Origin of the sequence: Brachybacterium halotolerans (assembly GCF_016623465.1) — a bacterium.
In the GTDB taxonomy this organism is placed as follows: domain Bacteria; phylum Actinomycetota; class Actinomycetes; order Actinomycetales; family Dermabacteraceae; genus Brachybacterium; species Brachybacterium halotolerans.
Genome location: NZ_JAEDAJ010000002.1, coordinates 452,155 through 509,278 on the forward strand (window position 1 = coordinate 452,155; position 57,124 = coordinate 509,278).

Below are 57,124 nucleotides of genomic sequence, written 5' to 3' on the forward strand. Positions count from 1 at the left end.
CCCAGGCCCGGCGCCCCCCCCCCCCCCCCCGGGGGGGGCCCCCCCGGGGGGCGCCCCCCCCGCCCCCCCCCCCACGCCCCGTCCGGTCGTGCGCGCAGTCCCTGGAGGAGAATGCGCACGTGCACATCGTCCTGTTCATCGTCCTGCTGGTGGTGACCGTCCTGGCGGGCTCCGCGATCGCGGACCGCCTGCGGCTGCCCGCGCCGATGGTCCTCATCGTCATCGGCGTGATCGCCTCCTACCTCCCCTTCGTGCCGGCCGTGCGACTGACCCCCGAGCTCGTGCTGCTGGGTCTGCTGCCGCCGCTGCTCTACTCCTCGGCGCTGAAGACCTCCCTCGTGGACATCCGGGCGAACCTGCGCACCGTCGCCATGCTGTCGATCGCCCTGGTGGTGGTCACGACCGTGACCGTGGGCGCGACCGTGCACCTGCTCATGCCCGACGTCCCCTGGCCGGTCGCCCTCGCTGTCGGCGCCGTCGTCGCCCCGCCCGACGCGGTCTCGGCGAGCGCGGTGGCGCGGCGCATCGGCCTGCCGCGGCAGATCGTCACCGTGCTCGAGGGCGAGTCCCTGCTCAACGACGCCACCGCCCTGGTGGCGCTGCGGGCCGCAGTCGCGGCGATCGCCGGCACGGTCGCGGTCGGCTCGATCGGCCTGGACTTCCTGATCGCCGCGGGAGGCGGCGTGATCGTCGGCCTCGCCGTGGCGTTCGCGGTGCTCACCGTGCGGCGCTGGGTGCACGACCCGGCCGTGGACACCGGCATCTCCTTCGTCGTCCCCTTCGCCGCGTACCTGCTGGGCGAGGAGCTGCACGCCTCCGGCGTGATCGCCGTGGTCGTCGCCGGTCTGCTCATCGGCCACAAGGCGCCGCTGGTGCAGACCTCGACCTCGCGCCTCACGGAGAACGCCACCTGGACCTCGATCGCGTTCCTCCTCGAGCACGCGGTGTTCCTGCTCATCGGTCTGCAGTTCTCACAGATCATCGCGGGCGTCAGCCACTCCCTGAGCTGGGGCTTCGTGCTGGGCGTGTGCGCGGCGGCCCTCGCAGTCGTGATCCTCACCCGGCTCGCCTGGATGTGCGCGAGCCGCCTGGTGATGACGCTGTGGGTGCCCGCGGACCGCAGGCCGCCCTGGCCGAACGTGGTGGTGACGGGCTGGGCCGGCATGCGCGGCGTCGTCACCATCGCCGCCGTGTTCGTGATCCCGGCGTCCGTGCCGCACCACGACGTGCTCGTGCTGATCGCGCTCGTGGCCGTGCTGGGCACGCTCTACCTGCAGGGCCTGACCCTGCCGTGGCTCACCCGCGTGCTGCGCGTGGTCCCGAACGATCCGGCGGCCGACGCCCTCGCCCGCGCGACCCTGCTGCAGAAGGCGGCCGACGCCGGCAATACCGTGCTCGCCTCCTGCGGGGAGCAGGACGATCCCGCGGTCGTGCAGATGATCCGCGACCGGCAGGACCAGCGCACCTTCGCCGCCTGGGAGCGACTGTCCACGCAGGTGGGCCAGGAGAGCCCGAGCGACGCGTTCACCCGCATCCGCACCCGGATGCTCGCGGCCGAGAGAGCGCGGGTGCTCGAGATCCGCTCGAAGGGCAAGGTGCCCTCGCACGTGGTCCGCGAGGTGCTGGGCATGCTCGACTTCGAGGAGTCGCTGCTGGACTCCGGCACCGAGGCCCGCGAGGATATCGTCGCGACCGGCAGCGGCGAGGGCGGATGGTGCGAGGACCTGCGGCGCTATCCCGCCGTCGGCACGCCCGCCCCGGAGCGCGCCTTCTGTCGGCGCTGCCGCGAGGAGGGCACCACCACCGTGGCCCTGCGCCAGTGCCTGGAGTGCGGGGAGGTCGGCTGCTGCGACAGCTCCCCCGGCCAGCACGCGACCGCGCACTTCCACGACACGAGCCACCCGGTCATGCAGTCCGCCGAGCCCGGTGAGACCTGGCGCTGGTGCTACGTGCACCAGGCGACGGCCTGAACGGCGCCGCACAGCCCGGCTCCTGCCCGGCCGCCGTCCCGACGAGGCGCCCTCAGCGGCGAACCTCGCCGTCGCGCACGTCGCGCTCGCGGTCCCCGTCGGCGTCGGGATAGTCATCCTCGTCGCGCCCCTCGGCCCTGCCATCGCCGGCGTCCTCCGACTCCGGCCGCGTCGGATCCTCCCCGCGCCGTGCCTTCTCCAGCCGCTCCCTGCGGTCGCGGATCGTGCCGATCGTGACCACGAAGACGACCACGACGACGAGGACGGGCACCAGGTAGTCGACGATCCAGTCCGGCACGTCGATGCCCAGATGGATGTCCGGGATCCATCCGAACAGCAGGTTCCAGAGCCAGCCGAGGAACCGACGTATCGGCTCGAGGAGCGCGTCGACGAGCTCGCGCACGGGACGCGTTACCTCGCCGATCCAGGTGCGGATGCCGCGGGTCGCCTCGTCGACCCAGGTGACGACGGGCTCGACGAGTCGGCCGATCCAGCGCTTGACCGGATCGAGCAGTCCCGAGAAGAGCGCCCCGAGTCCCAGCAGGGGCACCAGGAAGCGCGCCGCCTGGGCGCCGGCGGCGATCAGGCCGAAGCGCACGGGATGATCCGCCTTGCGGGCCTCGCGGGCGGCGGAGGGCGACCCCTCGGCGGGCACCAGCGGCGCGCCGACGAGCTCGTCCGCGCGGACCACGTCCACCTCACCGGCGCCGCCGAGCGTCGTGGTGCGCACGACGAGCTTCTCGCGGTCCTTCATGGTCCCGCTCGCCGTGGGCCTGCGCACGGTGATCGTGCTGCGGAAGAAGCCGTCGTCGAGCTTCAGGGCGAGGCCGTCCGCCGTGGTGACGTCCTCCGCGCTGTCGGCCCTCGCGAGCGCCTTCTCGGCTTTCGGGTCGTGGCGCACGCCGTCGATGAGGATGACGGCCTCGGTGTCCAGGGGGCGATGGCGCACCTCGGCGACGTACTCGTGGCCGTCGCGCCGGCCCTCGTAGCGCACGTCGGCGCCGAAGCCCGTGGTGCGGTGCGTCCCGAACTCCTCGTCGCCCTCGGTCGCGCCGTCCGTCCCTTCGAGGTTCGTCCCCTCGATGTCCGGCTCCCGGTCCTCGGTCCCCTCGTCGTGCATCCCCTCGTCCTGCATGCCCTCCATCGTGCCGGGCCGCGCGGGGCCGCGGATCATGCGGAAGCATGGGGTCGGGGACGACGACGGTCTCCCCCTCAGACCATCGGTCGACGCAGCACGTGCCGCAGCGCCTGCTCGAGCTCCGTGTGGGCGGGGTCGAACCCGCTTCCCAGCAGGCGCGACGCGTCGACATCCTGGTCGGCCCGCACGAGCTCCTTCGCCCCCTCGCTCCCGAGCAGCAGGGCGGGCCCGAAGCCGGGGACCGGGACGAGCGCGGGCCGGTGCAGCACGCGTCCGAGCGTCCGGGCGAACTCCCGCGAGGTGACGGGCGCGGGGGCGACCGCGTTCACGGGCCCCTCGAGGTCCTCCGTGCACAGTGCGTGGGCATAGGCGCGGGTCATGTCGTCCAGGGTGATCCAGGAGAGCACGGCGTCCGGCGCCGCGAGCCGTCCGCCGATCCCGGCGAGGAACATGGGGATCTGCGGGAGCAGGGCCCCTCCCCCGTCGGAGAGCACGATGCCCGTGCGCAGGTGCACCACGCGCACGCCCGCCCGCGCCGCGGGGGCGCTGCTGGCCTCCCACTCCTCGCAGACGCGGGCGAGGACGTCGTCGCCGAAGGCGTCGTCCTCGGTGAGCACCTCGCCCGGCCGCTGGGCACCGTAGGCGCCGATCGCGCTGGCCTGCACGAGGACCCTGGGACCGGCCGACGCGCCGTCCGCTCCGTCCTTCATGCGCGCGAGCGTGCGCGCGATGAGGTCGCCGCCGCGCACACGGGACGTGAGGATCTCGCGCTCCGCGCGCGCGGTGAAGCGCGTGGAGATCGGCCGGCCGGCGAGGTTCACGACCGCGTCGACGCCCTCGAGGTCGGCCGGGTCGAGCTCCCCGCGCTCGGGGTCCCAGGGGATCTCGTCGGGCCCCTCGGCGCGGCCGCGGACCATGCGGATCACCCGGTGGCCGCCGGTGCGCAGCAGCGCGACGAGCTGCGTGCCGATCAGACCGGACGCCCCGGCGATCGCGACCACCAGCCGCGGGGAGCCGGCATAGCGGGCGTGGAAGGCGAGGTCCTCGCGCAGCTGCGCGCCGCGGAAGGCGAGCATGCGCTCGATCGTCCGACGGACCTCGCGCGCCGGGAGGCCGCCGATGCCGCCCGTCAGGTCGGCGCCGCCGCCTCCGGCCGCCTCGCCGGTGCTGCCGATACCGCCCGGCAGCTCGAGGTCGATGCGGTCGCGGATCTCCGAGCTGCCGGACCCGGTCCCGGCGATCTCGTGCTGGTGCCGCCACGTGCGGAAGGGCCCGGTGACCTGGGCATCGACGAAGGAGTGGACGGACGTCGCGCCGCTCCCGCGATCCTCGCGGGAGGCGTGCCGCAGCTCCCAGCGGGGGCTGAGCCCCGTCGGCAGCAGCGGAGGGCCGAGCCGCACGGCGACCCGCCTGCCGACCTCGAGCCCGCCAGCGTCCGGGTCCTCGATCCTGGCCATGCCGGGCGGCGTGAGCCGGACCAGGGCGCCGTGCCGTTCGTGCCAGGCGAGGACCTCGTCGACGGGGTGGTCCAGCGGGGTGCGTGCCTCGATGCGCATCGGTGCCTCCCGGCGTCGGTCGCGAGTGTTCGCGGTGATGCGCCACGGTACGCGCCCCCGCTGGTCGGACGTCGGCGTCCGACCGGCTGCGGCGGAGCGGCAGGGTCAGTCCAGCGCGTCGACCTTGGGCCGACCGCCGTCGCCGCCCGCGGCACGGGCGTCGGCCCTCTCCTCCCAGAACTCGGCGTTGCGGATGCCCAGTGGTCGCGGATCGAACTGCGGATCCAGGCCCTCGCGCTTCTGGCGCCGGTAGTCCTTGAGCGCCTTCATCGCGGGCACCTGCAGCACCAGGATTGCGATGATGTTCAGCCAGGCCATCGCGCCCACGCCGATGTCGCCGAGCGCCCACGCGTTGCCGGTGGTCGTGGCCAGGCCGCCGATCGCCACGGCGATGATCATGAGGACGCGGAGCACCCACACCAGCGCGCGGCGCACCTGGTGGCTCGGCACCCAGCGCATGAGGTAGGTCAGGTTGGTCTCGGCCATGTAGTAGTACGCCACGATCGTGGTGAAGGCGAAGAAGAACAGCGACAGCGCGATGAACGAGGCGCCGACGCCCGGCAGGAAGGTGTCGAAGCCCGCCTGCGCGAAGCCGGGACCCACGGGGACGTCGTCGGCCAGGCCGCCCGGACCCTGGGTGAGGATCTGCGAGGGATCCTCGACCGCATCGGAGTACACGCGGTACATGCCGGTGGACAGGATCATGAAGGCGGTCGCGGAGCACACGAACAGGGTGTCGACGTAGACGGCGAAGGCCTGCACGAAGCCCTGCTTGGCGGGGTGGGAGACCTCCGCGGCGGCCGCGGCGTGCGGGCCCGTGCCCTGGCCGGCCTCGTTCGAGTACAGGCCGCGCTTGACGCCCCACTGGACGGCGAGGCCCACGATCGCGCCGTAGACCGAGTCCATGCCGAAGGCGGAGGAGAAGATCTCGGAGAAGACGGGCACGATCTGGTCGGCGTTCACGAACATCACGACGATCGCCGCGAGGATGTAGATGACCGCCATCACGGGCACCACGAGGCCCGCGAAGGTGGCTATGCGCTTGACGCCGCCGACCACGATGAGCATCAGCAGCACCAGGATCACGACGGTCGAGATCCACTGCGGGAGACCCCAGGCGCCGAAGGCGGAGACGGAGATGCCGTTGGCCTGCACGCCCGGGAGGAAGAAGCTCATGGCCAGCACGGTGACGAGCGAGAAGACGATCGCGTAGACCAGGGAGATGCCCTTGGCGCCGGTGTGCTTGTAGGCCTTCTCGATGTAGAACGCGGGACCGCCGCGGTACTCGCCGGTGTCGCGGTCGCGCTCCTTGAAGATCTGGCCGAGCGTGCACTCGATGAAGGAGGTCGCCGACCCCAGGAAGGCCATCGCCCACATCCAGAAGACCGCGCCCGGCCCGCCGAAGGCGATGGCCGTCGCGACGCCCGCGATGTTGCCGGTGCCCACGCGGCCGGCGAGCGAGATCATCAGCGACTGGAAGGAGGAGACGCCGCTCTCCGACTTCTCGCCCCTGATGATCTGCCGGAGCATGTCGGGGATGTTGACGACCTGGAGGAGCAGGGTCCTCGCGGTGAAGTAGAGGCCTGCACCCAGGCACAGGATGATGAACGGCGCGCCCTGGATGTTTCCGGACAGCCAGGCGATGAAATCACTCATGCGAGGAGGCTCCTGAGGAGGGGGCAGGGGATGTGCAGCACGCACGAGTGTGACGCACGACTCCCGCTTTCCGGGCCATTTCGGGTCATGTTGCGAAATCGAGACCTCGGCCGACGGGCGCTGCGCGCGACGCCCTCGGGCCCCTCAGGCGACGAGGCGTCGGGCGATGACCCTGGTCAGCGGGCGCACGCCCAGAAGTCGACGTGCCGCACGGTGCACGAGACGCTCGGCCGGGCTGCGGGAGATGAAGGTCCCCGCACTGCGCCGGCCGCTGCGCTGTGCGCGCTCGGCCACCGGGCGCATCCTGCGCTCGTACTCCGCGAGACCGGCGTCCCGGTGCGGGCCCGCGTGGCGCAGGGAGACGGCGAGCGCCTCGGCCCCGGCGATCGCGAGCGAGGTGCCCTGCCCGGCGAGGAGAGAGACGGCGTGCGCGGCGTCGCCGGCGAGGGTCACCCCGCCTCGGCTCCACCCGGGGGCGGAGGACTGGGCGACGAGGTCGTCGTAGTACTGCGCGGGGGCGTGCTCGAGGGCGCGGTCGGCGAGGGGGTGCAGTCCCGAGAACCGCGCGCGCAGCTCCTCGGGGTCGGGGGTCGGCCGGGCGGTGACGGCGGGGTCTTCCCTCTCCATCAGCAGCAGCGCCGCGCTGCGGTCGTCGCACGCGTAGAGCCCTGCCGTGCGCTCGAGGGAATCGGTGAGCATCGCCCAGTCGCCGAGCTCGGCGGCGATCTGCGGATCCTCGAACAGGAAGCTCGAGGCGCGGTACCCCATCGGCATCACCTCGGCGTGCGCCGGCGAGATCGCCGCGCGCACCCGCGAGCGCACTCCGTCGCAGCCGACGACGAGGTCGGCGGTCAGCTCCTCGCCGCCCTCGAGCACGACCCGCGGGCGCTCCCCCGACCGCTCGCCCGCGTGCACCTCGTCGACACGGGCGGAATAGCGCAGGCAGACCGCGTCGGGGAGGGGCGGCGAGCAGGGCGAGCTCGACCTGCGGCCGCAGGATCGAGAAGTAGTCGGTGCCCAGCACCTCGATCAGCGGCGCGACCTCGATGCGCCCGTGCTCGCGATCCGCGGCGTCGACGTAGCGCACGCCCTCGAAGACCCTCGAGCGCGCACGCATCTCACCGAGCACGCCCAGGCGTCTCGCGGCGCCGACGCCGGGTCCGAAGAAGTCGATCATGTATCCGCCGCCGCGCGGGCCGGGAGAGGTCTCCAGGACCGTCACGTCGTGCGCGGGGGCGAGTCCGCGGGCGAGTGCGAGTCCGCAGACTCCGCCGCCCACGATCAGGACCTCCATGGGGCGAGCGTACGCGGCACCCGGGCATGAGAGGACCCCTCGCGCACCTGCCAGAGCCCACCTGCCCTTGCTGCCGTCAAGCCCTGGGGGAGTTCAGTGAGGTGACACCGCACGAGGGGTCGCGCACGATTCTAGCGATCCTGCGCCGCGCGTGCACACCCGCCGCCGCGCGGCGTGACGCGGCTCCCTTCGGCCGCCGCGGACGTGCGGTCCCTGTGCTCTCGCCTCGCGAGAATCCGCCTCCCCGCCAGGCCCTCCGGAGCCGTAGAGTGGTGATGCCGGTCACGTCCCGAGGATGCGATGTGCTCCCCGGGCGAGACCACCGATGGAACCGATCTCGACGAGGAGAGTCATGACCGTCTACGCACGACCCGGGACCGACGGGGCGAAGGTCGCCTTCGCCTCCCGCTACGACAACTACATCGGCGGCACGTGGGTGCCCCCGGTCAAGGGCGAGTACTTCGAGAACCCGACCCCGGTGACGGGCGAGGTGTTCTGCGAGGTGGCCCGCTCGACCGCCGAGGACGTCGAGCTCGCGCTCGACGCGGCGCACAAGGCCGCCCCCGCCTGGGGGAAGACGTCGGTCGCCGAGCGCGCCGTCATCCTCAACAGGATCGCCGATCGCATCGAGGAGAACCTCGAAACCCTCGCGGTCGCCGAGACCTGGGACAACGGCAAGCCCATCCGGGAGTGCCTGAACGCGGACCTGCCGCTCGCGGTCGATCACTTCCGCTACTTCGCGGGCGCGATCCGCGCGCAGGAGGGCACGCTCTCCCAGATCGACGACGACACCGTCGCGTACCACTTCCACGAGCCGCTGGGCGTGGTCGGCCAGATCATCCCCTGGAACTTCCCGCTGCTCATGGCGACGTGGAAGCTCGCCCCGGCCCTCGCGGCCGGCAACTGCATCGTCCTCAAGCCCGCCGAGCAGACCCCGGCCTCGATCATGGTGCTGATCGGCCTCATCGGGGACCTGCTGCCCGAGGGCGTCCTGAACATCATCAACGGGTTCGGCGCCGAGGCGGGCAAACCGCTCGCCTCCAACAGCCGGATCGCGAAGATCGCGTTCACGGGCGAGACCACGACCGGGCGTCTGATCATGCAGTACGCCTCGCAGAACCTCATCCCGGTGACCCTCGAGCTGGGCGGCAAGAGCCCGAACCTGTTCTTCGACGACGTCGCGAGCGAGAAGGACGCCTACTACTCGAAGGCCCTTGAGGGCTTCGCGATGTTCTCGCTGAACCAGGGCGAGGTCTGCACCTGCCCGTCGCGCGCGCTCGTGCAGAAGGGCATCTACGACTCGTTCGTGGCCGACGGCCTCGAGCGCGTGAAGGCCACGAAGCAGGGGAACCCCCTGGACACGGACACCCAGATCGGCGCGCAGGCCAGCAACGACCAGCTCGAGAAGATCCTGTCCTACATCGACATCGGGAAGCAGGAGGGCGCGAAGATCCTCACCGGCGGCGAGCGCGCCGACCTCGGCGGGGACCTGTCCGGCGGCTACTACGTGACGCCGACGGTCTTCGAGGGCGACAACTCGATGCGCATCTTCCAGGAGGAGATCTTCGGCCCCGTGCTGGCCCTGACCTCGTTCACGGACTACGACGACGCGATCTCGATCGCCAACGACACCCTCTACGGGCTCGGGGCGGGTCTCTGGTCGCGCAGCCAGAACATCGTCTACCGGGCGGGCCGCGCCATCCAGGCCGGTCGCGTGTGGGTGAACAACTACCACAGCTATCCCGCTCACAGCGCCTTCGGCGGGTACAAGTCCTCGGGCATCGGTCGCGAGAACCACCTGATGATGCTCGACCACTACCAGCAGACCAAGAACCTCCTGGTCTCCTACTCCGAGACCGAGCTCGGCTTCTTCTGATCCCGCCGGGTCTCCATCGCTCGCGAGAGGTGAGTCGTCGTCGTCAACAGCCCCTTTTGAGGACGTCAACTCACCTCTCGCGGGATCGTGGCGCTGCAGCTGCACCGGCTGCCGCGCACCACGCGCCGCGCACCACGACCACGCGCGCGGTCTCCCCAGGAGGCCGCATATCGGAAGGAGCGCATCATGACGGATTCCTCCGCCGAGAACCCGACCCCAGCACCCGGCACCTCGTCGGCCGCGGCCCCCGCGCCCGCGTCCGCGCCCGCGTCCGCACCCGCACCCCAGCCGGGCCAGCCGCCCGCTCCCCCACTGCCCGAGCCCACACCGTCCGACGACGTGCTCGAGGCGGACCCCACGATCGAGGGCGAGGACTTCTCCCGGGTGGCCTTCACGCAGGCGGCGGTGGCGCAGATCCAGCGGCTCATCGACCGCAACGGGCCGCTCATGTTCCACCAGTCCGGAGGATGCTGCGACGGCTCCTCCCCCATGTGCTACCCGGCCGGCGACTTCCTCACCGGCGACGCGGACGTGCGCATGGGACATGTGGAGGTGCCGCTGCCCGACGGCACCGCGAGCCCGCTCGACTTCTGGATGAGCCGCGAGCAGTTCGCGTACTGGCGCCACACCCACCTCACGATCGACCTCGTCGATGGGCGCGGCGGCGGCTTCAGCCTCGAGACGCCCGACGGCAAACGGTTCCTCACCCGTTCCCGCATGCTCCCGGAGGACGCGCAGGTCAGGGAGCGCCTGGAGCTCTGAGCCGCACGGGCCCCGCCAGGAGACCCGTTCCCGCCGACCTCGCCCCGGGGCCGGGGCCGGGGCCTCTGGGACTACTCCGCCCCGCGTCCCTTCGCGTGCGCGATCGCGGACTCGCGCTGCTCGATCATGCGCAGCACGTCCAGCAGGCCGCGGCTCATGACGGTGCCCACCACGACCATGCGCATGGCCTCGGCGGTGCTGCGGGGCATGTGGGCGATGTCGGCGCGGGCCACGAGGGACATGGCCTCCGCGTAGGCGTCGATGTGGTCGTCGCCCGTCGGCACGCGCGCCTTGTCGCAGGCGGTCCAGGCCTGCTCGAGGCGGGTCATGAGCGGATCGGAGTGCTCCAGGACGGTCCAGCCTCGGCGCTCGGCCAGCGACCGCACGCGGGGCGAGATCTTCCCGGGCGCGAAGCGCGCGGCGTCCTCGTCGACGGCCGCCGTCTCGGCGTCCTCCGCGGTCTCGCCCGCGAGGGTGCGCTGGGCGATGCCGAGCATGTCGATCTGCTCCTGGTGCGGGGAGTCCAGGGCGTCGACGATGCGGCGCACGGCCGCGATGTTCAGTCCGCCCGCATCGGTGAGCGCGCGGATCAGGCGCACCCGGTCCACGTGGCCCTCGTCGTAGACCGCGCTCGTGCGGGAGGTGAGCCGGCCGGGCGGCAGCAGCTTCTCGCGCAGGTAGAACTTGATGGTCGCCACGGGCACGCCGGCGGTGTCGGCAAGCTCGGAGATCCTCATGTCACGTCCTCGTCCGGCGGTCTGGGTTCCTGGATATTACCCACCGGAAACCATAGGTATGCGCACGAGGTGCCCGTGTGACCGCTCACCCGGACACCAGCGGCGCGAGCAGGGGCAGGACGAGCGTCATGGCCAGCGCGTTGAGAACCATGGCGGCGCTCGACCAGCCGCCGGTGACGGGCGACTCGTCGAGCGCGCGGGAGGTGCCGATCCCGTGGGACGTGAGCCCGATGGCGAATCCGCGCGCCCGCGGGTCCTGGACGCGGGCGAGGCTCAGCAGCACGGGCGCGAACACGGCGCCGAGGATCCCCGAGAGGATCGTGAGCACCACGGCCAGCGGTGCCGAGGCCTGCAGCGACTCGGCGAGGGTGAGGGCGACGGGGCTGGTCACCGAGCGCGGCAGCACGGAGCGCAGGATCTCCGGGTCGGTGCCGAAGGCGCGCAGCACGCCCACGGTGACGCCCAGGCTCACCACCGCGCCCACCATCAGCGCGAGCACCACGGAGGCGGCCGAGCGGGCCAGCGCCCGCCCGTTCGCCAGCAGCGGCAGGGCGAGCGCCACCGTCGCGGGGCCCAGCAGCAGCGTGAGCACCGTGACCTGCTCCAGGTACTCCGCATAGGGCAGGGCGACGAGCTCGAGCACCGCGGCGACCACCACCACGGTGACGAAGACCGGCGTGAGCAGGGCAGGCCGGCCCGTGCGGCGGTGCAGCCAGAGGGAGCCGAGGTAGACGGCGAGGGTGAGCACGAGACCGAAGATCGGCAGGTGGACGACGGTCTGGACGGCGCCGCTCATGCGCCGCTCCCCTCGAGCCGCTGATGGCCGTCGTCGCCGCGGCGTCGGTCCTGCCGGTGCAGCAGGGCCTGCAGCACGCGGCCGACGACGAGCAGGGCCAGCAGGAAGGAACCGCCGACGGCGAGGGCGATCGGCAGGGCGTTGCGGGCGAGCGCCCCCATCTCGACGACCACGCCGACGCCCGGCGGGACGAACAGCAGCTGCAGGTGCGCGAGCAGCGGGGTGCCCGCGGGCTCGGCGACGCGCAGGATGCCGCGGGTGCGCGGCACGAGCCCCAGGATCACGAGCAGCACCAGTCCGAGCACCACCCCGGGGATCGGCAGATGGAGGAGGGCGGCGAGCGCGAGGCCGATCATCTGCAGCACCAGCAGCACCGCGAGGCCCAGCAGCACGGGCGGCAGGAGGGCGGGCAGCGGCCTCCGCCCGTCGTCGGTCGCCCCGTCCCCCGTCGGCCCGTCGTCGCTCGGCTCCCGCGTGCTCATCGGCTCACTGTCCCAGATGGATCCCGTTGCCCGGGCCCAGCGGCAGGTCGAAGGCGAAGAACACGGCGAGGATCAGCGTCCAGGCGATCCAGAAGGGGACCACGAAGGGGAGCATGCGTGCGAAGAGGCTGCCCAGTCCGGCGGCCGGCTCGTACTTCCGCAGCATGCCCAGCAGCACCACCATGTACGGGTTCATGGGCGTGATCACCTGGGTCGCGGAGTCGCCCACCCGGAAGGCGGCCTGCGTGAAGGCGGGCTCGTAGCCGAGCAGGGCGAACATCGGCACGAACACGGCGGCCATGATCGTCCACATGCCCGAGCCGGAGATGATGAACAGGTTCAGCACGCTCGCCAGCAGGATGAAGCCGATGACGGCGCCGAAGCCGGTGAGGCCGATGTGCTCGAGGCCCTCGGCGCCGGTCACAGCGATCCAGGAGCCGATGCCGGACCAATTGAACAGGGCGATGAAGTTGCCCAGGATGAACGCGAGGACGATGAACGGGAGCATCTCCTTGAGCGCTTCGGTCATCATCCGCACGGCGTCGCGCGTGGAGCGCAGGGTGCCGGTCGCGATCCCGTACACGCTGCCCAGGACCACGAAGTAGAGGAACACCAGGAACACGATCGAGTCCAGCAGCGGGGACGTCGGCAGGAAGCCGCCGTCCTCGTTGCGCCACGGGGAGCCGGGCACGAGCGCGGCGAGCAGCACGATCGCGGTGAGCACGAGGCCGGCGAGAACCGTGAGCAGCAGGCCGCGCTTCTCCGGCCGGGAGAGGGAGGCGCGCATCTGCTCGGAGGACTCGCCCGAGGTCTCCGGGGCCTGTCCGTCGGCGTCCTCCTCGATGGTCTCGTCGCGCGGGATGTCCTGGCGCACCAGGCGCGGCTCGATGACGCGGTCGATGATGAAGCCGGCGATGAGGGCCAGCACGATCGAGGAGGCGATGTTGAACCACCAGTTCGACACCGGGTTCACCGTGGTCGCGCCGAGCCCGGAGACGGTCTCGATCACGGAGTTCGTGATGCCCGCGAACAGGGCGTCCAGGCTCGTGGGCACGAGGTTCGTGGAGTAGCCGGCGCCGGCCGCCGCGAAGCCGCCCAGGAGTCCCGCGACGGGGTGCCGGCCGGCGGCCTTGAACACGAGCGCGGCCAGCGGCGGGACCACCACGAAGGCCGAGTCGGACATGATCGAGGCGATCACGCCCACGATGCCCACCACGTAGGGCAGGAGCCACGCCGGCGAGGAGCCGAACATCGCGCGGATCCCGGCGGCGAGCAGCCCGGAGTGCTGGGCGATGCCGATGCCCAGCAGGATCGGCATCACGGTGACCAGCGGCGGGAAGCCCAGATAGTTCTCGCCCAGGCTCGTGGTCAGCCAGGCCATCCCCTCCCCGGTGAACAGGCCCTTGATGACGGTGACCTCGTCGGATCCGGGCACGCTCACCTTCACCCCGGCCAGCGCCATCGCGGTGGAGACGATCCCGGTGACCGCGAAGAGGATCAGGAACAGCATGAACGGCTCGGGCAGCTTGTTGCCCAGCCGCTCGACCACGTTCAGCAGGCGATCGGTGCGGGTCAGCCGCGCGGCGGAGCCGTCAGGGGCGGGTCCGTCGGGGGCGGGGCCGACGGGGCGCGGGGAAGGGCTGCTCATCGTCTCTCCTCGGGGCGGGACGGTCGGTCGACGGGGTCGGCCGACGGGTCTGTCTGCGGGGTCGGTCGACGGGGTTTATCGGCGGGATCGGTCGACGGGGTGCGGGGTCAGTCGAAGTAGTGGGGCACGTCGATGGCGCCGCCGGCGGCCTCGAACTCCTCGCGCACGGCGGCGGCGAGCTCGGCGTCGTGGAGCATGTCGAGCACTGTCGCGGCGAGGCCGTAGGCGCCGTCGGCCGCGGAGGCCCGGGCAAGGTCACCGGTGGCGGCCGCGGCGAACTCGCGCGTGTGCAGCGCGGTGTCGGCGTCGGCGACGTGGATGACCGGGTGCATGCCGGGGACGCGGAAGCTCACGTTGCCGAAGTCGGTGGAGGCGGCGAGGGTCTCGGAGACCACGCCGCGGGGCAGCGGGTCCCGCCCGCGCCGGCGCTGCGCCTCGACCCAGCGCCCGGTGAGGGCCTCGTTCGTGCGCACGGGCAGCGAGGGCGGGTGCTCGTCCCAGCTGATCTCGACGCCGCAGCCGGTCATCAGCGCGGCGCCCCGGGCCACGTCCTCCACGCGGCGCGAGAGGTCCCGCAGGGTGGAGGGCGCCAGCGAGCGCACGTAGAGGTCCAGGCGGGCGGTGTCGGGGATGACGCTGGCCCGCTCCCCGCCCTCGCGGATCACCGCGTGGATCCGGTCCGACGGCGGGGTCTGCTGACGCATCAGCCCGATCCCCTGGTACATGAGGCTCGCGGCGTCCAGGGCATTGCGCCCCATGAACGGCTGCGCGGAGGCGTGGGCCGTGTGCCCGCGGAAGACGACGGTGAGGGTGCGCCGGCCCAGCCATGCCTGGTCGGCGAGGTCGTAGCCGGGGTACGGGTGGGCCATGACGGCGGCGTCGAGGCCGTCGAAGGCGCCCTCGCGGGCCATGTACTCCTTGCCGGTGTGTCCCTCCTCGGCGGGTGTGCCCAGCAGCACGACCCGGCCGGGCACGGCCGACGGGTCCGTGGCCGCGAGCCGTGCGAGGGCGAGGAAGGCGCCCACGCCCATCGCGGCGATGACGTTGTGGCCGCAGCCGTGGCCCACTCCGGGCAGGGCGTCGTACTCGGCGCAGATCGCGATCGTGGGCGACTCCGCGGTCGCGGCGCCGCTGATCTCCGCGCGGATCGCGGTCTCCAGCCCGTGCACGCCGACCTCGGGGTCCAGCGCATGGTCCTCGAGCACGGCGGCGATCGCGGCGGCCGAGCGGCGCTCCTCGAAGGCGGTCTCCGGGTGCGCGGCGAGATCCAGGAGCAGGTCGACCATGGCGTCGGCGTCGGCCGCGACCGCGTCCTCGAGGCGGGCGTGCAGCTCCTCCCCCGCGCCCGCGAAGGCGGAGCCGGGGTGGGACGTGGTGCGCATCGCCTGCTCGCGCGCCGCGTCCAGCTCCTCGAGGTACGCACCCGACGCGGGGACCGGGCTCTCGGTGGGGACCCTGCTCTCGGCGGGGACGCCGGGGGCGGGCGCGTCGGCCGCGCCGGGCTCCCCGATGCGGCCGTGGGACTGCGGGTCGACATCGCTCATGGTCAGACCCTAATGGACCTCCCCGTCCCGCGGCGCCGGGCTCCGTCCCCGCCCGTCGGCCCTGACCGGCCAGTGACCCCCGCGTGCCCGGAACGCCCCATATCCCTTACAGTGCACGCTCAACGTGCACCGCGGATCCGCTCCGCCGCGCGCGGGCGCAGAGCCCGTCGCGCGTCCGGGCCGCAGCCGCCCGGAGCACCCGTCGTCCTCCACTCCTCCATGCGGAAGGCATCGCATGACCTCCTCCCCAGCCACTGCCCCGAGCGGCGAGGCGCCGCAGCGCGAACGCGCGAACCGCGGCGCCTTCAGCGGACGCTCGGCCTTCATCTTCGCGGCGATCGGCAGCGCCGTCGGCCTCGGCAACATCTGGCGCTTCCCGGCCGCCGCCTACGAGGGCGGCGGCGGGGCGTTCATGATCCCCTACCTGGTCGCGCTGCTCACCGCCGGGATCCCGCTGCTGTTCGTCGACTACGCGATCGGCCACCGCTGGCGCGGCTCGGCCCCTCTGGCCTGGCGGCGCCTGAAGCGCTGGACCGAGTTCATCGGCTGGTGGCAGGTGCTGATCTGCGTGATCATCGGCGCCTACTACGCCCTGATCATCGCCTGGTCCCTGAACTACATGGTGTTCTCCGTGGGCCAGAAATGGGGCGACGATGCGGAGGGCTACTTCTTCGGCCAGTTCACCCATTCGCTGATGGGGGCCGACGCGGGCATCTCCTTCGACTACGTGGGCCCCGTGCTCGTCACGATCCTGCTGGTGTGGGTCGCCGTGATCATCACGCTCGCCCTCGGCGTGGAGAGCGGCATCGCGAAGACCTCGATGATCTTCATCCCGCTGCTCGTGGTCATGTTCGTGATCCTCGTGGTGCGCGCCCTCTTCCTGCCGGGCGCGATGACGGGCCTGAACGCGCTGTTCCAGCCGAACTGGGCGGCGCTCGCCGACCCGGCCGTGTGGATCGCCGCCTACGGGCAGATCTTCTTCTCGCTGTCGGTCGCGTTCGGCATCATGCTCACCTACTCCTCGTACCTCAAGAAGAAGACGGACCTCACGGGCTCGGGCCTCGTGGTGGGCTTCGCGAACTCGAGCTTCGAGATCCTCGCGGGCATCGGCGTGTTCTCGGCGCTGGGCTTCATGGCGCAGGCGCAGGGAGTGCAGGTCCAGGACGTCGTCACCGACGGCATCGGGCTCGCGTTCATCGCCTTCCCGACGATCATCTCCCAGGCCCCCGGCGGCGCCCTGATCGGCGTGCTGTTCTTCGGGTCGCTGGTGCTCGCGGGCTTCACCTCGCTGGTCTCGATCATCGAGGTGATCGTCTCCGCCGTGCAGGACAAGTTCGGGCTCTCGCGCGTGCCCGGCACGCTCGTGGTGCTGCTGCCGATGGCCATCGGCTCCACGCTGCTGTTCCCGACCACGATGGGCCTCGCGCTGCTGGACACGCTCGACAACTTCGTGAACTCCTACGGGATCGTCGGCGCCGCGCTCGTCTCGACGATCGCGCTCGGCTACATCGTGCGCGGCCTGCCCACACTGCGCGACCACCTGAACTTCAAGGGCACCTTCCGCCTCGGCATCGGCTGGGAGACGTGCGTGAAGGTGATCGCGCCGCTGGTCCTGGGCGTGACGATGGTGCTCTCGGCGGTGCAGCTGCTGACGGCCGACAAGCCCTACTCGGAGTACCCGGCCTTCTTCGTGAACGTCTTCGGGTGGGGCATGGCGATCGCCCTCGTGGTGATCGCGATCGTGCTCTCGCTGGCCCCCTGGCCCGCGGGCTCCAACAAGGACCGCCCTGATTCCGACGGCGACCCGATCGCTCCGCCCGTGGTCGCCGACAGCGTGCTCGCCGCGCCCGGCACCCGCGTCGTGATCGACGAGGCCGCCGAGCCCCGCACCCCGCAGGAGCTGCGCCCGCCCCAGGTCTCCGGTGCCGGTGACGTGCGCGGGACGGGCGGCGCCGACGGCGCCCAGGAGATCGCCTCGAGCGCGATCGCGACCGTCCGCAGCGGCGCCGCGGCGCCCACGGACGCAGAGGGCTCCCGGGGATCCCGCGGCTCCGCGCCCACCCACCGCGCCGAGCAGGGAGGAGGGAACTGATGTCGGCATCGGCCATTGTCATGCTGTGCGTCGCGATCGTCACCGTCTGGGGCGGCCTCGCCGCCGCGATCGTGAACATCGTGCGTCATCCGGAGGAGCCGGAGGATCCGGAGGACTGAGCCCTGCGGGGCCGATCCGGCCTCGTCACCGCCTGGTCGGCCCGACCGGGTGTGACATGCACCCGGCCCGGCCGGGGCCGGCTCGCACCACCGGGGGTCCTCCGGTAGTGTGTCTTCTGCTCTACGAGCAATGGAGGATTCGCATAGCGGCCTAGTGCGCACGCCTGGAACGCGTGTTGGGTGAAAGCCCTCGGGGGTTCAAATCCCCCATCCTCCGCCCAGGGAACGCCCCTGATCCGCGCTTCGCGGGTCAGGGGCGTTCTGCATCCGCCGGGCCGGTGGCACGATGAGCGCCATGGTGCAGGAGTCCACACCCCGTCGGCGCATCGGCTCCGCGGTCTCGCGCGAGGGCGAGGAGGCGTTCGTCGGCCGATGCCTGTCGATCCTCCGGGACGGCGAGGTCGACGCGGAGCTCATCGAGGTGCTCGGCGGGAACTCCGCCGGCCCCGTCCTCACCGGCAGGTCCGACGGCCCCCACGGGTACTGGGTGCGCACCTGGGCGCTGCGGGCCTTCCTCTACGCCTGGACCGCTGCCGCCGAGCCGACCGTGGTCGCGGCGACCGACGACCCGCACTGGCGGGTGCGGGAGATGGCCGCGAAGGTGCTCTCCGCCCGGGCGTCCTCGCGCTGCGGCGCCGAGGCGGCGCTCGAGCGGCTCCGACAGGACGGGCATCCCCGCGTGCGCGCCGCGGCGGGGCGAGCGCTGGGTCGCCCCGGCTGATCGGTTCGAAGCGACGCTCCGTCCTCCCGGGAGACGGGGCATTCCGCGCCATGGATGACAGGCATCGCAGTCGACGCAGGAACGTGGAGGTGCTGGAGGATGACAGACGGAGCGGGGGCCTTCTCGATCGTCACCCCGGAGAGCGAGCTCGAGCTGATGGGAACTGGCGCCACTGCCTCCTTCCTGCTGGACCACGGATTCGCGAACGCCGACCGTGAACCGCATTGGCATCTGCGGTGGTGCCTGGATCGGATGGAGGTCGGAGAGTCCATGGACGTCGGCTCCGCACGTGTCGTCCGCGAGGCGCCCTACGACTGAGCGGCATCGTCGTCGGTGTCGGCCGTGCCGTGCAGGCCGCCTCTCAGCGCTCCGGCAGGTCGTAGGTGCGCCGGATGCTCGAGCCGAGCTCGCGGATGTCTGCGCCGTAGACATGGATCGAGATCGCGGTGCCCTCCCCCGCGTTCCAGACCCGATGCAGATCCCCGGGCGGGGCGAAGCCGTCGGCGCTGCCGTTCGGATTGGTCACCTCTGCGGTGCGCACGAGCGCCAGGCCGTCCTCCGGGTCCGGCATCTGCCCGTCGTCGAGGTGCACCTCGCTGCCGGCGGCGTCCTCCACGCGGTACCGGATCTCGGCCTCCTCGCCCTCGTAGACGCCCACCACACACCAGGAGATGTGGTCGTGCACGGGAGTCTGCTGCCCGGGGAGCCACACCAGCGCGACGATCGAGAAGCTGCCGTCGGGCTCGACGTGGACGATGTTCTGCCGGTAGCGCTCGGGGTCCGCCACCCGCGCCTCCGCAGGCAGCAGCTCCGGCACGGCGAGGTGCTGCTCCAGGGCCCGCGTCACGCGGCGCGAGGTCTGGGCGGCGTCGCCGCCGGCTGCGACCGCCTCGCGGATCTCGTCGATCAGGCGCTGGAGGGAGGGCGGCGCATCCTGCGGCGAGCGATCGTGCTGGGCTCTCTCCGGCCGGACCGCCGAGGTCTCCTGCGCACTCATCGGCCCGTCCCTTCTCCGAGTGCGCCCCTGCGAGCAGGCGACGCACATCCATCAGCGGTCTCCGGCCAGGCTATCGAGCACCCGGCGTCGACCGCACGCTCGACGAACCCCCGATGTCGAGGGGGTGACGAGCGCGTGGACGGCGCAGGCCGCGTCTACCCTGGGGCCATGGCGGAACCATCCGGACAGTCCCCGATCGAGACGGCCACCGCGGGGCCGTCCGCGGCCACGGCCCCCGACGCCCTCCCTGAGAAGTACACGCGCACCCTCTACACCGCGCGCGTGGAGAACGTCGGCGGGACGGCGGGCGAGGTCCGCGTGGAGAACGGTCCCACGCTGCCCACGGGCGGTCCGTCGGCCGACGCCACGGGCTCGAATCCCGAGCAGTTCCTCGCGATGGCGTGGAGCACGTGCCTGGGCGAGACGCTCAAGGCGGTGCTGCGAGAGCGGGGCATCGACGCCGCGACCCATGTGCACGTCGAGGTCAGCCTGCACTTCGACCCCACGGGCGGCTACCGCTTCGCGCCCCGCGCCCTGGTGAGCGTCGAGGACGTGGGCGAGGACGAGGCCCGTCGCCTCGCGGAGGCCGCGCACGCGCGCTGCCCCGTCTCACGGCTCCTCGGCCGTGCCGATTCGGGGGCTCTCGAGGTCGTGCCGCCGCCCCGGGGTTGACGCCCGTCGGGCAGCCGCGCATGCACGGGCCGCCGCCTGAACAGCCGGATCTCAGGGGCGGGCGTCCAGGATCTCCTGGGCGCGCGCGAGGGCGACGTCGACCCCCGCGCGGACCTCGGAGAGTCCCTGTGCGACGGGCAGCGCGCGCAGCTCGTCGGCGATGATCTCGACTCCCCAGAAGCCGTCCCATCCCGCGTCGATCATCGCCACCACGAACCCCGCCATGTCGAGATCCCCGCGGCCCGGGAGGCAGCGCGGAGCGACGCCGTCGGCGCCCACTGGCGCGTCCCCGAGCTCGACCACCGCGACCGGGACGCCCTCCAGGAGCGCGGGCAGGAGCGTGACGTCGTCGTCGCCGGATCTCGCGAGCTGATAGATGTCCACGGCGAGCCCGGCGCGCGGGTGGTCCACGGCGCGGACGAGGTCGACCGCGTCGCCGAAGGTCGGCAGGTTGGTGTCCGCCATCGCCTCGAGGGCCAGGGTGAGGTCGAAGGCGTCGGCGCGCTCGGCGGTCCGGTGCAGATCCGCGGCGAAGGCCGCGGGCTCCGGCGCTTCGGAGCGGCCGGCGCCGAGGCGGCATGCGCCGATCTTGAGGGCAGGGGCTCCGAGCTGCGCCGCGGCGTCGAGGAAGTCGTCGAGCTGACGGTCGGAGGCCGCGCGTGCCGTGCCGCGTTCCCACCAGTCGCTGAGGAACTCGAGCTCGATGCGCTCGATGCCGGCGTCCTCGAGCTGCTCGCGCAGTCGGGGAAGACCGATCGTGTCGCGCAGCTCCACGAGGTCGGCGTGCTGGATCCCCACTCCCCGCCAGCCCGAGGCGGCGAGCGCCTCGATCCTCTCCGGGAGAGGCACGGGGCTGCGCTGGTCTGCGTCGCGGGGCCGACGTCCCCTGCCCAGGTCCAGCAGGAGGCCAGCAGGTCGTGGTGGGTGCTCATGGTCATTGCCTCTCCGCGGCGGCAGCGCTGCGATGCGCACTGCCATGGATACGTACGAGTGTACGAAGGGCGGGTCCGCCACGGCCCTGCCGCGCGCATAGGGAACCGACAGCTCGCGTTCAGCGCCTGCCAGGCTGGAGCCGGTTAAGTGTATCCCAGGTGCTGACGGAGCGGCGAGCCACTGAGGAGAGGCTCCCCGCCTGACCCGCAGCACCGGGGAAAGGGATGGCCCCGGCCCGTGGGGACGGGCCGGGGCGCTTTCTGTTCCGGGGCCCCGATGCCGGGCACGCCCCGTCGGCCGTAGCCGTTCAGCCGTTCCGCCGAGGGATCGACCGACCGTTCAGCCCAGCGTCGCGGGGCGGTCCCAGGCGGTGCCGCGCACGTGCTCATCGAGGAACCCGAGGAACGTCTCGTACCAGACCTGCGCATTGCCGCGACCGGTGATCCAGTGGCCCTCGTCGGGGAAGTAGAGGAAGCGGTGGCGGGTGCGGCCCTGCTCGTCGCGCGGCGTGGCGGAGAACTCGTGCAGGTCGTACCAGAGCGCGTGGCCCTGTGCGATCGGCACCCGGTAGTCCTTGTCGCCGTGGATCACGAGCATCGGCACCTGGATCTCGGCGACCTCGTCCTTGGGGTTGAAGCGGCTGTTCTGCTCGCGCATCGACCGCTCCCAGCCGGCGTTGTCGGTGGTGCGGCCCATCGAGGCCGTGTCCCACAGCGAGGCATGGGTGACCACGCAGCGGAAGCGGTCGCCGGTGTGCCCGGCCACCCAGTTCGCCATGTACCCGCCGTACGAGCCGCCCGCGAAGGCGGTGTGCTCGGCGTCGATGTCCGCGCGGGCGACCGTCGCGTCCGCGAGCGCCATGATGTCGGTGAAGGGGGCGCCGCCGAGCTCGTGCTGGCCGCGGTCGATCATCTCCTGCCCGTAGCCGGTGGAGATGGCCGGGTCCGGCAGCAGCACGGCGTAGCCCGCGTCGACGAAGGGACCGGGATTCCAGCGATAGGTCCAGGCGTTCCACGACCCCCAGGGGCCGCCGTGCGCGAAGACGACCAGCGGGTGCGGGCCCTCTCCCGCGGGCAGACGCAGCCAGGCGCGCAGCGCCGTGCCGTCCTGGGCGGTGGCGGACACCTCGGTGAGGGGGCCTGGCTGCTCGACGGCGTCGGCGGGGTTCGGAAGATCCGCGACCTCGCCGCTCGCCAGATCGATGCGCACGGGGTGCGGGGCGACGGCGATCCCGGAGGCGGAGGCGACCGCCGTGCCGCCCGCGACGGTCAGCTGCGCGAAGGAGAGCTCCTGGTCCGGTCCGCCGGCGAGCCGGCGCCCGGCGGCGTCGCCGAGGCCGCCGATCCACACGGATCCGCGTCCCTCGTCATCGCCCGCGCCCACGAGGGTGTCTGCGTCGACCCAGGTGAGGTGGGGGTCCCGGTCCAGCTCGGGCCAGATCTCCTGGCTCTCCCCGGTGGCGAGGTCGAGCACCTCTGTGCGCGAGCGGGCGGAGGCCGTCTGCGTCCAGGTGCGCTCGCGCGAGATCAGCGCGTGCGTCCCGTCGGGGCTGAACTCGCCGGGCCAGAACTCGACCTCGTTCGTGGCGTCGCGCAGCAGCTGCGGGGCCTGCGTCCCCGTGAGGTCGAGCAGGTAGAGGCGGCCGACGCCCAGGCGGTCGTCGAGCGAGTCGGTCATCGCGACGAGCGCGCGGCGGCCCTGCCGGTCCACGCTCCATGCGCTCAGCCGCCCCGGCGGCATCTCCAGGTGCCGGAAGTGGAGGACCTGGCGACGAGGGGCGTCGTCGTCATCGGCCGACGCGGGCTGATCGGCCGACAGGGACTGGTCGGTCGAGGCGGACTGGTCGGGCGACACGGACTGATCGGGCGCGGCGGTCGCCTCGGCGGTGAAGAGGTCCTCGGGGAGGGCCGCCACGGCGAGCACGCTGCGGGCGGGGCCCAGGTCGTGGTCCCAGTGGCGGGTCGGGAAGCCGTCGTGGAGAGCGGCGCTGACCTCTGCCTTCGAGCGCTCCCGGGAGAGGCGGGCATGCTCTGCCTCGTCGGACGCCTGCGAGTGGACGTCGATCTCGGCGACGAGCACCCCGTCGGTGAGGTGCAGCCCGCCGAAGCCGCCGGGACGGGAGGCGATCTCCCGAGCCTCTCCGCGCGGGGGCAGGGCCCAGAGCTGAGCGTCGTCGGCCTCCTCGCCGTCCTCCCCCACGCGCCGGGCGGTGAACAGGGTGGTGCCGTCCTCGGCGAGCACCACGGAGCCCACGGACGCGCTGCCGCGGGTCAGGGGGAGCAGGGAGTCCCCGAGGATCTCCACGAGCGAGCTGCGATAGGACGCGCCCTTCGCGTCCGGGGCCGAGACCTTGGCGACGATCCTCCCGCCCGGCGTCGTCTCCAGTCCCGCGAGGCGGCGGGCGTCCAGCAGTGCAGTGATGCTCCGATGCGTCATGACCAGCAATCCTGCCAGAACGAGTCCGGGCGCGTGGTCGCCTCGCCCCGGTGAGTACGCTCTGTGCTGACGCGGCGCCTGGGTACGCTCTGGACCGGAGTGCCGCACGCGCCACGAGGGGGAACCATGACGCAGGGACCGGGATCGCCGTACGGACAGCAGTCGCCGCCCGGACCACCGCAGAAGTCCGGGCAGCCCGGACAGCAGGGCCAGCAGGGCCAGCAGGGCCAGCAGGGCCAGCAGGGCCAGCCCGGCCAGCCCGGCCAGCCCGCTCCGCCCCGCCGCCCCGTCGGCCCCTGGATCGTGGGGGTCTGCGGATGCCTCGTGCTGCTGCTCATCGCGATCGGCGGCGGCGCGCTCGCCGTGATCCTCAGTCAGCGCGGCGATGACGAGGCGTCCGCGGACCCCTCGGCGACGTCCTCCTCCGACTCCTCCTCGAAGCCGCCGGAGACGCCTCCGCCGTTCACCCCGGCCGACCCCTACGAGAAGCTCACGCTGAGCGAGCAGGAGACGCGCGAGGTCCTGCAGACGAACCCGCTCACGCGCGGCACCCTGCCGACCGCGGACGAGTGCGACCTCCCGAAGCTCGCGGCGAAGCACAGCGACGAGGAGCTCGAGGCCTTCCTCAACGCCGGCGAGTCGTGCCTGACGCAGGTGTGGTCGACCGCGAGCTCCGACCGCTCGATGCCGTGGGCGACGCCGAGCATCGTGGTCTACAGCTGGCCCGACGTGCCGAAGTCCAGCTGCGAGAAGGACACCTTCGAGCGCGACTACCCGCGCGTGTGCAACCTCGACAACACCATCTACTGGCCCGCCGACTACGACGCCTCCGACGCAGAGGACCCCGCCGCGGACTACCCGGCCCACCTGCTGTGGGGGCTCGCCCTCGTGCAGCAGACGACGGTCATGTGGCAGTCCAGCATCGGCCTCTACTACCAGCACCTGGACGACGAGGTCAGTGACGACGAGAAGGCACAGGACGAGGCGCACCGTCGCTACGTCCTGCAGAACCAGTGCATGGCGGCGGCGACCGTGATGCAGCTTCCCGACGGGGCCCGCCCGTCGGCCGCCCTCCAGAAGTCCGTGCTCGACGCCCCGGCGCGCAAGGACAACACCGACCCCACGATCTCCGAGGACTCGCAGGACGCCTGGATCCGCGCGGGCCTGGAGAGCGAGGGCGATCTCGGCGCGTGCAACGCCTGGACGGCGGAGACCTCCGACGTGAGCTGAGCCCGTCGGCCGCGCCGCCGACCCGATGGCCGATCTGAACCCGCAGGTCAGCGGCCCCAGTGTGTCCCACGACCCGCCGCGCTTGCCGCCGCCCTCAAAGTAGTTTAATGTTGAACCATCTTCAGACGCTGAGCCCAGGAGGCCGTCATGCAGTTCGGAATCTTCACCATCGCGGACATCACCCCCGACCCCACGACGGGACGCGTGCCGACCGAGCACGAGCGCCTCGAGCTCATGGTCGAGGAGGCGAAGCTCGCCGAGCAGGTGGGCCTGGACGTCTTCGCGATCGGCGAGCACCACAACCCGCCGTTCGTCACCTCCTCCCCCACCACGACCCTCGCGTACATCGGCGCGCAGACGAAGGACCTCATCCTCTCGACCGCGACCACGCTGATCACCACGAACGACCCGGTGAAGATCGCCGAGGACTACGCGATGCTCCAGCACCTCACGAACGGCCGCGTGGACCTGGTGATGGGACGCGGCAACACGGGCCCCGTCTACCCCTGGTTCGGCAAGGACATCCGCAAGGGCCTCGAGCTCGCGATCGAGAACTACGACCTGCTGCACCGCCTGTGGCGGGAGGACGTCGTGGACTGGCAGGGCGAGTTCCGCACCCCGCTGCAGCAGTTCACCTCGACCCCTCGCCCGCTCGACGGCGTGGCGCCCTTCGTGTGGCACGGATCGATCCGCTCCCCGCAGATCGCCGAGCAGGCCGCCTACTACGGCGACGGATTCCTGCACAACAACATCTTCTGGCCCATGAGCCACACCAAGCAGATGGTGCAGCTGTACCGCGAGCGCTATGAGCACTACGGCCACGGCAAGGCCTCGCAGGCGATCGTCGGGCTGGGCGGCCAGGCCTTCATGCGCAAGAACTCCCAGGACGCGATCGCCGAGTTCCGCCCGTACTTCGACAACGCCCCGGTCTACGGCGGCGGCCCCACGATGGAGGACTTCACGAAGCAGACGCCGCTGACCGTCGGCTCGCCCGAGCAGGTCGTCGAGCGCTACCTGGGCATGGCCGACGCCGTCGGCGACTACCAGCGCCAGCTGTTCCTCATGGACCACGCGGGCCTTCCCCGCCAGACCGTCCTCGAGCAGATCGAGCTGCTGGGCACCGAGGTCGTCCCCGTGCTGCGCCGCGAGCTCGAGGCGCGCCGCCCGGCCGACGTCCCCGAGGGGCCGACGCATGCCGCGATGGTCGCGGCGCGAGACGCCGAGAAGGGCGCGTTCGATGCGTCGTACCGTTTCGAGACGGGCGACAACTGGACCGGTCTGCGCGCCGAGGACCGCGGCTGACGCGGACGGGCCCCTGTCCCCCGCGCCGGCCGCCGCGCCTGCGCCTGCCCGCCCGTCCATCCCGCCGCTCCGCCACCTCGTCGAAGGAGTCCCCGTGCCCCGCACCTACCGCGTCCTGACCCTCACCGCGGGCCTGTCGACCCCGAGCTCGACCCGCATGCTCGCCGACCAGCTCACGGCCGCCGCGCGCACCGCCCTCGAGGCCACGGGGGCCGGGGTCGAGGCCTCCACGATCGAACTGCGCGAGCATGCCCATGACCTCACCGATGCCCTGCTCTCGCACTTCCCCGGCGAGCGCCTGCGCCCCGTGGTCGACGCGATCCGGGAGGCCGACGCGGTGATCGCGGTGACCCCGATCTTCAACGTCGGCCCGTCGGGCCTGTTCAAGCTGCTCATCGATGCGCTCGACAAGGACCTGTGGCGCGGCAAGCCCGTGCTGCTCGGCGCGACCGCCGGGACGGCCCGCCACTCCCTGGCGCTCGACTTCGCGATCCGGCCGATGTTCTCGTACCTCCGTGCGGAGCTGGTGCCGACGGCCGTGTTCGCGGCGTCGGCCGACTTCGGCGGCGCCTCGGCCGCCGAGGCCTCGCAGGATCCGCTGGTCGAGAGGGCGCACCGAGCGGGCGGGGAGCTCGCGGCGATGCTGAGCGCGGGTGTCGGGCGGGCGGACGGGTCCGGGGAGACCGACGACGGTTCTGAGGGCGCCGACAGGGACGACGACGCCGACGACGCCTCCGTCGGCACCTCCCCTGCGCTCGACGCGGAGTTCTCGGACTTCGTCCCGATGGGACGCCTCCTCGGGCACTGACCGCGCCGGGTTCCGGGCATTCCGCCCGCGCCGCGGAGCTCGGCGCCGCGCATCCTCCGCGGCGCCTCCTCACGCCCGGTAGCGTGGGCGGCGACCGCCGCAGCCAGGAGGACCCATGCACGCAGCCCGCCTCACCGATTCCCTCTGCTACCACGGCGAGGGCCCGATCTGGTCGGCGAGCTGGGGCGAGGGCGGGGCGCTGCGCTTCGTCGACATGCTCGCCGGGTCCTTCCTCGAGCTCGACCCCGCGAGCGGTGGCATCACCCGCACCGAGGTGCCGAGCCCCGTGGTCGCCTGCGTGCGCCCGCGTCGCGGCGGCGGCGCCGTGCTCGCCCTCGAGAAGGGATTCGGCCTCCAGGAACCCGACGGCACGATCACCGCCCTGCCCGCGCTGTGGGACGAGCCCGTGCGGATGAACGAGGGGGCCGTCGCGCCCGACGGCACCTTCTGGTGCGGCTCCATGGCCTACGACCGCACCGAGGGAGCGGCCTCGATGTGGCGGCTCGGCACCGACGGCACGGCGATCCGGGCATGGGGCGACGTCACGATCTCCAACGGGCTGGCGATGTCCCCCGACCACGCGCACGGGTACTACGTGGACACCCCCACCGGCCGCGTCGACGTCCTGGACTGGGACGAGACCGCGGGGTTCGTGGGCCGACGCACCTTCCGCGACCTGGGCGACGAGGACGGCCACCCCGACGGCCTCACGGTCGACGCCGAGGGCCGCGTGTGGGTCGCGATGAACGGCGCCGGCAGGGCCCTGTGCCTCGAGTCCGACGGCACCGTGGCCGAGCGCGTCGAGGTGGACGCCCGCCAGGTCACCGCCTGCACCTTCGGCGGCGAGGGCCTCACGACCCTGTACCTCACCACCAGCAGGGAGAACCTGCCCGAGGGCGAGGACCCCGCCGCGGGCTCCCTGTTCGCGGTCGCGCCGGGCGTCAGCGGCATCGCCGAGGAGCTGGTGTTCGGTGGGTGAGGGCGTGATGCCACCGTCGGCCGATCACGAGCGCGGGACTACGGCCCCGTCAGTGCCATCCATGTCCGACGCCGAGGTCGCCACCGCGCTCACCCGCGGCCCGCGAGGACTGCGGACGCTGCTCGAGTTCGCGCTGCGCAGCGAGCGTGCGGTGCAGCCCCATCCCCGCAAGATCGGTCGGCTCGACAAACGTGTGTACGACGCGGCCATGCGGCGCGAGGACAGCGTCCCCCACGCGTACGTCCGCAGACTCCCGTTCCTCCGCTCCACGCTGGCACCCCTGCCGCCCGAGCCATCCCTCGAGGAGATCGCCGCCCTCATCGAGGCCCTCCCCCTGCTCGATCCCCTCGAGGACGTGCTCCGCTCGTGCGTCGCCGATGCGGTGACGACCGCGCGCTACTGGCAGGGAATGGCCGGTGAGGACGTGCTCGCCTCGACGCCCCCGGTGAGCCGGTCCCTCGAGAGGGTCGGGGAGCACCTCTCGCGCTCCCCACTCGTACACTCCTGGTTCTCGGGCATCGCCACGGATCATCAGCAGCGAATCACGTGGGACGAGGAGGAGCCCACCACGATGCATGACGGTCTCGGCTACGAGGCCAACGCACTGCGTGACCTGCTGGAGCAGCGCCAGGAGTGGCGTGCCGACGCCCGTACCGGCGGCACCAGCACCTGGTGGACCACCCCGCACTTCCGCATCGAGGGCACCGCGGGGGTGTTCGCCGATGGGGTCCCGATCCACCTGTGGCTCGTCGAGGACGACTTCGGATACGACCGCGCCCATGCGCAGCCCCTCGAAGGCACGCGCGGGCGACGGTTCGTGGAGATCCGTTCGGAGCAGGACTGGACCGACCTCTGCCGCGAGCATCCCGTCGTCCCCATGCAGGATCCGGGCGGGAACTGGCACGCGTGCACGGGCGCCGACGGCCCGTGGGTGATGCCGGACTGGGCATCGGTCGCGCGCACGGCGGACGGGGTCCATCTGAGCCTCGGTGCCTATCTCGATCTCGCAGGACGACCGCTCGAGGTGAGGGGCATCGAGGCGCCTCCCACGCTTCGGAGCGGGCGCGATGCTCCCCGCACTGCGCTGTCCATCGTCGCCGGCTGGCACCCGGACACGACATACTGGCTGCACGAGGCGCCGCGCCCCGCGGGTCAGCCCGAGGCCTGGCATCGAATCGATGTCGACGGCGCGCCCGGTGAGCTCTCGTGGACGCGAGATCGAGGTGCACGAGGGTGACCGGCCGCCTCGATCCGACACGCACAGGAGCTCCCGACCCGGGTTCTGCAGGGCGTGCAGGCCCCGCCGCGGACGTCGGGCGCTGGTTCTCGACGGGCGCGCAGACCGCGAGCGTCGGTGCGCCCGACAGCCCGAACGCTCCCTCGCCGAACGCACCTCGCACCCACGCCCGCGACCATCCCTGGGGCCCCGCGGATCCCTCGCTCTACGGCCGGCTGAGCACTCCCGAGGAGGTGCTCGGAGCGCTCGACGTGCTGCGGGGCGGCCCGGTCACCGTGCTGACTGGGGCGGGACTGTCCACGGAGTCGGGGCTTCCCGACTATCGCGGTCCGCGCGCGGTGCCGCGCACGCCGATGACCTACCAGGAGTTCGTCCGCTCCGATCTGTCGCGGCGCCGGTACTGGGCGCGCTCGACGGTCGGCTGGACCCAGTTCGGCGCCGCCCGGCCGAACCGCGGGCACCGCCTGCTCGCCGCGCTCGCCGCGCCCCTCGAGATCAGAGGCGTGATCACCCAGAACGTGGACCGGCTGCACGAGGAGGCAGGCTCGAACCCCGTCGTCGACCTGCACGGGCGCCTCGACGTGGTGCGCTGCCTGGACTGCGACGCGACCGTCTCCCGCGACTCCCTGCACTCGCGCCTGCTGGGGATGAACCCCGACATCGCCGCGCGCCTCGAGGACCTCGCCCGGGACGCCGCCCAGGCGCCCGACGGCGACGCCGAGGTCGACCGCACGAGCCGGTTCCGCTACCCGCCGTGCGCTCTGTGCGGCGGGATGCTGAAGCCCGACGTGGTGTTCTTCGGGGAGAGCGCGCGGCGCGAGATGGTGGCCGACGCCTTCGCGCTGCTCGAGCGCTCGCGCGCCCTGCTCGTGCTCGGCTCGAGCCTCACCGTCATGTCGGGTCTGCGATTCGCCCGCCAGGCCCTCGCCGACGGCAAGCCCGTGGTGATCGTCAACGACGGCCCGACCCGGGCCGACGACCGCGCGACCGTGCGCGTCCACGGCCGCGTCGGCGATGTGCTGGGCGCCTGGGCGCTGGAGCTCGGCGTACGGGATCACCCCGGGCGTCATCGGAGCCGATGAGACCATGACGCCCATGCACGATCTCTCGTCCGCGCCGCTTCGCATCGCCCGTCCGACCGGCGATCTGGGCGCCGCAGAGCGCTTCTGGGTCGACGGCGTCGGGCTCGAGGTCCAGTGGCGCACGGACGCTTCGGCCGAGGGTGGGCATCGTCTGACCATGGTCGGTCCCGCCGGGGGAAGCTGGCATCTCGAGCTCGTGGACGATCCGCAGTGCGCGGCCGAGGCGCATCCCACCGACGAGGATCTGCTCGTCGTCTATCTCGGCGAGCCGGCGTCGGACGCGTGGATCTCCCGCATCGAGAGCGCCGGCGGAGTCCGCGTCGCCGCCCGCAACCCCTATTGGGACACGTTAGGCGTGACCCTGCGCGACCCCGACGGATACCTGTTCGTTCTCTGCTGCCGGGACTGGGACCCGGCGGAAAGGACCGGCGCACGATGATCCGTCCCGGCCTCTGCTCCATCACCTTCCGCGACCTGACGGCCGAGCAGCTGATCGACCTCGCCCGACGCGCCGGCCTCGCCTGCATCGAATGGGGCGGCGACGTGCACGCCCCTCCCGGGGACACGGAGACCGCCGAGCGCGTCCGCCTCCTCACCGAACAGGCGGGACTGTCCGTCGCGTCCTATGGCTCCTACCTGCGGTTCACCGGCGACAACGCCTCACATCGCGCTGACGCGGACGCGGTGCTCGCCTCCGCCCGCGCCCTGCATGCCCCGCGGATCCGGGTGTGGGCGGGCGGCACGGGCTCCCGTCGGACCCCGACGCCGCTGCGGGCACAGGCCGCCCGGCGCATCCGCGAATTCGCGACGCGCGCGGGCGAGCACGGGATCGACCTCGGCCTCGAGTTCCACCGCGGGACGCTCACCGACGAGATCGGGTCGACCATGCGCCTGCTCGACGAGGTCGCCGCGGACAACGTGCGCACCTACTGGCAGCCGCACCAGGACATGCCGGACGACGACGCCCTGCAGACGCTGCGCACCGCGCTGCCGCGCACGTCCACCATCCACGTGTTCTCGTGGTGGCCCGGCGCCTCGCGCCTGCCGCTCGCGGAGCGTGCCGACCTGTGGTGCGCAGCGTTCTCGATCCTCGAGGCCGAGGGCTCGGACCGCGACGCCCTGCTCGAGTTCGTCCCGAACGATGACCCCGCGGTGCTCGACCGCGAGGCGGCGACGCTCCGCGAGCTGATCGAGGACGGACGGGCGAGCACCCCATGAAAGTCCTGCTCGCGATGCCCGATGGGCTGCAGCACCGCATGTTCGACCGCGACCAGCTGGCGCGCCTCGCCGCGCTCGCGGACGTCGACGTCGACGTCGAGCGCACCGCACCCGACCTCTCCGCCCTCGACGATGCCGAACTCGCTGCCGTCGACGTGCTCCTCACCGGTTGGGGCTCGCCGCTCGTCGACGCGGCGGCTCTCGGGCGCATGCCGCGGCTGCGCGCGATCGTGCACACCGCCGGCACCATCCGCTTCGTCGTCTCCGAGGCCGTGTGGGAGCACGGCGACATCGTCGTCACCTCCGCGACCGAGGCGAACGCGGTGCCCGTCGCCGAGTTCGCGCTCGCGCAGATCCTTCTGGCCGGCAAGCGCACGCTGGCGCAGGCGGCCCGGCATCGGGAGGTGCGCGATCGGCGCCGGGAGCCTCCGGTGAGCGAGCGCGTGGGGAACTTCCGTTCCGTCGTGGGCCTCGTCGGCGCCTCGCGCATCGGCCGCCTCGTCGCCGAGCATCTGCGTCGCTTCGACCTCGAGGTGCTCATCAGCGACCCCATCGTGAGCACCGAGGGGATCGCGGCGCTGGGCGGACGCAAGGTCGAGCTCGAGGAGCTGTTCGCGCGCAGCGACGTGGTGAGCCTCCACGCCCCGGACGTCCCCTCCACCCAGGGCATGGTCACGGCGCGGCTTCTCGCCTCGATGCCCGAGGGGGCGACGTTCCTGAACACGGCGCGGCCCGCCCTCGTGGATCGCGACGCGCTGCGCGCCGAGCTGCTCAGCGGACGGATCAGCGCCGTGCTCGACGTCGACGACGACCTCCCGCCCGACGACCCGCTGTGGGATGTGCCGACGGTGCTGATCACCCCGCACATCGCCGGTTCGCAGGGCAACGAGCTGGGCCGCATGGGCGAGTCCGCGCTCGAGGAGGTGCGCCGCCTCGCTGCGCGCGAGCCGCCGCGATTCCCCGTGGACCCGCGGCGGCTCTCTGTCAGCGCCTGAGAGTGCTCATTCGCTGGCCGTGCTCAGCCCCTGTTCACGCGGTCGAGCATCTCCTGGAGCTGCTCGCGGCCGAACCCGCCGAGGCCGGTGAAGCGGCCGACGGGGATCTGCTCGGCCATCTTCAGCATCTCGGGGTCCGCGAACAGCCCGCTGTCGCCGAGCAGCGAGCCGAGCGCCTCCTCACCGCCGGGAAGCGCACGAATCTCGAGCGGCGTCGAGGTCATCGTCATCACCGGGCGGGGCTCGTCGCCCGCGATCTCGACGTCGGCCGACGCGCCCAGATCCCTGCTCGAGGCGCCCACCTCGACGCGGTAGGTGCCGCTCTCGACGACCCAGCTGCCGGCCGCGGGGCTCCAGTACTGCAGGTCCTCCGCGGGAACCGAGATCCCCACGCGCCGGGACTCACCGGGCGCGAGCTCGACCTCGGCGAAGCCCTTGAGCTCGCGCGGGGCGCGGGTCACGCGGGAGCCCGGCACGGAGACGTAGGCCTGGACGATCTCGCGGCCCGCGCGGTCGCCGGTGTTCTCGACCGTCACCTCGAGGTCGATGCCGCCCCGGGCCGAGGCGGTCACCGCCAGATCGCTCTGCGCGAAGGTCGTGAAGCTGAGGCCGTGGCCGAAGGGATAGGCGACCTCCGCGTCCACGGCGTCGAAGCCGCGGTATCCCACGAACAGGCCCTCGCCGTAGCGCACGTGCGAGTCCTCGCCCGGGAAATGCAGGTACGAGGGGGTGTCCTGGAGGCGCAGAGGGATCGTCTCGGCGAGGCGGCCCGAGGGGTTCGCACGGCCGAAGAGGATGTCGGCCGTGGCCTCGCCGCCGCCCTGGCCCAGCAGCCAGCCCTCGAGCAGGGCGTTGACGCCGCGCAGCGCCTCGGGCAGGCGCACCACGGAGCCGTTCGAGAGGACCACGACCACTCGCTCGGCGACCTCGCGGACCCCCTCGAGGAGCTGCAGCTGGTCTGCGGGCAGCTCGATGTCGGTGCGGTCGAAGCCCTCGGACTCGACGTCCTCCCCGAGCCCAAGGAAGAGCACGGCGGTGCGGGCGCCGCGCGCGAGCTCGACGGCCTCGGCGCGCAGGGCTTCGGGGCTCGGGGCAGCGTCCGTCTCCCCGTCGGCCGCGCCCGGGACGAAGCCGCGGGCGAAGGGCACGTCCTCGCCGGCGATCGCCCGGATCGCACCGAGCGCGTCGGTGAGCCGGGTCGGGTTCACATGCGAGGAGCCGGCTCCCTGGTAGCGCGGGGTCTGCGCGAAGTCGCCGATGACCACGAGTCCCTCGGCGTCGGACGCGGTGCCCGCGCCGGTTCCCTCACCTGCGCCGTCCCCGGGCTCGGCGAGGGGCAGCGTGCCGTCGTTCTCGAGGAGGACGAGCGCGCGGCGGGCCGCCTCGACGGCGATGCGATGGTGCGCCTCGGCGTCGTAGGCCGCGTCGGGGTCGGCCGCTGCGAGCCCGCGGCGCAGCAGGGCGACGGCCTTCCCCGCGGCGCGGTCCAGGGCCTCCTGGTCCACGTCCCCGCGCGCGACGGCCTCGCGCAGGTCCTGCTCGCCGAAGGGGTCGGCGGGCATCTGCAGGTCGAGGCCCGCCTGCACGGAGGCGGGTCGGTCCTCGACAGCTCCCCAGTCGGAGACCACGAGTCCCTCGAAGCCCCACTGCTCGCGCAGGATCTCGGTGAGCAGGCGGCGGTTCCGGGCGACCGGGGTGCCGTCCACGCTGTTGTAGGAGCACATGACGGTCCACGGCTGGGCCCGCGTGACCACCGTGCGGAAGGCGCGCAGGTAGATCTCGTGCATGGTGCGCTCGTCCACGTCGACGTCCACGCGCATGCGGTCGGTCTCCTGGTTGTTCAGCGCGAAGTGCTTGACCGAGGTGCCGACTCCGCGCTGCTGCATGCCGTCCACGAAGGCGGTCGCGAGCTCGCCCGCCAGGTGCGGGTCCTCGGAGAAGTACTCGAAGTTGCGTCCGCACAGCGGCGAGCGCTTGATGTTCATGCCCGGGCCCAGCACCACGGAGACGCCGCCGGCGAGGGCCTCCTCGGCGATCGCGCCGGCGACGGCGGCCGCGCTCGAGCGGCTCCAGGTCGAGGCGAGGCCGACGGCGGGCGGGAAGCAGGTGGCCTCGACGGAGTCGTTGAGGCCCAGGTTGTCGGCCGCGCCGGACTGCTGGCGCAGTCCGTGCGGTCCGTCGCTCACCTGGATCTGCCCGAGCCCCAGGGACGGGGCGGCGTGGAGGTGCCAGAAGTCGGCGCCGCCGGTCAGGGCGATCTTCTCCTCCTGGCTGAGCGCGGAGACGTCGGCCGAGGGGTCGGCAGACCCGGCGGAGGGGTTCCTCCGGGGGCCGGAGGGTGTGCTCTGGGGGTCGGAGGGGGTTCTCTGGGTCATGGCGGTCCTTCCTGCGGCGGGACGACGCGGGCCGACGGCGCGCTGCGCGGCTCCTGCGGATCGTGGTGATCGCACAGTACGTCCTGCGGGCTCGTCGGACCCTGAGCACTCGTAGCATGGCCGGACTCGTCGTCCCCGACCCGTGCCCCGCGCCCGACCCGGACCTCGACCCCGATCCCGTCCTCGACTCCCCCGGAGGCCACCTTGGCTGAACTGAAGAAGTCCCTCGGCCTGCCCTCGCTGATCGCCCTCGGCGTCGCCGGGGTCGTCGGCTCCAGCTGGATCTACACGTCGTCCTCGTTCTTCGCGGACCTCGGTGCGGGCGGCATGATCATCGGCCTGCTGATCGGCGCGGCCCTCGCCGCCTGCGTGGCCCTCGCCTACGGCGAGATGACCAGCGCCGTGCCCCGCGCGGGCGGCGAGGTCGTGTGGGGGTACACCTCGCTCGGACGCTCGGCGGGCTTCGCGACCGGGTGGTTCCACATCGGCGCCTACATCTCCTCCCTCGCCTTCTACGTCACCGCGTTCGGGACGCTGCTGGCGAAGTACGTCCCGGCGATGGACGCGATCCCCCTGTACTCGGTGGGCGGCGCGCCCGTGACGCTTCCGGTGCTGGCCGCCGGTCTCGCCCTGACCCTGGTGATCTTCGGGCTCAACTGGTTCGGGGTCTCGCTCGGCGCGCAGATCCAGGTGGGGCTGTTCGGGGCGATGCTGCTGATCGGCGCGGCGCTCGTGATCGGCGCCCTGGTGGTCGGGTCCCCCGCGAACCTGTGGCCGATGTGGACCTCGGAGCAGCCGCCGGTCGCCTCGACCCTGCGGATGGTGGTCCCCGGCATCACCTACGTGGTCGGCTTCTCCCTGGTGGCCGTGCTCGCCGAGGAGTCGAGCCTGTCCCCGCGTCGTGTGGGCCGTGCGGTCGTCGCCACGGTCGGCTGCGCCGCCGTGTTCTACACCGCGGTGCTGCTCGCGACGGCGTACGTGGGCCCGTGGGAGGACGTCGCCGGCATGGACCTCGGGACGATCGACGCCTTCACTGCGGCCGGGCTGCCGCTGCTGGGGCTCGGTGCGTTCCTCATCGCCGTGCTGGGGCTGATCACGAGCTTCCTGGGGCTTTTCGTCGCCTCCAGCCGTGTAGTGCTCGCGCTCGCCCGCTCGCGTCTGCTCCCCCACGGCCTCGCGAAGGTCGACGAGCGCTCGGGCGTGCCGCGTCGGGCGCTGCTGTTCATCCTCGTGGTCACCGTGGCGCTCGGCCTGCTGGGTCCGGGCGCGATCATCTGGTTCCTCGATGCCGGCGGCGTGTTCCTGGGCGTCGTGTGGTTCCTGGTGGTCCTCGCGAAATATCGGCTGCCGCGCGTCTACCCGGGCCTCGACCGCACCTATCGGGCCCGGCCCGCCTTCCTCCCGGCCGTCGGCGCGCTCGGCGCGGTCCTGGTCATCGCCTTCACCCTGGTGCCCGTGCCGGGTGTGGAGATGTCCCTGCAGTGGCCTCAGGAGTACCTGATCCTCATCACGTGGGTGGTGCTCGGCGCGGTCCTGTTCGTCCTCACTCCGCGCCCGAAGGACCCGGAGCAGGCGTTCGAGGAGATGGTCGGTCCCCTCGCGGGGAGCCTGCGCGGGGCGAAGCGGGGCTGAGGGGATCGGCCGCGCGCACCACGGCGAGGGCGTCCGGGAGCTCCGCGGCGAGGTCGTGCCACGAGCACTCGATCGTCACGTCGGCCGTGCAGCCTCCGCGGCGGAGCGCCTCGAGGAAGTCGGCGATCGGCCAGTCGCCCTGGCCCGGCGGGGTGCGGCCGCTGTCGGCGACGTGGATGTGGCCGACCCGGGGGGCGTGGGCCTCGACCGCGCGCAGGGACTCGCCTTCGTGCTGGACGTGGAAGAGGTCGGCGACGATGCGGACGTGATCGAGACCGTGAGCGTCGAGGAAGCCGGCGGCCTCGACGATCGTGTGGATCAGGTCGGTCTCCTCCCGACGGAGGGGCTCGAGGATGATCTCGAGCCCCCTCTGCTCCGCGAGCCCGTCCGCGAGGCGGAGGGCCTCCGCGAAACGCGCCTCACCCTCCTCGCGCGCGGTGCCGGCTCCGATCGTTCGGGCGGACCCGCTGCCCAGCACCACTTTTGCACCAGGACGGGCGACCGCCGCCACGGCGTCGAGCGCCGTGGCGAGGTACGCACGGATCGCCGACAGCGGCACCGAGGGATCGGAGAGCCGTACGTTCGAGGGCACCAGGACGGCGCACGAGCCGATGGCCTCGACAGGGTCGACCTCCGTGGCCCGCCAGAGCCCGGAGGGCCCCTCGACCACGAGGCCGCCGACCACGGTCGGCTCGAGATAGTCGGCCCCTGCGTGCAGCGCCGTGGACTGCTGGGAGATGTCTGCGATGACTCCGTGGGGCACGAGGACTCCTCGTCGATGGTGCGTGCCGGGACGGATGGATCCTGACACGTCTCAACCTCCGTGGCCAGCACAGCGGGCGAATCCGCCGACCTCGACGCCCGGCGATGACAACACTGTGCAACCGCTTTCCGCCGGTAGTGGGCGTCATCACACTCGTGCGACATCAGCACACCTGCGCGCTGCGCGCGCCGACCCTCACCGGAGCGGGCGGCGGCGTCGCCGCCCGCAGGTCGCACCACATCCTGGACGGCGCGAGGACGCGTCCGTCGCACAGCGAGGAGCCGCATGTCCCTCACCCGCCGCACCCTGCTCGCCGCCTCCGGCGCCGGTGCCGTCGCCCTCGGGGGCGCCGCCTGTGGATCGGGCGGCGCGATGGACCCCTCCGTCCCCCTCGACATCGACGTCGCCGACGCCGACCTCTCCGGGGCCATCGGCCTGCTCACCCCGGACTTCGTGGGCGATGACCGCGCCGTTCTCGACGATGACATCATCGCCCCCTTCACGAAGCGGACCGGGGTCGATGTCTCCGTCGACCAGGTCGACTGGAACAAGCTCAACGAGAAGATCTCCACCGGCATCGCCGGCGGCATCATCGCCGACGTCATCATGACCGGGGTCGGCTGGACCCAGCCCTTCGCCGAGAAGGGCATCTTCGCCGAGATCCCCGCCGACTTCATCGAGGGCCTCGGGTACGACGAGAGCGTGCTCGTGTCCACCCGGTACGACGGCCGGTACTACTCCCTCCCACAGGCCCTGGACCTGCGCTTCATCGGCTTCCATCCCGAGCTGCTCGAGAAGAAGGGCATCGACTCCGCACCCGAGTCCCTCGACGAGCTCGCCCAGGCGGCCGCGGAGCTCACGGGCGACGGCGTGGTGGGCCTGGACTTCCTCTCCGGCAGCGCCGGCAGCGCACGGCAGGCCTTCGTCTTCCTCCTCTACGCCTTCGGCGGCACCATGTTCAGCGACGACGGGCTCGCGCCCAGGCTGCACGAGGAACCCGGGCGGCTCGCCCTGCAGTGGATGCTCGACTGCATGGACACCGGTGCGATCGACTACTCGATCCAGGCCGCGGAGGGACAGCCGTCGCCCTTCCAGCAGAAGAAGGCCGCCATGTCCCTGGTCTCGACCGGAAACTGGCCCACCTGGCAGACCATGACCCCGGAGCTCTGCGAGAAGGGCGCCGTGGGAACGTTCCTGCTGCCCAGCGGCGTCGACGCCGACCCGGTGATGTTCCAGGGCGGCACCTTCATCTCGATCTCGAGCCTGTCGAAGAACAAGGACGCCGCGGCCGGTTTCATGAAGCACATGCTCGAACCCGACATCCTCGGGAAGGCGAGCGCCGCGACCGGCAAGGTGCCGCCCACTCCCGACATCCCCGAGACCGAGGGGATCCGCAGCAATCTGCTGATGGCCTTCGGCCTCGAGAACCTCCCGTACGCGGGGGCGACCGAGGGCGGCTCCGCCGCCTACATGGAGGTCAGGAGCAATCTCGACGGCATCGTCGAGACCTGCCTGACCGGCAGGGCCACGGTCGACCAGACCCTGGCCGACATGAAGAAGCTGTGCGACGGCGCGATCAGCAGGATCTGAGGACCGGACCATGACGACCACCGCCCCCACCGCGGCCACGGGCCGCACGGCCCCCGCCGCGAGCCCGACCGCTCCCGAGCCGCGGCGACACCGCTCCGTGCGCACCGCCGAGAAGCGCTGGGGGCTGCTGCTCGCGGCCCCCGCGACCCTGCACACGCTGATCTGGATCGGAGCGCCGATCGTCGTCGCGATCGTCCTCAGCTTCACCGCGTACGACATCATCCACGCCCCGGAGTTCTCCGGGCTCGAGAACTACGCGACGATCTTCACGGACGGCCTGTTCTGGCTCTCCGTGCTGCACAACGTAATCATCGCCGCCGTCGGGATCCCCATCTCGATGTTCCTCGCGCTCGTGTTCGCCACGATGCTCAACCGGGCCCTGCCGGGCCGCGGCGTGTTCCGCGTGATGATCTTCCTGCCCCACATCACCGCCACGGTCGCCGTCGCGATGATCTGGCTGTGGATCTACAGCCCGTCGCAGAGCGGCCTGATGAACGTGGTGCTCGGTGTGGTGGGGATCAAGCCGCTGCCCTTCCTCACCAATCCCGACCTGGCGCTGGGCAGCGTCATCCTGGTGACGATCTGGCAGGGCATCGGTTTGAAGATGCTGATCTACCTGGCGGCGCTCCAGGGCGTCGACGAGCAGCTGTACGAGGCGGCCGATCTGGACGGCGCGAACTTCGTGCAGAAGTTCTTCCGCATCACCGTGCCGATGCTCAAGCCGGCGACCTTCTTCATCCTGGTCACCTCGCTGATCTCGAACTTCCAGACCTTCGACCTCATCTACATCCTCACCGAGGGCGGTCCCGCGAACTCGACCTCCGTGGTCACCTACCGCATCTACCAGACGGCATTCCAGGAGTTCCGCGTGGGGCTCGCCAACGCCCAGTCGGTGATCCTGCTGCTGATCCTGGTGGTGCTCGCGTTCCTGTCCCGCCGCATCGTCGGAGGCACCGATGACGACTGACCACGCCCCGAGCATCAGCGGCACCGCCCCGTCCGCGACGCGCGCACGGGACCACAGCCTGCGACGGCGCAAGCGCACCTCGAACGCGCTGGTCCTGGCGTTCCTCATCGCCGCCTCGGTGATCATGGCCGCGCCGTTCCTGTGGATGGCGATCTCCTCGATCCGCGACCCCACGGAGCTCGCCCAGGTGCCGATGCCGCTGATCCCGAAGGATCTGCGGCTCGAGAACTACAGCGAGGCGCTGGGCCGGGCGCCGTTCGCGACCTATGCGCGCAACAGCCTGATCCTCGCGACCGCGGCCGCGGCGCTCAACGTGGTCTTCGCGTCCGCTTGCGGATACGCGCTGGCCAAGCTGAGGTTCCGTCTCGCGCCGGCCGTGTTCGGCTGGATGGTCGCGTGCATCATGATCCCGTTCTACGCGACGGTGATCCCGGTCTTCCTCATGGTGCGCCACATGCCGCTGTTCGGCGGGAACACCCTCATGGGCGTGGGCGGTACCGGCTGGATCGACACCTGGTGGGCGCTCATCGTCCCCGGGGCCGTCTCCCCGTTCATGGTGTTCCTCTTCCGCCAGTTCTACGTCTCCACACCCTCGGAGCTCATCGAGGCCGCACGGCTCGACGGGGTGAGCGAGTTCGGGATCTACACGCGGATCATCACCCCGCTGATCCGCCCGGGTCTCCTGACGGTCGCGCTGCTGAGCTTCGAGGCGGGCTGGAACAACTTCCTGTGGCCGCTGCTGGTGACGACCTCCGACAGCCTGCGGGTCATCCAGGTCGGGATCGCCTCCTTCAGGCAGGAGGCCTCGACGGACTGGCACCTGCTGATGGCGGGGACGACGCTCGCGGCGGTGCCGATGATCGTGCTGTTCCTGATCTTCCAGAGGTACTTCGTGCAGGGGTTCGCCGCCTCGGGGATCAAGTGACGTCGGCACCGGCGGACGAGGCCCGGGGACTGCTGCGGTTCTTCGTGGTCCCCGGCGCGCTGATCGCGACGAACTGGGCGGCGCTGCTCGGTGCGCTCACCGTGATCGGCCTGGTGCCGGCGCTGGCGGCGGCGACGCGCACGACGAGCCGCCTGCGTGAGCAGCCCGACGTCGCCTTCCGCTCGACGCTCTCCCGCGCCCTCGGCACCCTGCGGCGGGACGCCCCGACATCGGTGCTCACCGTGCTGATGATCCTCGCGATCGGCTTCGACGCGCTGTTCGTCGCATCCCTTCCCAGCCCGTCCCGGGTGTTCGTGGCGGGGATCCTGATCCCGCCCGCCTGGGCGACGATCGCGTGGATCTCCGCCTACGTCCGGGTGGCGGCCGAGTCCGGGACGGTGAGCTGGTTCGAGGTCGCGCGCGAGGCGATGGGGCTGTGCGTCTCCCGTCCTCTGCGCGCGGCGCTGGCCCCCGCGGCGGTCATCGCGCTGTCTCCGCTCTGGCTGCTGGCGCCGCTCACGATCGCGTGCGGTTTCTCGGTCCCGCCTCTGGTCGTCGGGGCCCTGTGGGGAGCGTGGGGTGCGGACGCTCGAGAGCCGCGGACGCCTGCCCGCGCACACCGCACGAGCTGAGGTGTTCTCAGGGTCCGTTCCGACCCCGGGATCACGCCCGGCTCACAGCTCCCGCATGATCTGGGCCATCCGGTCCATCGACTCCCTCGCCTCGCGCAGGCCCACACGGTTCAGGTGCCCGTGGCTCACGCCGCGGCGCACCACGTGCTCGACGTCGACGTCGGCCTGCGCGAGCTGGTCGGCGTAGGCGCGGGAGCTGACCCGCAGGTCGTCGAACTCGTCGGACTCGATGAACGTGCGGGGCAGGGCCGCGAGGCGCTCGGCGGAGGCGAAGGCGGGGAACACGGCGGCGCCGGCCGCCTCGGGGTCCCCGCCCACGTAGGCCGTGCGCATGATCTGCATCGTCTCCGGCGGGAAGCGCAGCACGGGCGGGGTGACGGAGAGCGCCGCCTCCTCCTCGGCCGTGGGCTCCGGGAGCGAGGCGTGGGCGACGGGGTACATGAGCAGGGAGGCGGCGAGCGGGATGCCCTCCTCGGTGAGGCGCAGGGTCGTGGCCGCCGCGAGGTTCCCTCCCGCGCTCGCTCCGCCCAGGGCGATCCTCAGCGGGTCGGCGCCCAGCTCGTCGGCGCTCTCGCGGGCCCAGTGCACCACGGCGCACACGTCGTCGCCGGGGATCGGGGCGTGCACCCCGCCGCGCGATCCGCCGACGCTGCGGGCGGGGTTCCCGCCCATCTCCGGGGGCTCGTCGCACAGGCGGTAGTCGACGGACACCACGACGGCGTCGGCCCTGCCGGCGACGCCGCGCGCGACCTGATCGGCCTCGGGCATCTCGAGGTCGCCGTGCATGAAGGAGCCGCCGTGGCACCACACCAGCAGCGGGCGCGCCGAGAACGACGGCCCCTGCGGTGTGTACACGCGCACCGGCACGGGACCGTGCGGTCCCGGGATTTCGCGATCGAGCGTCCCGACCGCCCATTCCTCCGCCTCGCCGTAGGGGGCGTCCCACGCCTCACGGACCTCCTCGTCCACCTCCTCCCAACCGGCCGCGTCGCCGAGGTCGCGCATGCGCCGTGCCATATCTCCGTGAGGAGGCTGCGTGGGCGACGGGGAGGGGGTCTCGGACGGTAGGTCGGCGGGCATCAGTGCTCCGATCGGTCGGGGGGAAGCGCTCGCGCAGGCCGACGGACGGGCACCGCTGCGAACCCAGGAGGAGCTCCGATCCTTTCACATCGAGGACTCCGCCCGGGGTCGATGGCGAGGCGGCGGACGGTGCGGGGGTCAGCCCAGCGCGTCCATCAGGAGGTCGACGGACTCCTCCCCCACGAGGCGGTGACCTGCATCGGTGACCACGAGCCGGGCTCCGCGGCCGACGTCGCGGGCACCCTCCCTATCCGCCTCGAGCCGCGCGAACGAGGCCCGGGCGGCGGCGATCGGGAACAGCGGGTCCGCCTCCCCCGCTTCGAGGACCAGGGACCGCGGCGCGACGAGCGCGGCGATCTCGGCCATCTCGAACGCGGGCAGCAGCCCCGGCACGACATTGCACGGGCAGTGGGGGCGCGCGACGATGCTCGCGGCGAAGGACGAGAAGAAGTTCGCGACCAGGGTCGCGCGAAGTCGGGTGTCGAGCGCCGCGAGGAGCAGAGCGACGGCGCCTCCGCCGGAGCCGCCGACGACCCCGACCCGGTCCGCGTCGACATCGGCCCGCGATCGCAGCGCCGAGACCGCGGCCGAGGCGTCCGCGACCCGTGCGCCGAGCACGGGACTGCCGTGCAGGAGATATCGGGCGGCGTCGACCGCGCAGCTGCTCTCGGCAGGGCCGTACGGCGCAGCGCCCGGCGCGGGCGGCGTGCGCCGCTGTCCGAAGGAGATCATCTCCGGCACGAGCACGGCGACGCCCCGGTCGACGAGACGCCGGGCGATCGCCCCGTGGTACGCGTCGCCGTCGCCGACGAGCGCGCGCATCCCCGCCCCGTGCCCGGGGACGAGCACGACGGCCGCTCCGCTCGCATGCCCGGGCGCGGGGCGCTGCAGGAGAGCGGGGAACGGGTCCCTGCCCTCGGGCGCCACCTGCACGGCCGCGGGTTCGCCGGGTGCCTGCGCGTCCGGGCCGGCATCGGGGTCCGGGACCGGCGACGCGGGGCCGACGAGGCGCGCGGCGGGGGCAAGTGCGCCGGGGCCATCGCAGCCGAGCAGGGCGCGGAGGCGGGTGCGTGCGGCCTCGTGCGGATCCTGGGGCGGCGCCTGGTTCGTCTGCGTCATCACCGCCCCATCTTCCCGCCGACGCCCGGTCCCGGGCGCCGCTCGGGGCAGCGCGGCCGCATCCGCTTGACGAATGAATCGTTTCAGTTCTACGGTGTGCATCGCCGGCCCACCACGGCCCCGCCCGCAGCACGGAGATCGCGCCGCGGACCGCACCCCTCGACCGGCCCCGCAGCACGACGAAGGAGTCAGCGCTCATGCCCATCGGCCGACCCAAGCCACTGACCGGCTGGAAGGCGACCGCGGCCGTCTCGATGTCCAACTACATCGATTCCGGCTCGATCATCGCGATCGCCACGTCCCTGGGGTTCTGGGGCGCCGCCTACTTCCCCGACGACAGCGGACGCATCGCCGGGCTGCTCGCCGCCTTCAGCTCGAACGCCTTCGGCGCCGCCGTCGGCGCGCTCATCGGCGGTCCGCTCTGCGACAAGTACGGCCGCAAGTTCATCTACACCTACGACCTGCTGCTGTACGCGGTCGGCGGTCTGATCGCGACGTTCGCGATGAACCTGCCGATGCTCTTCGTCGGCTTCATCGTCATCGGCCTCGCGGTGGGCGCATCGGTGCCCGCGGGCTGGACGTACATCGCGGAGTCCGCGCCGACGCATCAGCGCGGGCGCCACATCGGCGCCACCCAGCTGGCATGGTCCGTCGGCCCGTTCATCGGCTTCGGCCTCGCCGCACTGCTCTCGCCCCTGGGGCTGGTGGGCAGCCGGATCATCTTCGCGCACCTCGTGGTGATCGCCCTGGTCACCTGGTACATCCGGCAGGGTCTCTACGAATCCGAGGCGTGGCAGAAGTCCAAGGGCGGGCAGCAGGCCAAGGCCCCGTCGATCTGGACCTCCCTGCGCGGCCTGTTCAGCCGGAAGGCCAACATCACGGCGCTGCTGTTCCTGGTGGCGATCTACACCTTCTGGAACCAGGCGGCGAGCCAGAACGGGATCTTCCTGCCCACGATCCTGTCGTCGATGGGCTTCGGGACGCTCGCCTCGGACCTCTTCTCGATGCTCACCTGGGCGTTCGTCATCATCGGCACGATCGTGTTCATGGTCTTCGTCGACAAGGTGTCCTACCGCTGGTTCTTCCTCGTCGGCGGGGCGATGGCCGTGGTCTCGTGGGTCGTCCTCGTCTTCGGCCCGTCCACCGCGGCGGCCACGGCCTTCGGGTACGCGATCCTGTGGGGGCTCTCCTCCGGCCCGTCGGCCCAGGCCTTCTACTCGGTGTGGTCCCCCGAGCTGTTCGCGACGCCGTACCGCGCCGGGGCCCAGGGACTGGTCTTCTTCACCGTCCGCGTCGCCTCGGGGATCATCTCGCTGGTCTTCCCCGTGATCCTGATGGGCGCGAACGGTCTGCTCATCGACGGCCTGATCCTCATCGCCTTCCTGCTCGCCTCGACGCTGATCGGCACGATCTTCGCCCCGCGCACCCAGGGCAAGGAGCTGCGCGAGATCGAGATCGAGCGCTACGGCGAGGTCGTGTCGGCCGGGCTGCTCGATGCCGAGGCGGGACGCCCCCGGACGGACGACGAGGGGCGCTGACCATGCACCACGACGACCTCCGTCCGATCCCAGGAGCCCGGTCATGACCACGGACGCCGCGCCCGCGCGCGCTCCCCATCCGTGGCACGTCGCGATCGTCTGCGGCATGGCCTCCTACATCGACGCCGCCGCGATCGTGAGCTCCGGGATCGCGCTGGTGATCTACCAGCAGGCGATCGGCCTGACGAACGGCCAGGTGGGGATCCTCTCCGGGCTGCTCACCTTCTGCATCGCGATCGGCGCGATCACGGGCGGGCGACTGGGCGACCGGCTCGGCCGACGCCACGTCTTCATCGCGACGATGGCGATGGTGGTCCTCGGGGCCGTGCTCCTCGTCCTCGCGGGCACCTTCACCAGCCTGCTGCTGGGCACGGTGCTCGTGGGACTCGGCACCGGCGCCGACCTGCCGGTCTCGCTCGCCACGATCTCCGAGGCCGCGAGCGACGCGAACCGCGGGAAGCTGCTCGGCTTCTCCCAGGTCCTGTGGACCGCGGGCATCCTGGGGACGACGGCCACCTCCGCCGTGGTGGGAGGAATGGGGCACCTGGGCGGGCAGATCATGTTCGCCATGATCGGGGTGATCGCGCTCGTGGTCCTCGCGCTGCGGCTGACGATCCCGGAGTCCCGCTCGTGGCAGGACGCCCACGCCGAGCGCCTCGCCGGGGCCGACACCGTCCGCGCCCAGCGCACCGGCCTGAAGGACCTGCTGACCGAGCGTCTCTATCTCGTGCCCTTCGCCGCGATCCTGGTGTTCTACTCGCTCACCAACATCGGCGCGAACACGGGCGGCCAGTTCGGCACCTGGATCGCGGTGAACGTCGTGGGCGTCTCGGTGCAGCTGAACTCCCTGATCAGCCTGGTGCTGTTCCCCGCCGGGTTCCTGTGGGCGTTCCTGTTCATGCGGATCGTGGACACGCCGCACCGCATGACCTGGTTCCTCGTGGGCGCCGTGGCGCTGGTGGTCTCCTACCTGCTGCCCGCCGTGCTGGGCTTCTCCCTGCCGGTCTGGATCATCATGCAGATCGTCAACGGCTTCGGCGGCGGCTTCGCCTTCGAGGCCATCATGAAGGTCTGGTCCCAGGAGTCCTTCCCCACGCTCATGCGCTCGAGCGCGCAGGGCACCACGATCGCCGTGGCCCGTGTGATCGCGGCCGTCGCCGGCATCCTCACCCCGTCCCTGCTGTACGCGAACCCTCGCGCCTTCTACGCGGGGATCGCCGCGGTGGTGCTGATCGGCGTGGTCGTCGGCCATCTCGTCTTCCGATCCCGCCGCGCGAACCTCTTCGACGTCGAGGCGAAGGACCTCGGCGAGGCGCAGGAGGAGCTGATGGAGCAGGGGCTCCGCGCCGACGCTCCCGCCGGGCCGTCCGCCGGGACCCGCCCCGGGCCGCCCTGACCGCCGCTCCTCCCGCAGGCCCGGAACATCATCCCGATCCATCGTCCCGACCCACCCGCTCGATCCACCCGTTCACCCCACCCGACCGCTCCCCCCGCGAAGGAGACCGCCACATGACGCACCTGACCGCCCTCCCCGACCCGATCGCCCGCGACCTCGCCGACTTCTCGATCGAGGTGCCCAGCTGGGGCTACGGGAACTCCGGCACCCGCTTCAAGGTGTTCACGACGCCCGGCACCCCGCGCGACCCGTACGAGAAGATCGCCGACGCCGCCCAGACGCACGCCTTCACCGGCGCCGCCCCGCGGGTCTCGCTGCACTACCCGTGGGACCGGGTCGAGGACTTCGGGGCACTGGCCGACTACGCCCGCGAGCAGGGCGTCACCGTCGGCATGATCAACTCCAACACCTTCCAGGACGACACCTATAAGTTCGGCTCCCTCACCCACGGCGACACGACCGTGCGCCGCCAGGCGATCGACCACCACCTCGAGTGCATCGACGTCATGCGGGCGACCGGTTCGAAGGAGCTGAAGATCTGGCTGGCCGACGGCACGAACTACGCCGGCCAGGACTCGATCCGGGAGCGCCAGGACCGCCTCGCCGAGTCCCTGCAGGAGGTCTACGGGGGCCTCGCGGACGACGAGCGCCTCGTGCTCGAGTACAAGTTCTTCGAGCCGGCGTTCTACCACACGGACGTCCCGGACTGGGGCACGAGCCTGCTGCACTGCCTCGCCCTCGGCGAGAAGGCGATGGTGGTGCTCGACACCGGCCATCACGCGCCCGGCACCAACATCGAGTTCATCGTGGCCCAGCTGCTGCGCCAGCAGCGCCTGGGCGCCTTCGACTTCAACTCCCGCAACTACGCGGACGACGACCTCATCGTGGGCGCCGCCGATCCGTTCCAGCTGGTGCGGATCCTCTTCGAGATCGTGCAGCAGGGCGCCCACCGGCCGGAGTCGGGCGTGAACTTCATGCTCGACCAGTGCCACAACCTGGAGTCGAAGATCCAGGGCCAGATCCGCTCCGTGATGAACGTGCAGGAGGCCCTGGCCAAGGCGCTGCTCGTGGACCGCGCGGCCCTCGCCGACGCCCAGCGCCGCAACGACGTGCTCGAGGCGAACGGCATCCTCATGGACGCCTTCTGGACCGACGTCCGCCCGGCGCTCGCGGCCTTCCGCGAGGAGCGCGGCCTGCCCGCCGATCCCTTCGCGGCGTTCCGCGCGAGCGGCTACGAGGAGAAGGTCGCCGCCGAGCGCGTGGGCGGCGACCAGATGGGCTGGGGCGCCTGACCCCTCGCCCGTCGGCCGGACCCCGTCTCCCCTCCGCATCCTCGACAGGAGAAACTTCATGACCACTGCCCGCGAGACCATCGACGCGCTCCTGGAGCGTTCCCACCAGCTGGGCGCGGACCCGCGCACCACGAACTTCGCCGGCGGCAACACGTCGGCCAAGGGCACCGACACCGACCCCGTGACCGGCCAGGACGTCGACCTGCTGTGGGTCAAGGGCTCCGGCGGCGACCTCGGCACCCTGCAGGAGAATGGCCTCGCGGTGCTGCGCCTGGACCGCGTGCGCGCGCTGCGCGACGTCTACCCCGGCGTGGAGCGCGAGGACGAGATGGTCGCGGCCTTCGACCACTGCCTGTTCGGGAAGGGCGGCGCCGCACCCAGCATCGACACCGCGATGCACGCCCTGGTCGACGCCGCGCACGTGGACCACCTCCACCCCGACGCGGGCATCGCGATCGCGACCGCTGCGGACGGCGAGCGCCTGACCCGCGAGATCTTCGGCGACGACGTGGTGTGGGTGCCGTGGCGTCGGCCCGGTTTCCAGCTGGGCCTCGACATCGCGGCCATCAAGGAGGCGAACCCGCAGGCCATCGGCTGCATCCTGGGCGGCCACGGCATCACCGCCTGGGGCGAGACCTCGCAGGAGGCCCAGCAGCGCTCCGAGCGGATCATCCGAGAAGCCCAGGCGTATCTCGACGAGCGCGGCGCCGCCGATCCCTTCGGCGCGCACGATGACTCCCGCGAGGCGCTGCCCGAGGACGAGCGCCGCGCGAAGGCCTCGGCACTGCTCCCGGTGATCCGCGGGCTCGCCTCGACCGATGCGCCGATGATCGGGCACTGGACCGACACCGAGGACGTCCACGAGCTCCTGGCCGGGGAGAAGCTCGCGGCCCTCGCCGAGCTCGGCACGTCGTGCCCCGATCACTTCCTGCGCACGAAGGTCAAGCCGCTGGTCCTCGACCTGCCATCGGACGCCTCGACCGAGGAGCAGGTGGCGCGCCTGCGCGAGCTGCACGAGGCCTACCGCGAGGGCTACGCCGCCTACTACGCGCGCCACGCCTCGCAGGACTCCCCCGCCATGCGCGGCGCGGACCCGGCGATCGTGCTGGTCCCGGGCGTGGGCATGTTCTCCTTCGGGGCCGACGCGCAGACCGCACGGGTGGCCGGCGAGTTCTACGTCAACGCGATCCGGGTGATGCGCGGCGCCGAGTCCGTCTCGACCTACGCGCCGATCGACGAGGCGGAGAAGTTCCGCATCGAGTACTGGGCGCTCGAGGAGGCGAAGCTGCAGCGCCGCCCGCGGCCCAAGCCGCTCGCGACCCGCGTCGCGCTCGTGACCGGTGCCGGGTCCGGGATCGGGAGGGCGACCGCCGAGCGGCTCGTCGCCGAGGGCGCCTGCGTGGTCATCGCCGACCTGAACCTGGAGAACGCCCAGGCGGTCGCCGAGGAGCTCGGCGGACCGGACCGCGCCGTGGCCCTGCGGGCCGACGTCTCGGACGAGGCGTCCGTGGTGCAGATGGTGGCCGACGCGGTGCTCCCCTTCGGCGGCATCGACCTGATCGTCAACAACGCCGGGCTCTCCCTGTCCAAGCCGCTGCTCGAGACGACGGCGAAGGACTGGGACCTCCAGCACGACGTGATGGCGCGCGGCAGCTTCCTGGTCTCCCGCGAGGCGGCCCGGGTGATGATCGACCAGGCCATGGGCGGGGACATCATCTACATCTCCTCGAAGAACTCCGTGTTCGCGGGGCCCAACAACATCGCCTACTCGGCGACCAAGGCCGATCAGGCCCACCAGGTGCGCCTGCTCGCGGCCGAGCTCGGCGGCCACCAGATCCGCGTCAACGGCATCAACCCCGACGGGGTCGTGCGCGGCTCCGGCATCTTCGCGGGTGGCTGGGGCGCGAGCCGCGCGAAGGTCTACGGGGTCAAGGAGGAGGAGCTGGGCGAGTTCTACGCCCAGCGCACCCTGCTCAAGCGCGAGGTGCTCCCCGCGAACGTCGCGAACGCCGTGTTCGCGCTGACCGCGGGCGACCTCTCCCACACCACCGGTCTGCACATCCCCGTCGACGCGGGGGTCGCGGCCGCGTTCCTGCGATGAGCCCGGGACCGGCGTCCGACGGGGCGCGCCCGCAGGCGGACGGGGCCGACGGGGCGCGACTACGGGCAGAAGGGGCGGACGGGGCGCGTCCACAGGCCGACGATCGGCCGCTCGCCCTGGCCGCGATCGACCTGGGCGCGACCTCGGGACGCGTGATGGTCGGTCTTCTGCACCCGTCGCCCTCCGCCACGACCGGCGGCGGCGGCCGCGGCGACGGCGGCCACGGCGACGACGACAACGACGACCCGACCCGCCGCCTCGACCTGCACGCCGCGCACCGCTTCGAGAACCGCCTAGAACGGCGCGATGGTCATCTGAGCTGGGACATCGACGCCCTGTGGGAGCAGGTGCGGCAGGGGCTCGCAGCCGCCGAGCGCCTCGCACAGGACCTCGGCGCGGACGGCATCGCCTCGATCGGCGTGGACTCCTGGGCCGTCGACTACGCCCTCGTCGGCCCCGACGGCGAGCGGATCGGCGAGGTGATCGCCTACCGCGACGATCGCACCGACGGCGCCGCGGAGAGCGTCGCCCACCGCGTCGACGTCGGGCGGCAGTTCGCGCTGACCGGCATCGCCCAGCAGCCCTTCAACACCCTCTACCAGCTCGCCGTCGACGATCGCCTCGCGAATGCCCCCGACGGCACGCAGGCGCTGCTGGTCCCGGACCTGCTCTCCCTCCTGCTCACCGGCGAGCGCCGCACGGAGCTCACGAACGCCTCGACGACCGGAATGCTCGCGGCCGGCGAGAACGCCTGGTCCCCCGAGCTGCTGGGGGCCGCGGGCGTCACGAAGGAGCAGTTCGCGCCTCTCGTCCGACCCGGTGAGCGCGTCGGCACGGTCCGCAGCGACCTCGCGCGCGAGCTGGGCATCGGCGAGGTGCCGGTGATCGCCGTCGGCTCCCATGACACGGCCTCGGCCGTTCTCGCCGTCCCCGCCGCGGAGGACGACCCCGTCGCCTTCATCTCCTCCGGCACCTGGTCGCTCATCGGCCTCGAGCTCGAGTCGCCCGTCCTCACCGAGGCGGCCCGCGGGGCCGGTTTCACGAACGAGCGCGGCGTCGACTCCACGTACCGCTTCCTCAAGAACGTGGCGGGGATGTGGCTGGTCAGCGAGTCGATCGCGCAGTGGGAGGAGTCCGGGGCGCGCATCGACCTCGACGACCTGCTCGCCGCCGCGGCCGCGGTCCCCGGCGACAGGTTCCGTATCAACCCGACGGACCCGTGCTTCCTCGCCCCGGGCCGGATGGCCGGCCGCGTGGCCGATGCCGCCCGCGTGATCGGCGGGGACGAGGAGCGCCCGCGCACCCCGGCCCACCTGGTGCGCTGCATCCTCGAATCCCTCGCCGAGACCTATCGGGACGAGCTGCACGCGGCGTGCCGTCTGGCGCGCCGCCCGCTGCCGGAGCGCCTGCACGTGGTGGGCGGCGGCAGCCGGAACCGCCTGCTCAACCAGCTGACCGCGGACGCCCTGGGCATCGAGGTCGTCGCGGGGCCGATGGAGGCAACCGCACTGGGGAACCTCACGCTGCAGGCCCGGGCCCTCGGCGCGATCCCCCACCGCAGCGGCTCGATCCGCGAGCTGGTCCGCGCGAGCGTGGAGCTGGAGGTGTTCGCGCCCGGAGGGACCTCGGCGTCGAGCGCTCGGTGAGGACCGCTCAGGCCCTCCGCCACGCTTGACGGGCGAACACCGACGCGTAGGCGGCCGTGCACGCGGCGAGGGTGAGACCGGCGAGGCTGCGTCCGGCGGCCGGGTCGAGATCCCCGCGCAGGACGAGCACGATCGCCGCGCCCGCCCCCAGGCAGCCGACCACTGCGGCGACGACGTGCAGCATCTGGTCCTGGATCAGGCGGAACAGGGCGAAGTGCGCCGCGACGATGAAGGCGACCGCCGGCACGACCAGGGCGCCGTGCCCTGTCCTGCCCAGCAGCACGCAGACGAGCGGGATCACGAGCACCTCGATGCCGGCGAAGATTCCTGCCGCGCGGCCGGAGACGAGGCCTCCGCGCTCCCTGTCGCCCCGCGCGGACCGGGGTCGGCCGCCCCCGCTCCGCGGATCCCGTCGGCCGCGCCCCAGAGCGACCGCGCCCATGATGACGGCGAGCCCTCCGAGCACCATGCCGATGACGGCGATGACGGGGAGCGTCTCCAGGGCGTTGGAGGACCAGGCGGTCGTCATGAGTCCCATGAAGACGGTGAGGCCGGCGAAGACGCGTCGTTCGGTGGTCATGGGTCGATCCTGCCGATCCGGCGGGCGCGCCGGATCCGTTCCCTGTCACTCCCGGCCCATGACAACCGTCATCGAGATGCGGCCGGGACCGGGCTCATCCGCGCGAGGACCCGCGCCGCACCAGCTCCGGGCTGAAGCGCACGTGCCGGTCCACGGCGTCGGCCCCGGCGCTGATCTTCTCCTCGAGCAGGGCGAGGGCCGTGCGGCCCATGAGCTCGGAGGGCTGGGCGATGGAGGTCAGAGGGACCACGGTGCTGCGGGCGAAGGCGATGTCGTCGTAGCCGACCATCGCGATCTCGTCGGGCACGGCGATCCCGGCCTCGTAGGCGAAGGCCTGCATCACGCCGACGGCCACGAGGTCGTTCACGCAGAACACACCGTCGGGCCGGTCCCCAGGTGAGCGCTCGGCGATCTCGGAGCCGGCGGCGCGCCCGGCGAGGACGCTGAGGTCGTCGGCCTCGATGAGCTCGAGCTCGAACCCGGCCTCGGTGGCGGCGGCCTCCGCGCCCTCGATGCGGGCGGAGACCTGATGGAGGTCCCCGCGGGCGAAGACCATGGCGGGGCGCCGCGCACCGCCCTCGACGAGGTGGGCGACGGCCAGGCGCCCTCCCTCGACGTCGTCCACGGAGACGGTCGAGCCGCCGGCGCCCCCGCCCGCGCGTCCGTCCGCGCCTCGTTCCCCCTCGTCCTCGACCATCACCACAGGGGTGCCGCGGTCGACGATCGAGCGGACCAGCTCGCGGTCGGTGCCCGCGGAGGCGAGGAGGATGCCGCGCACGCGCTGCTCCTCGAAGAGGGAGAGGTAGAGCTTCTCGCGCTCGGCGCTGTTGCCCGAGCTGCCCACGATCACGGCGAGCCCGGAGTCCTCGGCGGCGGCCTCCATGCCATGCACGAGGTCGGCGTAGAAGGGGTTCGTCGAGTCCAGGACGATCGCGCCGACGGTCCGCGAGCGGCCCATCTTCAGCAGGCGCGCGGCGTCGTTGCGCACGTAGCCGAGCTCGGCGATGGCCTGCTCGACGCGGGCCCGACGGTCCGCGGAGACGATGTCGGGACGGTTCAGCACGTTCGATACGGTGCCCACGGACACCCCGGCCGCACGGGCCACGTCCTTCATGCCGACCGGTCGCGAGTTCCCCACGGAGCCGACGCTACCCCACGATGCGCCCATGACCGGCGGGATCCCGGCGAGGTGCCGTGCGGTCCCGCCCACGGAGCCGAGCGCGGCCCCGCCCGCGGGGACACCCCCGGTCTCGCCTGCGCACCCGAAGGCACGCGCCCATCGACCCACATGCCGCACTACTCTTGCAACGTTTCATCAACCGTGGTGGACTTGCATCGCACCGCGTCCCGCACGGCACCGCGCCGGGCACGCCGCGGCCCCGACACCGTCGTCCTCCGCAGGAGCAGCCCTCATGTCCTCCGCCACCACTCCCGCAGATCTCCTCGCGGACTCGCTCGCGATCACCGCGCCCGTGGACACCGGCCGCCTGCCGGTCCTGAGCGGCGACCTGGCCCTCGCGCAGGACGCCGATCTGGTCACCCGCGCCACCCTCCACGCGACCTCCCACGGCGTCTACGAGGCGACGCTGAACGGGCTCCCCGTGACGGACTCCCTGCTCAACCCGGGATGGACGGTCTACGAGCGGCGCCTCCAAGTGCCCGCCTTCGATGTCACGGACCTCGTCCACGAGGCCCCGACCGAGGGCCCAGACGCCCCGGCGCTGCGCCTGGACGTGACCCTCGCGGGCGGCTGGTGGCGCGGCGACCTGGGCTTCGAGAACGCCCATGCGAACTACGGGGACGATCTCGCCCTGCTCGCGGTCCTCGAGGTCGTCTTCGCGGACGGCACGGTCCAGCACCTGCGCACCGACGAGTCCTGGACCTCACGCCTGACGGGCATCGAGCTCGCGAACATCTACCAGGGGCAGCGCGAAGACCGCCGCCTCGCCCTCTCGGCCCCCGAGCCGGTGCGCGTCGTCGAGATCGACCGCTCGACCCTGATCCCGCAGGCGTCGCCGCTGATCACCCGCCACGAGACCCTCGCGCCGCAGCGGATCTGGACCTCGCCGTCGGGCCGGACGCTGCTGGACTTCGGGCAGAACCTCGTCGGCTTCCTCCGCTTCTCGGTCACCGGTCCCGCAGGCACCGAGATCACGCTGCGCCATGCGGAGGTCCTCGAGCACGAGGAGCTGGGCACCCGTCCCCTGCGCGGCGCCGAGGCGACCGACCGCATCGTCCTTTCCGGGGATCCCGAGGGCGAGTTCTTCGAGCCCACCCTCACCTTCCACGGCTTCCGATACGCCGAGGTCACCGGCTGGCCCGGCGAGCTCGCCGCGGAGGACATCGAAGCCGTCGTGGTCGGATCCGACATCACCCGCACCGGCTGGTTCGAGAGCTCCCATCAAGGGGTGAACCAGCTGGTGAGCAACTCCACCTGGTCGCAGCGCGGGAACTTCCTCGCCGTCCCCACGGACTGCCCGCAGCGCGACGAGCGCCTGGGCTGGACCGGCGACATCGCCGCCTTCGCCGCGACCGCCGCCTTCCAGTTCGACGTCGCCGACTTCCTGCACGCCTGGCTGCTGGACCTCGCCGCGGAGACCGAGGCCAACCCCGACGGCTGGGTCCCGTTCGTGATCCCCGACCTGCTCAAGCTCGCCCACCACGACCCCGAGGTCGAGGCCGCGGGATGGGCCGGGGCGACCGCGATCTGGGGCGACGCCGCCGTCTGGGTGCCCGAGGCCCTCTGGAACGCCTACGGCGACCTCGAGCGCCTGCGCGAGGAGTACCCGGGGATGGTGCTGCACCTGCGCAGCGTCGAGAAGGCCCTCTCCCCGAGCGGCCTGTGGGACACGGGCTTCCAGTTCGGCGACTGGCTGGACCCGGACGCCTCCCCGCACGCCCCCGCCGATGCGAAGGCCGACAAGGGCGTGGTCGCGACCGCGTGCCTCGTGCGCTCCGCGCGCTTCGCGAGCCGCGCAGCACACCTCATCGGCCGCGAGGAGGACGCCGCCCACTGGCAGGACCTCGCCGATCGCGTCCTCACCGCGTTCACCGACGCCTATGTGCACGAGGACGGCACGATCACCTCGGACTGCGCGACCGTGTACGCGCTCGCGATCTCCTTCGATCTGCTCGCGCCCCGGACCCGCGAGAGGGCCGGCGAGCGCCTGGCCGAGGTGGTTCGCGCCGCCGAGTACCGAGTCTCCACCGGCTTCGCGGGCACCCCCTTCGTGACCTGGGCGCTCTCGGAGACCGGGCACGTTGAGGACGCCTACCGCCTGCTGCTCGAGGACCAGAACCCGTCCTGGCTCTACCCCGTCTCGATGGGTGCGACGACGATCTGGGAGCGCTGGGACTCGATGCTCCCCGACGGCTCCATCAACCCCGGCGAGATGACGAGCTTCAACCACTACGCGCTGGGCGCGGTCGCCGACTGGATCTACCAGGTCGTCCTCGGCATCCGCGCCGCGGAGCCCGGCTACCGCCGGATCCGCATCCAGCCGACGCCCGGACCGGGCCTCGACTGGGCGCGCGGGGCGCTGGACTCACCGGTCGGCCGCATCGAGGTCTTCTGGAGCACCGAGGGGGCCGACGGTCCAGCGCACGACGGCCCGGGGGCCGATGGCCCGTCGGCCGACGGGCGCTTCCGGCTCGAGGTCACGATCCCCGAGGGGATCCTCGCCCAGATCGTCCTGCCCGACGGCCGGGTCGAGGAGGTCGTGGGCGGCTCTCACACGTTCTGAGACGGCGCGGGCGCTGCGCCCCGCGCGGGCGGCGCGGTCGTCCCGCGCAGCACGAGCTCGGTGGGCAGGAGGCGGTGCAGCGGCGCCACGTCGTCGTCCGCTCCGCGGTCGAGCAGTGCGTCGATCGCGGCCTCGCCGATCTCGGCGCGCGGCACGCGCACGGTAGTCAGCCCGGGCGCGAGCATGCCCGCGAACTCGATGTCGTCCCAGCCGATCACGCTCAGCGCGCCGGGAACATCGATGCCCCGGGTGCGCAGGTGGTCGACGAGCCCGAGCGCCATCACGTCGTTGTAGACGAGCACCGCGCCCACGCCCGAGCCGAGCACGGCCTCGGCGGCCTGCGCGCCTCCGTCGGCCGTCGGCGGGAAGCGCCCCAGGTCCACCTGCTCCATGCCAGTTCGGCAGGCCAGTGCGATCGCCCGACGCCGATCGGCGTCCGAGCGGCTCGCCTCGGGGCCGCCCACGTAGCCGATGCGCGTGTGCCCGAGCTCCGCGAGGTGCCGCACGGCCTCGCCCACCCCGGGCTCGGGATCGGCGAGCACCCCCGGGAGGCCCGGATCGGTGCGGTTGACCAGGGCGAGGCGGGTGAGGCCCGCGGCCTCGCGCAGGCTCGCCTCGTCCATGCGGCTCGAGCACAGCACGATCCCGTCGACCTGCTGGGCGAGCGTCCGCACGAGCGGCAGCTCGCCCTCGGGCTCCTCCTCGGCGTCGGCCAGCAGCAGCTGCACGCCGCGCTCGCGGGCCCGCGCCCGCGCTCCCTTGAGCACCGCCGGGTAGAAGGGGTTCAGCAGGTCGGGGACGACCACCCCCACCACGTCGCGCCTGCCCGTGACCAGCGCGCGAGCGGTGGAGTTCGCGACGTAGCCGAGCTCCTGGGCGGCCTCGAGGATCCGCGTGCGGGTCGCCGCTCCCACCATGTCGGGGCGCTGGAAGGCGCGCGAGGCGGTCGCGACCGAGACCTGCGCCCGCGCGGCCACCTCCCGCAGCGTCGCGACCATCCATTCCCCCTTCGTGCTCGCCCGTCCTCGTGCCCCCTCGAAGCGTCGCGGCCTCGACGTCGAGGCCGCGGCATCACCGTGCAACCGTTTCGAGGGCGGTGGGCGCACGGTCACTATATAGTCGTTCGAGCCGCGCGTTGCAAACGATTGCATCCCGGTGGGCCGCACGCCCCGGCACCCGTCCGGAACCGCCCCGGAGGCGGAGCCGGATCCGAGCCCGGAGCCCCTGCGCTCCCGTCGTCGCCATCTCGAGGAGGAGACCCCATGACCACGCCGCTCACCCTGCACCCCCATCGCGCGCTGCCCGCGGATCCGGCGGTGCGGGACATCGCCGTGCGGATCTACGAGCAGGTCGCGAACCTTCCGCTGATCTCGATGCACGGGCACGTGGAGGCGCAGGCCTTCGCGGAGAACACGCCGTTCGCCGATCCCGCGCAGCTGCTGATCGTGCCCGACCACTACGTGAC

General features: G+C 72.3%; 48 protein-coding genes, 1 tRNA gene and 1 other RNA gene (1 of these 50 cut by a window edge). 30 read left to right on the plus strand and 20 right to left on the minus strand.

Going from position 1 to position 57,124, the window contains the following annotated elements; all coding sequences use genetic code 11:
• Positions 1-119: 119 nt before the first annotated feature.
• The gene (locus tag I8D64_RS06140) at positions 120-1,970 is read left to right on the plus strand and encodes a Na+/H+ antiporter (RefSeq protein ID WP_200501617.1); all 1,851 of its coding nucleotides are present in this window, start codon (positions 120-122) and stop codon (positions 1,968-1,970) included.
• Positions 1,971-2,022: 52 nt separating this feature from the next.
• Here I8D64_RS06140 and I8D64_RS06145 read toward each other — a convergent pair whose 3' ends face one another.
• The 5 genes from I8D64_RS06145 to ffs all read right to left on the minus strand — a co-directional run bounded on the left by I8D64_RS06145 (position 2,023) and on the right by ffs (position 7,738).
• The gene (locus I8D64_RS06145) at positions 2,023-3,144 is read right to left on the minus strand and encodes a hypothetical protein (RefSeq protein WP_200501618.1); all 1,122 of its coding nucleotides are present in this window, start codon (positions 3,142-3,144) and stop codon (positions 2,023-2,025) included.
• 38 nt (positions 3,145-3,182) lie between these two features.
• Positions 3,183-4,664 (minus strand): TIGR01777 family oxidoreductase, encoded by a 1,482-nt coding sequence (locus I8D64_RS06150; protein WP_200501619.1) that lies wholly within the window; start codon positions 4,662-4,664, stop codon positions 3,183-3,185.
• 105 nt (positions 4,665-4,769) lie between these two features.
• On the minus strand, positions 4,770-6,320 hold the full coding sequence (locus I8D64_RS06155) for an alanine/glycine:cation symporter family protein (RefSeq protein ID WP_200501620.1): 1,551 nt from the start codon (positions 6,318-6,320) through the stop codon (positions 4,770-4,772).
• A gap of 144 nt (positions 6,321-6,464) precedes the next feature.
• Positions 6,465-7,196: an FAD-dependent monooxygenase gene (locus I8D64_RS17220; protein WP_343068457.1), complete on the minus strand. Its 732-nt coding sequence runs from the start codon at positions 7,194-7,196 to the stop codon at positions 6,465-6,467.
• Between the two features lie 445 nt (positions 7,197-7,641).
• Positions 7,642-7,738, minus strand: an RNA gene (gene ffs / locus I8D64_RS06165) — signal recognition particle sRNA small type.
• A gap of 228 nt (positions 7,739-7,966) precedes the next feature.
• On the opposite strand from ffs, the gene exaC reads away from it, so the two are divergent.
• A complete protein-coding gene (gene exaC / locus I8D64_RS06170; protein WP_200501621.1) occupies positions 7,967-9,490 on the plus strand; it encodes an acetaldehyde dehydrogenase ExaC in 1,524 nt (507 codons plus the stop codon).
• 312 nt (positions 9,491-9,802) lie between these two features.
• Entirely contained in the window at positions 9,803-10,252 is a 450-nt protein-coding gene (locus I8D64_RS06175; RefSeq protein ID WP_200501709.1) for a DUF779 domain-containing protein, read from the plus strand.
• A 71-nt stretch (positions 10,253-10,323) separates the two neighbouring features.
• Here I8D64_RS06175 and I8D64_RS06180 read toward each other — a convergent pair whose 3' ends face one another.
• From I8D64_RS06180 to I8D64_RS06200, 5 genes are all read right to left on the minus strand, one after another.
• Positions 10,324-10,989 (minus strand): MerR family transcriptional regulator, encoded by a 666-nt coding sequence (locus tag I8D64_RS06180; RefSeq protein ID WP_200501622.1) that lies wholly within the window; start codon positions 10,987-10,989, stop codon positions 10,324-10,326.
• Positions 10,990-11,074: 85 nt separating this feature from the next.
• Positions 11,075-11,785 carry an LrgB family protein gene (locus I8D64_RS06185; protein WP_200501623.1) on the minus strand — a complete coding sequence of 237 codons (711 nt, stop codon included), beginning with the start codon at positions 11,783-11,785 and terminating at the stop codon, positions 11,075-11,077.
• A complete protein-coding gene (locus I8D64_RS06190; RefSeq protein WP_200501624.1) occupies positions 11,782-12,267 on the minus strand; it encodes a CidA/LrgA family protein in 486 nt (161 codons plus the stop codon). The genes I8D64_RS06185 and I8D64_RS06190 overlap by 4 nt, the downstream gene beginning before the upstream one ends.
• Before the next feature lie 4 nt (positions 12,268-12,271).
• Positions 12,272-13,915 carry an AbgT family transporter gene (locus tag I8D64_RS06195; protein ID WP_200501625.1) on the minus strand — a complete coding sequence of 548 codons (1,644 nt, stop codon included), beginning with the start codon at positions 13,913-13,915 and terminating at the stop codon, positions 12,272-12,274.
• Positions 13,916-14,022: 107 nt separating this feature from the next.
• On the minus strand, positions 14,023-15,459 hold the full coding sequence (locus tag I8D64_RS06200) for a M20 family metallopeptidase (RefSeq protein ID WP_200501626.1): 1,437 nt from the start codon (positions 15,457-15,459) through the stop codon (positions 14,023-14,025).
• A 235-nt stretch (positions 15,460-15,694) separates the two neighbouring features.
• On the opposite strand from I8D64_RS06200, the gene I8D64_RS06205 reads away from it, so the two are divergent.
• The 5 genes from I8D64_RS06205 to I8D64_RS06225 all read left to right on the plus strand — a co-directional run bounded on the left by I8D64_RS06205 (position 15,695) and on the right by I8D64_RS06225 (position 18,709).
• Complete coding sequence (locus I8D64_RS06205) at positions 15,695-17,551, plus strand: sodium-dependent transporter (protein ID WP_200501627.1); 1,857 nt, start codon at positions 15,695-15,697, stop codon at positions 17,549-17,551.
• Positions 17,551-17,670: a methionine/alanine import family NSS transporter small subunit gene (locus I8D64_RS06210; protein ID WP_200501628.1), complete on the plus strand. Its 120-nt coding sequence runs from the start codon at positions 17,551-17,553 to the stop codon at positions 17,668-17,670. Before I8D64_RS06205 ends, I8D64_RS06210 begins: the two co-directional genes overlap by 1 nt.
• A 132-nt stretch (positions 17,671-17,802) precedes the next feature.
• Positions 17,803-17,887 (plus strand) — tRNA-Ser (locus I8D64_RS06215).
• Positions 17,888-17,956: 69 nt separating this feature from the next.
• Positions 17,957-18,391 carry a HEAT repeat domain-containing protein gene (locus I8D64_RS06220; RefSeq protein ID WP_200501629.1) on the plus strand — a complete coding sequence of 145 codons (435 nt, stop codon included), beginning with the start codon at positions 17,957-17,959 and terminating at the stop codon, positions 18,389-18,391.
• Between the two features lie 99 nt (positions 18,392-18,490).
• Positions 18,491-18,709 carry a hypothetical protein gene (locus I8D64_RS06225; RefSeq protein ID WP_200501630.1) on the plus strand — a complete coding sequence of 73 codons (219 nt, stop codon included), beginning with the start codon at positions 18,491-18,493 and terminating at the stop codon, positions 18,707-18,709.
• 43 nt (positions 18,710-18,752) lie between these two features.
• Here I8D64_RS06225 and I8D64_RS06230 read toward each other — a convergent pair whose 3' ends face one another.
• Positions 18,753-19,388, minus strand: coding sequence for a cysteine dioxygenase family protein (locus I8D64_RS06230; protein ID WP_200501631.1), 636 nt, complete (start codon positions 19,386-19,388; stop codon positions 18,753-18,755).
• 168 nt (positions 19,389-19,556) lie between these two features.
• Between I8D64_RS06230 and I8D64_RS06235 the strand changes: the two genes are divergently transcribed.
• On the plus strand, positions 19,557-20,060 hold the full coding sequence (locus I8D64_RS06235) for an OsmC family protein (protein ID WP_200501632.1): 504 nt from the start codon (positions 19,557-19,559) through the stop codon (positions 20,058-20,060).
• A gap of 51 nt (positions 20,061-20,111) precedes the next feature.
• Here I8D64_RS06235 and I8D64_RS06240 read toward each other — a convergent pair whose 3' ends face one another.
• On the minus strand, positions 20,112-20,909 hold the full coding sequence (locus tag I8D64_RS06240; RefSeq protein WP_200501633.1) for a TIM barrel protein: 798 nt from the start codon (positions 20,907-20,909) through the stop codon (positions 20,112-20,114).
• Positions 20,910-21,332: 423 nt separating this feature from the next.
• Positions 21,333-23,429 carry a S9 family peptidase gene (locus I8D64_RS06245; protein WP_200501634.1) on the minus strand — a complete coding sequence of 699 codons (2,097 nt, stop codon included), beginning with the start codon at positions 23,427-23,429 and terminating at the stop codon, positions 21,333-21,335.
• A gap of 126 nt (positions 23,430-23,555) precedes the next feature.
• On the opposite strand from I8D64_RS06245, the gene I8D64_RS06250 reads away from it, so the two are divergent.
• From I8D64_RS06250 to I8D64_RS06290, 9 genes are all read left to right on the plus strand, one after another.
• The gene (locus I8D64_RS06250; RefSeq protein WP_200501635.1) at positions 23,556-24,659 is read left to right on the plus strand and encodes a hypothetical protein; all 1,104 of its coding nucleotides are present in this window, start codon (positions 23,556-23,558) and stop codon (positions 24,657-24,659) included.
• 147 nt (positions 24,660-24,806) lie between these two features.
• Entirely contained in the window at positions 24,807-25,961 is a 1,155-nt protein-coding gene (locus I8D64_RS06255; RefSeq protein WP_200501636.1) for an LLM class flavin-dependent oxidoreductase, read from the plus strand.
• A 94-nt stretch (positions 25,962-26,055) separates the two neighbouring features.
• Positions 26,056-26,769 (plus strand): CE1759 family FMN reductase, encoded by a 714-nt coding sequence (locus tag I8D64_RS06260; RefSeq protein WP_343068458.1) that lies wholly within the window; start codon positions 26,056-26,058, stop codon positions 26,767-26,769.
• 115 nt (positions 26,770-26,884) lie between these two features.
• On the plus strand, positions 26,885-27,748 hold the full coding sequence (locus tag I8D64_RS06265; RefSeq protein WP_200501638.1) for an SMP-30/gluconolactonase/LRE family protein: 864 nt from the start codon (positions 26,885-26,887) through the stop codon (positions 27,746-27,748).
• A gap of 61 nt (positions 27,749-27,809) precedes the next feature.
• Complete coding sequence (locus tag I8D64_RS06270) at positions 27,810-28,985, plus strand: hypothetical protein (protein WP_200501639.1); 1,176 nt, start codon at positions 27,810-27,812, stop codon at positions 28,983-28,985.
• Positions 28,982-30,067 carry a Sir2 family NAD-dependent protein deacetylase gene (locus I8D64_RS06275; protein ID WP_200501640.1) on the plus strand — a complete coding sequence of 362 codons (1,086 nt, stop codon included), beginning with the start codon at positions 28,982-28,984 and terminating at the stop codon, positions 30,065-30,067. The genes I8D64_RS06270 and I8D64_RS06275 overlap by 4 nt, the downstream gene beginning before the upstream one ends.
• Before the next feature lie 13 nt (positions 30,068-30,080).
• Entirely contained in the window at positions 30,081-30,506 is a 426-nt protein-coding gene (locus tag I8D64_RS06280; RefSeq protein WP_200501641.1) for a VOC family protein, read from the plus strand.
• Positions 30,503-31,285 (plus strand): sugar phosphate isomerase/epimerase family protein, encoded by a 783-nt coding sequence (locus tag I8D64_RS06285; RefSeq protein ID WP_200501642.1) that lies wholly within the window; start codon positions 30,503-30,505, stop codon positions 31,283-31,285. Before I8D64_RS06280 ends, I8D64_RS06285 begins: the two co-directional genes overlap by 4 nt.
• Positions 31,282-32,280, plus strand: a complete 999-nt coding sequence (locus I8D64_RS06290; protein ID WP_200501643.1) for a hydroxyacid dehydrogenase — start codon at positions 31,282-31,284, stop codon at positions 32,278-32,280. The genes I8D64_RS06285 and I8D64_RS06290 overlap by 4 nt, the downstream gene beginning before the upstream one ends.
• A 23-nt stretch (positions 32,281-32,303) precedes the next feature.
• Here the strand turns inward: I8D64_RS06290 and I8D64_RS06295 are convergent, their stop codons facing one another.
• The gene (locus I8D64_RS06295) at positions 32,304-34,655 is read right to left on the minus strand and encodes a glycoside hydrolase family 3 C-terminal domain-containing protein (protein WP_200501644.1); all 2,352 of its coding nucleotides are present in this window, start codon (positions 34,653-34,655) and stop codon (positions 32,304-32,306) included.
• Between the two features lie 204 nt (positions 34,656-34,859).
• Between I8D64_RS06295 and I8D64_RS06300 the strand changes: the two genes are divergently transcribed.
• A complete protein-coding gene (locus I8D64_RS06300) occupies positions 34,860-36,287 on the plus strand; it encodes an APC family permease (protein ID WP_200501645.1) in 1,428 nt (475 codons plus the stop codon).
• Here the strand turns inward: I8D64_RS06300 and I8D64_RS06305 are convergent.
• Positions 36,199-37,050: a TIM barrel protein gene (locus I8D64_RS06305; protein WP_200501646.1), complete on the minus strand. Its 852-nt coding sequence runs from the start codon at positions 37,048-37,050 to the stop codon at positions 36,199-36,201. The genes I8D64_RS06300 and I8D64_RS06305 overlap by 89 nt on opposite strands.
• A gap of 285 nt (positions 37,051-37,335) precedes the next feature.
• Here I8D64_RS06305 and I8D64_RS06310 point away from each other — a divergent pair, with 285 nt between their 5' ends.
• Genes I8D64_RS06310 through I8D64_RS06325 form a run of 4 tightly spaced genes read left to right on the plus strand, consistent with a single transcriptional unit; the run spans position 37,336 to position 41,164 of the window.
• A complete protein-coding gene (locus I8D64_RS06310; protein ID WP_200501647.1) occupies positions 37,336-38,640 on the plus strand; it encodes an extracellular solute-binding protein in 1,305 nt (434 codons plus the stop codon).
• 10 nt (positions 38,641-38,650) lie between these two features.
• A complete protein-coding gene (locus I8D64_RS06315; RefSeq protein ID WP_200501648.1) occupies positions 38,651-39,607 on the plus strand; it encodes a carbohydrate ABC transporter permease in 957 nt (318 codons plus the stop codon).
• Positions 39,597-40,532 (plus strand): carbohydrate ABC transporter permease, encoded by a 936-nt coding sequence (locus I8D64_RS06320; RefSeq protein WP_200501649.1) that lies wholly within the window; start codon positions 39,597-39,599, stop codon positions 40,530-40,532. Before I8D64_RS06315 ends, I8D64_RS06320 begins: the two co-directional genes overlap by 11 nt.
• Positions 40,529-41,164 carry a hypothetical protein gene (locus I8D64_RS06325; RefSeq protein WP_200501650.1) on the plus strand — a complete coding sequence of 212 codons (636 nt, stop codon included), beginning with the start codon at positions 40,529-40,531 and terminating at the stop codon, positions 41,162-41,164. The genes I8D64_RS06320 and I8D64_RS06325 overlap by 4 nt, the downstream gene beginning before the upstream one ends.
• 42 nt (positions 41,165-41,206) lie before the next feature.
• Here I8D64_RS06325 and I8D64_RS06330 read toward each other — a convergent pair whose 3' ends face one another.
• Positions 41,207-42,181, minus strand: a complete 975-nt coding sequence (locus tag I8D64_RS06330) for an alpha/beta hydrolase (protein ID WP_246482766.1) — start codon at positions 42,179-42,181, stop codon at positions 41,207-41,209.
• Positions 42,182-42,382: 201 nt separating this feature from the next.
• Complete coding sequence (locus tag I8D64_RS06335) at positions 42,383-43,363, minus strand: dienelactone hydrolase family protein (protein ID WP_200501652.1); 981 nt, start codon at positions 43,361-43,363, stop codon at positions 42,383-42,385.
• A gap of 197 nt (positions 43,364-43,560) precedes the next feature.
• Here I8D64_RS06335 and I8D64_RS06340 point away from each other — a divergent pair, with 197 nt between their 5' ends.
• The 5 genes from I8D64_RS06340 (at position 43,561) to I8D64_RS06360 (ending at position 51,336) form a co-directional block, all read left to right on the plus strand.
• Positions 43,561-44,901 (plus strand): MFS transporter, encoded by a 1,341-nt coding sequence (locus I8D64_RS06340; protein WP_200501653.1) that lies wholly within the window; start codon positions 43,561-43,563, stop codon positions 44,899-44,901.
• Positions 44,902-44,944: 43 nt separating this feature from the next.
• The gene (locus I8D64_RS06345) at positions 44,945-46,297 is read left to right on the plus strand and encodes an MFS transporter (protein WP_246482767.1); all 1,353 of its coding nucleotides are present in this window, start codon (positions 44,945-44,947) and stop codon (positions 46,295-46,297) included.
• 113 nt (positions 46,298-46,410) lie between these two features.
• Positions 46,411-47,589 (plus strand): L-rhamnose isomerase, encoded by a 1,179-nt coding sequence (gene rhaI / locus I8D64_RS06350; RefSeq protein WP_200501654.1) that lies wholly within the window; start codon positions 46,411-46,413, stop codon positions 47,587-47,589.
• Positions 47,590-47,647: 58 nt separating this feature from the next.
• Positions 47,648-49,690 carry a bifunctional aldolase/short-chain dehydrogenase gene (locus tag I8D64_RS06355; protein WP_200501655.1) on the plus strand — a complete coding sequence of 681 codons (2,043 nt, stop codon included), beginning with the start codon at positions 47,648-47,650 and terminating at the stop codon, positions 49,688-49,690.
• Complete coding sequence (locus tag I8D64_RS06360; protein ID WP_200501656.1) at positions 49,687-51,336, plus strand: rhamnulokinase; 1,650 nt, start codon at positions 49,687-49,689, stop codon at positions 51,334-51,336. The genes I8D64_RS06355 and I8D64_RS06360 overlap by 4 nt, the downstream gene beginning before the upstream one ends.
• Before the next feature lie 7 nt (positions 51,337-51,343).
• Here I8D64_RS06360 and I8D64_RS06365 read toward each other — a convergent pair whose 3' ends face one another.
• Positions 51,344-51,916, minus strand: coding sequence for a hypothetical protein (locus tag I8D64_RS06365; protein WP_200501657.1), 573 nt, complete (start codon positions 51,914-51,916; stop codon positions 51,344-51,346).
• Between the two features lie 94 nt (positions 51,917-52,010).
• On the minus strand, positions 52,011-53,054 hold the full coding sequence (locus tag I8D64_RS06370; protein ID WP_343068459.1) for a LacI family DNA-binding transcriptional regulator: 1,044 nt from the start codon (positions 53,052-53,054) through the stop codon (positions 52,011-52,013).
• Positions 53,055-53,328: 274 nt separating this feature from the next.
• Here I8D64_RS06370 and I8D64_RS06375 point away from each other — a divergent pair, with 274 nt between their 5' ends.
• Entirely contained in the window at positions 53,329-55,659 is a 2,331-nt protein-coding gene (locus I8D64_RS06375) for an alpha-L-rhamnosidase (protein ID WP_200501659.1), read from the plus strand.
• Here I8D64_RS06375 and I8D64_RS06380 read toward each other — a convergent pair.
• Complete coding sequence (locus tag I8D64_RS06380) at positions 55,647-56,657, minus strand: LacI family DNA-binding transcriptional regulator (RefSeq protein WP_200501660.1); 1,011 nt, start codon at positions 56,655-56,657, stop codon at positions 55,647-55,649. The two genes, I8D64_RS06375 and I8D64_RS06380, sit on opposite strands and share 13 nt — an antisense overlap.
• A gap of 264 nt (positions 56,658-56,921) precedes the next feature.
• Between I8D64_RS06380 and uxaC the strand changes: the two genes are divergently transcribed.
• On the plus strand, positions 56,922-57,124 hold the beginning of the coding sequence (gene uxaC / locus I8D64_RS06385; RefSeq protein WP_200501661.1) for a glucuronate isomerase. 1,225 nt of this gene lie beyond the right edge of the window; the window shows 203 of its 1,428 coding nt (coding positions 1-203); the start codon lies at positions 56,922-56,924; the stop codon falls past the right edge of the window.

Bases quoted from the DNA above. Each gene is read 5' to 3' on its own strand.
- I8D64_RS06340 (WP_200501653.1), top strand. From the start codon at position 43,561: ATGCCCATCGGCCGACCCAAGCCACTGACCGGCTGGAAGGCGACCGCG.
- I8D64_RS06230 (WP_200501631.1), bottom strand. From the start codon at position 19,388: ATGAGTGCGCAGGAGACCTCGGCGGTCCGGCCGGAGAGAGCCCAGCAC.
- I8D64_RS06185 (WP_200501623.1), bottom strand. From the start codon at position 11,785: ATGAGCGGCGCCGTCCAGACCGTCGTCCACCTGCCGATCTTCGGTCTC.
- I8D64_RS06220 (WP_200501629.1), top strand. From the start codon at position 17,957: ATGAGCGCCATGGTGCAGGAGTCCACACCCCGTCGGCGCATCGGCTCC.
- I8D64_RS06255 (WP_200501636.1), top strand. From the start codon at position 24,807: ATGCAGTTCGGAATCTTCACCATCGCGGACATCACCCCCGACCCCACG.
- I8D64_RS06380 (WP_200501660.1), bottom strand. From the start codon at position 56,657: ATGGTCGCGACGCTGCGGGAGGTGGCCGCGCGGGCGCAGGTCTCGGTC.
- I8D64_RS06290 (WP_200501643.1), top strand. From the start codon at position 31,282: ATGAAAGTCCTGCTCGCGATGCCCGATGGGCTGCAGCACCGCATGTTC.
- I8D64_RS06295 (WP_200501644.1), bottom strand. From the start codon at position 34,655: ATGACCCAGAGAACCCCCTCCGACCCCCAGAGCACACCCTCCGGCCCC.
- I8D64_RS06155 (WP_200501620.1), bottom strand. From the start codon at position 6,320: ATGAGTGATTTCATCGCCTGGCTGTCCGGAAACATCCAGGGCGCGCCG.
- I8D64_RS06320 (WP_200501649.1), top strand. From the start codon at position 39,597: ATGACGACTGACCACGCCCCGAGCATCAGCGGCACCGCCCCGTCCGCG.
- I8D64_RS06265 (WP_200501638.1), top strand. From the start codon at position 26,885: ATGCACGCAGCCCGCCTCACCGATTCCCTCTGCTACCACGGCGAGGGC.
- I8D64_RS06150 (WP_200501619.1), bottom strand. From the start codon at position 4,664: ATGCGCATCGAGGCACGCACCCCGCTGGACCACCCCGTCGACGAGGTC.
- I8D64_RS06280 (WP_200501641.1), top strand. From the start codon at position 30,081: ATGCACGATCTCTCGTCCGCGCCGCTTCGCATCGCCCGTCCGACCGGC.
- rhaI (WP_200501654.1), top strand. From the start codon at position 46,411: ATGACGCACCTGACCGCCCTCCCCGACCCGATCGCCCGCGACCTCGCC.
- I8D64_RS06200 (WP_200501626.1), bottom strand. From the start codon at position 15,459: ATGAGCGATGTCGACCCGCAGTCCCACGGCCGCATCGGGGAGCCCGGC.
- I8D64_RS06190 (WP_200501624.1), bottom strand. From the start codon at position 12,267: ATGAGCACGCGGGAGCCGAGCGACGACGGGCCGACGGGGGACGGGGCG.
- I8D64_RS06375 (WP_200501659.1), top strand. From the start codon at position 53,329: ATGTCCTCCGCCACCACTCCCGCAGATCTCCTCGCGGACTCGCTCGCG.
- I8D64_RS06345 (WP_246482767.1), top strand. From the start codon at position 44,945: ATGACCACGGACGCCGCGCCCGCGCGCGCTCCCCATCCGTGGCACGTC.
- I8D64_RS06250 (WP_200501635.1), top strand. From the start codon at position 23,556: ATGACGCAGGGACCGGGATCGCCGTACGGACAGCAGTCGCCGCCCGGA.
- I8D64_RS06270 (WP_200501639.1), top strand. From the start codon at position 27,810: ATGTCCGACGCCGAGGTCGCCACCGCGCTCACCCGCGGCCCGCGAGGA.
- I8D64_RS06180 (WP_200501622.1), bottom strand. From the start codon at position 10,989: ATGAGGATCTCCGAGCTTGCCGACACCGCCGGCGTGCCCGTGGCGACC.
- I8D64_RS06310 (WP_200501647.1), top strand. From the start codon at position 37,336: ATGTCCCTCACCCGCCGCACCCTGCTCGCCGCCTCCGGCGCCGGTGCC.
- I8D64_RS06235 (WP_200501632.1), top strand. From the start codon at position 19,557: ATGGCGGAACCATCCGGACAGTCCCCGATCGAGACGGCCACCGCGGGG.
- I8D64_RS06145 (WP_200501618.1), bottom strand. From the start codon at position 3,144: ATGATCCGCGGCCCCGCGCGGCCCGGCACGATGGAGGGCATGCAGGAC.
- I8D64_RS06365 (WP_200501657.1), bottom strand. From the start codon at position 51,916: ATGACCACCGAACGACGCGTCTTCGCCGGCCTCACCGTCTTCATGGGA.
- I8D64_RS06225 (WP_200501630.1), top strand. From the start codon at position 18,491: ATGACAGACGGAGCGGGGGCCTTCTCGATCGTCACCCCGGAGAGCGAG.
- I8D64_RS06360 (WP_200501656.1), top strand. From the start codon at position 49,687: ATGAGCCCGGGACCGGCGTCCGACGGGGCGCGCCCGCAGGCGGACGGG.
- I8D64_RS06355 (WP_200501655.1), top strand. From the start codon at position 47,648: ATGACCACTGCCCGCGAGACCATCGACGCGCTCCTGGAGCGTTCCCAC.
- I8D64_RS06335 (WP_200501652.1), bottom strand. From the start codon at position 43,363: ATGACGCAGACGAACCAGGCGCCGCCCCAGGATCCGCACGAGGCCGCA.
- I8D64_RS06315 (WP_200501648.1), top strand. From the start codon at position 38,651: ATGACGACCACCGCCCCCACCGCGGCCACGGGCCGCACGGCCCCCGCC.
- I8D64_RS06210 (WP_200501628.1), top strand. From the start codon at position 17,551: ATGTCGGCATCGGCCATTGTCATGCTGTGCGTCGCGATCGTCACCGTC.
- exaC (WP_200501621.1), top strand. From the start codon at position 7,967: ATGACCGTCTACGCACGACCCGGGACCGACGGGGCGAAGGTCGCCTTC.
- I8D64_RS06285 (WP_200501642.1), top strand. From the start codon at position 30,503: ATGATCCGTCCCGGCCTCTGCTCCATCACCTTCCGCGACCTGACGGCC.
- I8D64_RS06245 (WP_200501634.1), bottom strand. From the start codon at position 23,429: ATGACGCATCGGAGCATCACTGCACTGCTGGACGCCCGCCGCCTCGCG.
- I8D64_RS06195 (WP_200501625.1), bottom strand. From the start codon at position 13,915: ATGAGCAGCCCTTCCCCGCGCCCCGTCGGCCCCGCCCCCGACGGACCC.
- I8D64_RS06205 (WP_200501627.1), top strand. From the start codon at position 15,695: ATGACCTCCTCCCCAGCCACTGCCCCGAGCGGCGAGGCGCCGCAGCGC.
- I8D64_RS06330 (WP_246482766.1), bottom strand. From the start codon at position 42,181: ATGGCACGGCGCATGCGCGACCTCGGCGACGCGGCCGGTTGGGAGGAG.